The organism is Pseudomonas sp. GW460-12-10-14-TSB1, from assembly GCF_017349775.1.
Lineage (GTDB): Bacteria > Pseudomonadota > Gammaproteobacteria > Pseudomonadales > Pseudomonadaceae > Aquipseudomonas > Aquipseudomonas piscium.
Window position 1 is genome coordinate 1 of sequence record NZ_JACNAC010000008.1, and the last position, 57,375, is coordinate 57,375.

50 protein-coding genes (1 of these 50 only partly in view) are annotated in these 57,375 nt (G+C 63.4%); 25 read left to right on the plus strand and 25 right to left on the minus strand.

Annotated features, from left to right (window positions below; genetic code table 11):
* From betA to betI, 3 genes are all read right to left on the minus strand, one after another.
* Positions 1-1,655, minus strand: a 1,655-nt coding sequence (gene betA / locus J4D52_RS07500) for a choline dehydrogenase (protein ID WP_207272118.1), incomplete at its 3' end; no start/stop codon positions are given.
* Positions 1,656-1,813: 158 nt separating this feature from the next.
* Entirely contained in the window at positions 1,814-3,286 is a 1,473-nt protein-coding gene (gene betB, locus J4D52_RS07505) for a betaine-aldehyde dehydrogenase (protein WP_063433263.1), read from the minus strand.
* Between the two features lie 194 nt (positions 3,287-3,480).
* Positions 3,481-4,074: a transcriptional regulator BetI gene (gene betI, locus J4D52_RS07510; protein ID WP_007925978.1), complete on the minus strand. Its 594-nt coding sequence runs from the start codon at positions 4,072-4,074 to the stop codon at positions 3,481-3,483.
* A 425-nt stretch (positions 4,075-4,499) separates the two neighbouring features.
* Between betI and betT the strand changes: the two genes are divergently transcribed.
* Positions 4,500-6,497, plus strand: coding sequence for a choline BCCT transporter BetT (gene betT, locus J4D52_RS07515; protein WP_025807260.1), 1,998 nt, complete (start codon positions 4,500-4,502; stop codon positions 6,495-6,497).
* Positions 6,498-6,748: 251 nt separating this feature from the next.
* Here the strand turns inward: betT and choV are convergent, their stop codons facing one another.
* From choV to J4D52_RS07530, 3 genes are all read right to left on the minus strand, one after another.
* The gene (gene choV / locus J4D52_RS07520) at positions 6,749-7,927 is read right to left on the minus strand and encodes a choline ABC transporter ATP-binding protein (RefSeq protein WP_016704219.1); all 1,179 of its coding nucleotides are present in this window, start codon (positions 7,925-7,927) and stop codon (positions 6,749-6,751) included.
* Positions 7,924-8,769, minus strand: coding sequence for a choline ABC transporter permease subunit (gene choW, locus J4D52_RS07525; protein WP_025807261.1), 846 nt, complete (start codon positions 8,767-8,769; stop codon positions 7,924-7,926). The genes choV and choW overlap by 4 nt, the downstream gene beginning before the upstream one ends.
* Positions 8,770-8,835: 66 nt before the next feature.
* Entirely contained in the window at positions 8,836-9,783 is a 948-nt protein-coding gene (locus J4D52_RS07530) for a choline ABC transporter substrate-binding protein (protein ID WP_007925988.1), read from the minus strand.
* A 424-nt stretch (positions 9,784-10,207) separates the two neighbouring features.
* Between J4D52_RS07530 and J4D52_RS07535 the strand changes: the two genes are divergently transcribed.
* Entirely contained in the window at positions 10,208-11,584 is a 1,377-nt protein-coding gene (locus J4D52_RS07535) for an L-serine ammonia-lyase (protein ID WP_110721738.1), read from the plus strand.
* A 560-nt stretch (positions 11,585-12,144) separates the two neighbouring features.
* Positions 12,145-13,239, plus strand: a complete 1,095-nt coding sequence (locus tag J4D52_RS07540; protein WP_007925992.1) for a GlxA family transcriptional regulator — start codon at positions 12,145-12,147, stop codon at positions 13,237-13,239.
* Here J4D52_RS07540 and aac(6') read toward each other — a convergent pair whose 3' ends face one another.
* The 7 genes from aac(6') to choX all read right to left on the minus strand — a co-directional run bounded on the left by aac(6') (position 13,240) and on the right by choX (position 19,230).
* Positions 13,240-13,686 carry an aminoglycoside 6'-N-acetyltransferase gene (gene aac(6') / locus J4D52_RS07545; protein ID WP_063433259.1) on the minus strand — a complete coding sequence of 149 codons (447 nt, stop codon included), beginning with the start codon at positions 13,684-13,686 and terminating at the stop codon, positions 13,240-13,242.
* 62 nt (positions 13,687-13,748) lie between these two features.
* Entirely contained in the window at positions 13,749-14,009 is a 261-nt protein-coding gene (locus J4D52_RS07550; RefSeq protein WP_007925996.1) for a hypothetical protein, read from the minus strand.
* A 399-nt stretch (positions 14,010-14,408) separates the two neighbouring features.
* Positions 14,409-15,572, minus strand: a complete 1,164-nt coding sequence (locus tag J4D52_RS07555; protein ID WP_102676410.1) for a gamma-butyrobetaine dioxygenase — start codon at positions 15,570-15,572, stop codon at positions 14,409-14,411.
* 24 nt (positions 15,573-15,596) lie between these two features.
* Positions 15,597-16,073, minus strand: coding sequence for a thioesterase family protein (locus J4D52_RS07560; protein WP_038575184.1), 477 nt, complete (start codon positions 16,071-16,073; stop codon positions 15,597-15,599).
* Between the two features lie 133 nt (positions 16,074-16,206).
* Positions 16,207-17,172, minus strand: coding sequence for an L-carnitine dehydrogenase (locus J4D52_RS07565; protein ID WP_102676409.1), 966 nt, complete (start codon positions 17,170-17,172; stop codon positions 16,207-16,209).
* A gap of 153 nt (positions 17,173-17,325) precedes the next feature.
* Positions 17,326-18,213 (minus strand): 3-keto-5-aminohexanoate cleavage protein, encoded by an 888-nt coding sequence (locus J4D52_RS07570; protein ID WP_025807268.1) that lies wholly within the window; start codon positions 18,211-18,213, stop codon positions 17,326-17,328.
* Positions 18,214-18,285: 72 nt separating this feature from the next.
* Positions 18,286-19,230 (minus strand): choline ABC transporter substrate-binding protein, encoded by a 945-nt coding sequence (choX, locus tag J4D52_RS07575; protein WP_025807269.1) that lies wholly within the window; start codon positions 19,228-19,230, stop codon positions 18,286-18,288.
* Positions 19,231-19,423: 193 nt separating this feature from the next.
* Between choX and J4D52_RS07580 the strand changes: the two genes are divergently transcribed.
* Entirely contained in the window at positions 19,424-20,371 is a 948-nt protein-coding gene (locus tag J4D52_RS07580; protein ID WP_063433255.1) for a GlxA family transcriptional regulator, read from the plus strand.
* A 116-nt stretch (positions 20,372-20,487) separates the two neighbouring features.
* Here the strand turns inward: J4D52_RS07580 and J4D52_RS07585 are convergent, their stop codons facing one another.
* From J4D52_RS07585 to J4D52_RS07600, 4 genes are all read right to left on the minus strand, one after another.
* On the minus strand, positions 20,488-20,904 hold the full coding sequence (locus J4D52_RS07585) for a DUF3010 family protein (RefSeq protein ID WP_063433254.1): 417 nt from the start codon (positions 20,902-20,904) through the stop codon (positions 20,488-20,490).
* Positions 20,905-20,938: 34 nt separating this feature from the next.
* On the minus strand, positions 20,939-21,307 hold the full coding sequence (locus tag J4D52_RS07590) for a helix-turn-helix domain-containing protein (protein ID WP_053281210.1): 369 nt from the start codon (positions 21,305-21,307) through the stop codon (positions 20,939-20,941).
* The gene (locus J4D52_RS07595; RefSeq protein WP_063433253.1) at positions 21,246-21,500 is read right to left on the minus strand and encodes a type II toxin-antitoxin system RelE/ParE family toxin; all 255 of its coding nucleotides are present in this window, start codon (positions 21,498-21,500) and stop codon (positions 21,246-21,248) included. Before J4D52_RS07595 ends, J4D52_RS07590 begins: the two co-directional genes overlap by 62 nt.
* Before the next feature lie 224 nt (positions 21,501-21,724).
* The gene (locus tag J4D52_RS07600; protein ID WP_063433252.1) at positions 21,725-22,126 is read right to left on the minus strand and encodes a lysozyme inhibitor LprI family protein; all 402 of its coding nucleotides are present in this window, start codon (positions 22,124-22,126) and stop codon (positions 21,725-21,727) included.
* Positions 22,127-22,352: 226 nt separating this feature from the next.
* On the opposite strand from J4D52_RS07600, the gene J4D52_RS07605 reads away from it, so the two are divergent.
* From J4D52_RS07605 to J4D52_RS07630, 6 genes are all read left to right on the plus strand, one after another.
* Entirely contained in the window at positions 22,353-23,330 is a 978-nt protein-coding gene (locus tag J4D52_RS07605; protein ID WP_007926352.1) for a dipeptidase, read from the plus strand.
* Between the two features lie 182 nt (positions 23,331-23,512).
* On the plus strand, positions 23,513-24,043 hold the full coding sequence (locus tag J4D52_RS07610; protein ID WP_063433251.1) for a DUF5943 domain-containing protein: 531 nt from the start codon (positions 23,513-23,515) through the stop codon (positions 24,041-24,043).
* A gap of 15 nt (positions 24,044-24,058) precedes the next feature.
* On the plus strand, positions 24,059-26,119 hold the full coding sequence (gene dgcA / locus J4D52_RS07615; protein WP_009051236.1) for a dimethylglycine demethylation protein DgcA: 2,061 nt from the start codon (positions 24,059-24,061) through the stop codon (positions 26,117-26,119).
* A gap of 163 nt (positions 26,120-26,282) precedes the next feature.
* Complete coding sequence (gene dgcB, locus J4D52_RS07620) at positions 26,283-28,232, plus strand: dimethylglycine demethylation protein DgcB (protein ID WP_063433250.1); 1,950 nt, start codon at positions 26,283-26,285, stop codon at positions 28,230-28,232.
* Positions 28,232-29,452 (plus strand): electron transfer flavoprotein subunit alpha/FixB family protein, encoded by a 1,221-nt coding sequence (locus J4D52_RS07625; RefSeq protein WP_063433249.1) that lies wholly within the window; start codon positions 28,232-28,234, stop codon positions 29,450-29,452. Before dgcB ends, J4D52_RS07625 begins: the two co-directional genes overlap by 1 nt.
* Before the next feature lie 15 nt (positions 29,453-29,467).
* On the plus strand, positions 29,468-30,238 hold the full coding sequence (locus tag J4D52_RS07630; protein ID WP_102676408.1) for an electron transfer flavoprotein subunit beta: 771 nt from the start codon (positions 29,468-29,470) through the stop codon (positions 30,236-30,238).
* An 854-nt stretch (positions 30,239-31,092) separates the two neighbouring features.
* Here J4D52_RS07630 and gbcA read toward each other — a convergent pair.
* Positions 31,093-32,388, minus strand: coding sequence for a glycine-betaine demethylase subunit GbcA (gene gbcA, locus J4D52_RS07635; protein ID WP_025807283.1), 1,296 nt, complete (start codon positions 32,386-32,388; stop codon positions 31,093-31,095).
* A 283-nt stretch (positions 32,389-32,671) separates the two neighbouring features.
* Between gbcA and gbcB the strand changes: the two genes are divergently transcribed.
* Positions 32,672-33,772, plus strand: coding sequence for a glycine-betaine demethylase subunit GbcB (gbcB, locus tag J4D52_RS07640; protein ID WP_025807284.1), 1,101 nt, complete (start codon positions 32,672-32,674; stop codon positions 33,770-33,772).
* Between the two features lie 108 nt (positions 33,773-33,880).
* Here gbcB and J4D52_RS07645 read toward each other — a convergent pair whose 3' ends face one another.
* Positions 33,881-34,705 (minus strand): NAD(P)-dependent oxidoreductase, encoded by an 825-nt coding sequence (locus J4D52_RS07645; protein ID WP_063433247.1) that lies wholly within the window; start codon positions 34,703-34,705, stop codon positions 33,881-33,883.
* Positions 34,706-34,873: 168 nt separating this feature from the next.
* A complete protein-coding gene (locus J4D52_RS07650; RefSeq protein ID WP_025807287.1) occupies positions 34,874-35,914 on the minus strand; it encodes a low specificity L-threonine aldolase in 1,041 nt (346 codons plus the stop codon).
* Positions 35,915-36,138: 224 nt separating this feature from the next.
* Between J4D52_RS07650 and J4D52_RS07655 the strand changes: the two genes are divergently transcribed.
* The 9 genes from J4D52_RS07655 (at position 36,139) to J4D52_RS07695 (ending at position 47,084) form a co-directional block, all read left to right on the plus strand.
* Positions 36,139-36,882, plus strand: coding sequence for a TraX family protein (locus J4D52_RS07655; protein ID WP_063433246.1), 744 nt, complete (start codon positions 36,139-36,141; stop codon positions 36,880-36,882).
* 269 nt (positions 36,883-37,151) lie between these two features.
* On the plus strand, positions 37,152-38,405 hold the full coding sequence (locus tag J4D52_RS07660) for a serine hydroxymethyltransferase (RefSeq protein WP_063433245.1): 1,254 nt from the start codon (positions 37,152-37,154) through the stop codon (positions 38,403-38,405).
* A gap of 23 nt (positions 38,406-38,428) precedes the next feature.
* Positions 38,429-39,679, plus strand: coding sequence for a sarcosine oxidase subunit beta family protein (locus J4D52_RS07665; RefSeq protein ID WP_009051223.1), 1,251 nt, complete (start codon positions 38,429-38,431; stop codon positions 39,677-39,679).
* Positions 39,680-39,693: 14 nt separating this feature from the next.
* Positions 39,694-40,023, plus strand: a complete 330-nt coding sequence (locus tag J4D52_RS07670) for a sarcosine oxidase subunit delta (protein ID WP_053281201.1) — start codon at positions 39,694-39,696, stop codon at positions 40,021-40,023.
* Positions 40,020-43,037, plus strand: a complete 3,018-nt coding sequence (locus tag J4D52_RS07675; protein WP_025807290.1) for a sarcosine oxidase subunit alpha — start codon at positions 40,020-40,022, stop codon at positions 43,035-43,037. The genes J4D52_RS07670 and J4D52_RS07675 overlap by 4 nt, the downstream gene beginning before the upstream one ends.
* Positions 43,038-43,170: 133 nt before the next feature.
* Complete coding sequence (locus J4D52_RS07680; RefSeq protein WP_063433244.1) at positions 43,171-43,803, plus strand: sarcosine oxidase subunit gamma; 633 nt, start codon at positions 43,171-43,173, stop codon at positions 43,801-43,803.
* 106 nt (positions 43,804-43,909) lie between these two features.
* Positions 43,910-44,767, plus strand: a complete 858-nt coding sequence (gene purU / locus J4D52_RS07685; RefSeq protein ID WP_063433243.1) for a formyltetrahydrofolate deformylase — start codon at positions 43,910-43,912, stop codon at positions 44,765-44,767.
* A gap of 181 nt (positions 44,768-44,948) precedes the next feature.
* Positions 44,949-46,148, plus strand: coding sequence for a formaldehyde dehydrogenase, glutathione-independent (fdhA, locus tag J4D52_RS07690; RefSeq protein ID WP_063433242.1), 1,200 nt, complete (start codon positions 44,949-44,951; stop codon positions 46,146-46,148).
* A gap of 363 nt (positions 46,149-46,511) precedes the next feature.
* Positions 46,512-47,084: a DUF2780 domain-containing protein gene (locus J4D52_RS07695; protein ID WP_025807292.1), complete on the plus strand. Its 573-nt coding sequence runs from the start codon at positions 46,512-46,514 to the stop codon at positions 47,082-47,084.
* Here J4D52_RS07695 and J4D52_RS07700 read toward each other — a convergent pair whose 3' ends face one another.
* Positions 47,085-47,972 (minus strand): acyltransferase, encoded by an 888-nt coding sequence (locus J4D52_RS07700; protein ID WP_025807293.1) that lies wholly within the window; start codon positions 47,970-47,972, stop codon positions 47,085-47,087. It abuts the gene before it with no gap.
* A gap of 328 nt (positions 47,973-48,300) precedes the next feature.
* On the opposite strand from J4D52_RS07700, the gene J4D52_RS07705 reads away from it, so the two are divergent.
* The 4 genes from J4D52_RS07705 to creD all read left to right on the plus strand — a co-directional run bounded on the left by J4D52_RS07705 (position 48,301) and on the right by creD (position 52,594).
* A complete protein-coding gene (locus J4D52_RS07705) occupies positions 48,301-48,801 on the plus strand; it encodes an ATP-dependent zinc protease (RefSeq protein ID WP_007926027.1) in 501 nt (166 codons plus the stop codon).
* A gap of 200 nt (positions 48,802-49,001) precedes the next feature.
* A complete protein-coding gene (gene creB / locus J4D52_RS07710) occupies positions 49,002-49,682 on the plus strand; it encodes a two-component system response regulator CreB (RefSeq protein ID WP_063433240.1) in 681 nt (226 codons plus the stop codon).
* Positions 49,682-51,103 carry a two-component system sensor histidine kinase CreC gene (gene creC, locus J4D52_RS07715; RefSeq protein ID WP_063433239.1) on the plus strand — a complete coding sequence of 474 codons (1,422 nt, stop codon included), beginning with the start codon at positions 49,682-49,684 and terminating at the stop codon, positions 51,101-51,103. Before creB ends, creC begins: the two co-directional genes overlap by 1 nt.
* 114 nt (positions 51,104-51,217) lie before the next feature.
* Entirely contained in the window at positions 51,218-52,594 is a 1,377-nt protein-coding gene (gene creD, locus J4D52_RS07720) for a cell envelope integrity protein CreD (protein WP_063433238.1), read from the plus strand.
* A gap of 161 nt (positions 52,595-52,755) precedes the next feature.
* On the opposite strand, the gene J4D52_RS07725 is transcribed toward creD, so the two are convergent.
* Positions 52,756-53,385: a glutathione S-transferase N-terminal domain-containing protein gene (locus J4D52_RS07725; protein WP_063433237.1), complete on the minus strand. Its 630-nt coding sequence runs from the start codon at positions 53,383-53,385 to the stop codon at positions 52,756-52,758.
* A 111-nt stretch (positions 53,386-53,496) separates the two neighbouring features.
* On the opposite strand from J4D52_RS07725, the gene J4D52_RS07730 reads away from it, so the two are divergent.
* Positions 53,497-53,919: a hypothetical protein gene (locus J4D52_RS07730; protein ID WP_063433236.1), complete on the plus strand. Its 423-nt coding sequence runs from the start codon at positions 53,497-53,499 to the stop codon at positions 53,917-53,919.
* Here J4D52_RS07730 and J4D52_RS07735 read toward each other — a convergent pair.
* The 3 genes from J4D52_RS07735 to J4D52_RS07745 all read right to left on the minus strand — a co-directional run.
* Positions 53,897-54,085: a hypothetical protein gene (locus J4D52_RS07735; RefSeq protein WP_009045929.1), complete on the minus strand. Its 189-nt coding sequence runs from the start codon at positions 54,083-54,085 to the stop codon at positions 53,897-53,899. The genes J4D52_RS07730 and J4D52_RS07735 overlap by 23 nt on opposite strands.
* Positions 54,082-55,215, minus strand: a complete 1,134-nt coding sequence (locus J4D52_RS07740) for a PepSY domain-containing protein (protein WP_063433235.1) — start codon at positions 55,213-55,215, stop codon at positions 54,082-54,084. Before J4D52_RS07740 ends, J4D52_RS07735 begins: the two co-directional genes overlap by 4 nt.
* Before the next feature lie 63 nt (positions 55,216-55,278).
* On the minus strand, positions 55,279-57,375 hold the 3' portion of the coding sequence (locus tag J4D52_RS07745) for a TonB-dependent siderophore receptor (RefSeq protein ID WP_063433234.1). 333 nt of this gene lie beyond the right edge of the window; 2,097 of the gene's 2,430 nt are visible here — the last part of the coding sequence; the start codon falls outside the window, past its right edge; its stop codon occupies positions 55,279-55,281.

A 57,375-nucleotide genomic window follows, 5' to 3' on the forward strand; every position in this document is an offset into this window, starting at 1 on the left:
GCATCGCCCGCCACGTAGTAAGCCGCCTTGCTGCGTGGCAGAGGCTGACGACCACGGATCTTGTCGGCGATTTTCTCGGCCATCATGATCGTCGGCGCGTTCAGGTTGCCGGTGGTGATGATCGGCATGATCGAGGCATCGACCACTCGCAGACCCTGCATGCCATGCACGCGACCCTGGCCATCGACCACGGCCATTTCGTCGGTGCCCATCTTGCACGAGCAGGATGGGTGGAACGCGGTTTCGGCGTGCTCGCGGATGAATTTATCCAGCTGCTCGTCGGTCTGCACTTCGATGCCCGGGCTGATTTCGCGGCCGCGGAAGGCATCCAGTGCCGGCTGTTGCATGATTTCCCGGGTCAGGCGGATGCCGTCGCGGAATTCCTGCCAGTCCTGCTCGGTGGCCATGTAGTTGAACAGGATGCTCGGGTAGTCGCGTGGGTTCTTCGACTTGAGCTGGATCCGGCCGCGGCTTGGCGAACGCATGGAGCCCATGTGTGCCTGGAAGCCGTGTTCCTGCACGCCGTTGCTGCCGTTGTAGTTAATCGCCACCGGCAGGAAGTGGTACTGGATGTTCGGCCATTCGAACTCTTCGCGAGTGCGGATGAAGCCGCCGGCTTCGAACTGGTTGCTGGCGCCGATGCCGGTGCCGTTGAACAGCCACTCGGCACCGATGGCCGGCTGGTTGTACCAGAGCAGCGAAGGGTACAGCGAGACCGGCTGGGTGCAGGCGTACTGCAGGTACAGCTCCAGGTGGTCCTGCAGGTTCTCGCCGACGCCCGGCAGGTCGTGGACCACCGGGATGTCCAGGCTTTCCAGCAGGGCGCGCGGGCCGACGCCGGAACGTTGCAGCAGTTGTGGCGAAGCGATTGCGCCACTGCACACCAGCACTTCCTTGCGGGCACGGGCTTCGACGCGCTCTTCGGCGGAGCCGACCAGGTAACGCACGCCAACGGCACGCTTGCCTTCGAACAGGATCTTGTCGGTCAGGGCGTGGGTGACGATGCTCAGGGTCGAACGCTTTTTCGCGGTGTCGAGGTAGCCGCGAGCGGTACTGGAGCGACGGCCTTTAGGCGTCACGGTACGGTCCATCGGACCGAAACCTTCCTGCTGGTAGCCGTTGAGGTCTTCGGTGCGGGGGTAACCGGCTTGCACGCCGGCTTCGACCATGGCGTGGAACAGCGGGTTGTTGCCGGCTTTCGGCGTGGTCACGCTGACCGGGCCTTCGCCGCCGTGGTAGTCGTTCGGGCCGATGTCACGGGTTTCCGCCTTGCGGAAATACGGCAGGCAGTCCAGGTAGGTCCAGTCTTCCAGGCCTGGCAGTTTGGCCCAGCCGTCGTAGTCCATGGCGTTGCCGCGGATGTAGCACATGCCGTTGATCAGCGAGGAGCCGCCCAGGCCCTTGCCGCGGCCGCATTCCATCCGGCGACCGTTCATGTACGGCTCTGGATCGGTTTCGTAGGCCCAGTTGTAGCGGCGGCCTTGCAGCGGAAACGCCAGGGCGGCAGGCATCTGGGTACGGAAGTCGAAACGGTAGTCCGGGCCGCCGGCTTCGAGCAGCAGCACGGTGACGCCTTCGTCTTCAGTCAGACGGGTCGCCAGGGTGTTACCGGCGGAGCCGGCACCGATGATGATGTAATCGTATTCTTGGGACATTGAATGCACCCTCTTTGGAGTTGGTCAGGTCTGGCCATGGCGAGTGCTGTGCACTCGATCGCGGGCGACCCTCGCTCCTACAGGCAGAAGATTTGCGTGCTTCTGTAGGTGCGAGGCTTGCCCGCGAAGATGGCCTCGCAGGCGAAGCGAATTTCGCCTTAGAACACCGAGGCGTAGTCGCCCAGCTCGACCTGTACCGATTTGATGCGGGTGAAGTTGTTCAGCGAGCTGATGCCGTTCTCGCGGCCAACACCCGACTGCTTGTAGCCACCGACCGGCATCTTGGCGTCGGATTCGCCCCAGGCGTTGATCCAGCAGATACCGGCTTCCAGCTGATGAATCACGCGGTGCGCGCGGTTCAGATCCGTGGTCACCACACCGGCGGCCAGGCCGAAGTCGGTGTCGTTGGCGCGACGGATCACTTCTTCTTCGGTTTCGTAGGTCAGGATGCTCATCACCGGGCCGAAGATTTCTTCGCGAACGATGGTCATCTCGTCGGTGCAGTCGGTGAACACGGTCGGTGCCACGAAAGCGCCTTTGGCGAATGCGCCGTCGGTCAGACGTTCGCCGCCGCACAGCAGGCGGGCGCCTTCTTCCTTACCTTTGGCGATGTAGCCCAGCACGCTTTCCATGTGGGCGAAGCTGACCAGCGGGCCGAAGTTGGTGTTTTCGTCTTCCGGGTTGCCAACGCGAATGCGCGCGACGCGCTCGACGATCTTGGCTTCGAAAGCAGCTTTCAGGTGGCTCGGTACGAAGACGCGGGTACCGTTGGTGCAGACCTGGCCGGAGCTGTAGAAGTTGGCCATCATCGCGGTGTCGGCGGCGCGATCCAGGTCGGCGTCGTCGAAGATGATCAGTGGCGACTTGCCGCCCAGTTCCATGGTCACGTCTTTCAGCGAGGAGCTGGAAGCGCTGGCCATGACCTTCTTGCCGGTGTCGGTGCCGCCGGTAAAGGAGACTTTCTCGATGCGCGGGTGTTCGGTCAGCCAAGTGCCGACTTCACGGCCACTACCGGTCAGGACGTTGAACACGCCAGCCGGAACGCCGGCCTCGGTGTAGATCTCGGCCAGTTTCAGGGTGGTCAGCGAGGTGACTTCGCTTGGCTTGAAGATCATCGCGTTACCGGCCGCCAGGGCTGGCGCGGATTTCCACAGGGCGATCTGGATCGGGTAGTTCCACGCGCCGATACCGGCCACGACGCCCAGCGGCTCGCGACGGGTGTAGACGAACGAAGTGGTGCGCAGTGGGATCTGCTCGCCTTCGATGGCCGGTACCAGGCCCGCGTAGTATTCCAGCACGTCGGCGCCGGTGACGATGTCGACATACTTGGTTTCGGAGTAGGCCTTGCCGGTGTCCAGGGTTTCCAGGGCGGCTAGTTCATCGTTGCGCTCGCGCAGGATGTCCACGGCGCGACGCAGGATGCGCGAACGCTCCATGGCGGTCATCGCGGCCCAGATCTTCTGGCCTTTTTCGGCGCTGACGACTGCGCGCTCGACGTCTTCTTTAGTCGCACGTTGCACTTGAGCGAGGACTTCACCGTTGGCCGGGTTGATGGCGTCGAAGGTGGCGTCGCTGCCGGCGTCGGTGTAGCCGCCGTCAATGTAGAGTTTTTGCAGTTCGTAACGGGCCATGATAGTCCTCGCAAGTGCATAAGTGGTTGGGCTAAAAACTACTGCGCTCGGTAATACTGCGTTGAAAACCTCCTCGTAATGCTCATTGACTAAAGTCAACTCCGCTTACTCGTCAGTTTTCGCCTTGTCTTACCTTCGCTCGCTACGTTTTTAAACCGCGTCGTTATTAGTGTGCATAGCTATGCATTCGTGCCTTAGCGCTCCTGCTTAGCCAGTTGGAAATCCATGTATTCGTAAGCGATCCGGTGCGCCTGCTCGGTGTCGAAAGCATCTCCCGACAGCGCGCCGCGCAACCACAAACCGTCGATCAGGGCTGCCAGGCCTCGCGCTGCGCTGCGTGCATCATCCAGCGGCAGGACGCGGCGGAACTGGCAGCACAGGTTGGAATACAGGCGGTGATCGTTGATCCGCTGCAACCTGTGCAAAGACGGGTGGTGCATGCTGGTGGCCCAGAAGGCCAGCCAGGTTTTCATTGCCGGGCCATTGACCTGGCTGGCGTCGAAGTTGCCTTCGATGATCACCTGGAGGTGCGCCCGCGGGCTGCTGTCCTCCAGCGCCTGACGGCGCGCGGTGACGTTCTCGCTGAGGACACTCATCAGATACTGCGCCGTGGCGGCGATCAGGCCGTTCTTGTCCTGAAAGTAGTGACTGATGATGCCGTTCGAGACACCGGCCAAACGGGCGATCAGCGCAATGCTGGCGTCCCCCATCCCGACCTGATCGACCGCCAGCAACGTGGCTTCGATCAACTGCTGGCGGCGGATGGGTTGCATACCGACCTTGGGCATCTTGCACATCTCCTTAGGCCTGCTGGCAGTCGTGAAACGGCTACCGGCGTGAGGGCCAGTCTATTTTGTTTTGATTGAACGTTCAATCAACAAAGAATAAGATCTGCGACAAATCGTCGCTGCCTCCAGGTCCTTCCTGCGTGTAGATGGCGGAAAAGCGACCTCCGAAAAAGCCTGAAACCCAAGCAGGGCATAGCGTGAGCCAGCGAGGACGGATGTGTTGAATGGGCAAGACGCTTAAGGCCAGGTGACGAACTGCACGTTTGCACTCGGCCTTCGACGCTGGTTCTCAACGCAACTCCTGCAGGTTCGGGCTTTTTTCGGGGTGTCTTTATATCACCCGTCGGTCGGCTGCCAACTAACCGATTGGTCGGGTGCCGTGTTGCCTTGTGTTCTTCTCTCGCACTGCCTGGAGCATCTGTGCCATGAGTTCTGCCTCTCTTATAAAGACCCCACCGGAAAAGGTGCGGGTCAACGGTTGGGTGTTCTACACCTCTACCGCGCTGATCCTGTTGCTGACCGCCATTCTGATCATCGCCCCGCAAGAGGCCGGCAGACTGCTCGGCATTGCCCAGGCCTGGTTGTCCCGCAGCTTCGGCTGGTACTACATGGTGGTGATCGCCGCCTACCTGGTATTCGTCGTCGGCCTGGCGTTTTCCTCCTACGGCAAGCTCAAGCTGGGGACCAAGCAAGACACCCCGGATTTCAGCTACGGCGCCTGGGCCGGCATGCTGTTCTCGTCCGGTATCGGTATCTCGCTGCTGTACTTCGGCGCTTCCGAACCGCTGGACCACTACTTCAACCCGCCTGAAGGCGTACCGGGCAGCAACCAGGCCGCGCGCCAGGCGCTGCAGCTGACGTTCCTGCACTGGGGCCTGCACGGCTGGGCGATCTACGCCCTGGTCGGCCTGGCCGTGGCCTACTTCGCCTATCGCCACAACCAGCCGCTGGCGTTGCGTTCGGCGTTGTACCCGCTGGTGGGCGAGCGCTGGGTCAAGGGCGCGGCCGGCCACGCGGTGGACGGTTTCGGCATGTTCGTGACCCTGCTGGGCCTGGTGACCAACCTGGGCATCGGCTCGATGCAGGTGTCTTCCGGCCTGGAAAACCTGTTCGGCATGGAACACAGCAACACCAACCTGCTGATTGTGATCATCGTCATGAGCACCGTGGCCACCATCGCCGCGGTATCCGGTGTGGAAAACGGCATCCGCCGCCTGTCCAACCTGAACATCGTGCTGTTCAGCGGCCTGCTGATCTTTGTGCTGCTGTTTGGTCCGACCCTGCACCTGCTCAACGGTTTCGTGCAAAACGTCGGCGACTACCTCAACGGTGTGGTGCTCAAGACCTTCGACCTCTACGTGTACGAAGGCGACAGCGCCAAGTCCGACCGCTGGCTGGGCCTGTGGACCCTGTTCTACTGGGCCTGGTGGATTTCCTGGGCGCCATTCGTTGGCATGTTCATCGCGCGTATTTCCCGTGGCCGTACCGTGCGCGAGCTGGTGGCGGGCGTGCTGCTGATCCCGCTGGGCTTCACCCTGGCCTGGCTGTCGGTGTTCGGTAACTCGGCCCTGGACCTGGTGATGAACCACGGTGCGGTGGAGCTGGGCAAGACGGCGCTGGAGCAGCCATCCATGGCGATCTACCAGCTGCTGGATCATTACCCAGCGTCGAAGATTGTCATCGGTGTGTCGATTTTCGTTGGCTTCGTGCTGTTCCTGACCCCGGCCGACTCCGGCGCGGTGATGATGGCCAACCTGTCCTGCAAGGGCGGCAACGTCGACGAAGACGCCCCGCACTGGCTGCGGATCTTCTGGTCGGTGGTAATCACCCTGGTGACCGTCGGCCTGCTGTTCGCCGGTAACTTCGAAGCCATGCAGACCATGGTGGTACTGGCCGGCCTGCCGTTCTCGGTGGTGCTGGTGTGCTTCATGTTCGGCCTGCACAAGGCCATGCGCCAGGACACGCAGATCGAACAGGAGCAGGCGGAACTGGCGGCCCGTGGTCGTCGTGGTTTCAGCGAGCGCCTGACCCAACTGGACCTGCAGCCAACCCAGGCGGTGGTTCAGCGTTTCATGGACAAGCACGTAACGCCGGCACTGGAAGAAGCCGCTACCCAGCTGCGCAACCAGGGCCTGGATGTGCAAACCCTGCTGGGCAAGTCCAAGCGTTGCATGGGCGTGCGGATCGAGATGGAAGAGGGCAACCCTTTTGTCTATGAAGTGAGCCTGGACGGCTATCTGGCGGCGCCGAGCGAATCGGCCGATGTGTCCGAGGAGCGTGCGCGCTACTACCGCGCCGAGGTCTACCTGCACAACGGCAGTCAGGAATACGACTTGATGGGCTTCACTCAGGAGCAGATCACCCGTGACGTGCTCGATCAGTTTGAAAGCCATCGGCAGCTCCTTGGCCGGGTTTACAGCTAAGACGTGAGGGACGCGGTGTAGCTCTGTTACACCGCGTCGTCTTCATCGCGGGCAATCGAGCGTCGACCGGCCGCTCCTACAGAAGAAACATGCCCCTGTAGGAGCGAGGCTTGCCCGCGAAGCGATCTATCTGGCTTGCCGCAATATCAGCAACACCTGCTCCCGCAACAGGGAGCAATCCGCAACATCTAATCCCGATAAAACAAAAACGCCGCGATCTATGTCGCGGCGTTTTTGTTTGCGTGTCGCTGTTACCCCAGGTTCTTGCCGAGCAGCGCGTGGTAGAGCTCGCTGTCGCCAAGGATCCCCACCACCTTGTTGTTGTCGTGCAGCACCAGCTTGTTGCCGGTCTGGTAGCGGATCTGCAGGGCGTCGCGCATGCCGATGCTGGAGTCCACCAGGGTCGGCTTGCGGCCCAGGCCTTCCACCGCCTGGCCCGGGATCCAGTTCTGCAGGTCGAGGCTGGCGCCGTTCTGGCGTGCGCCCTTGATGGTGTTGCCCTCGGCCAGGTCGAGCCAGGAGTCGCCGCCCGGATCCAGGCATACGGAGCCGTTGATGCGTTTGCAGTTGTCCAGGGTGCGCATCAGGCTGCGACCGCAGAGAACGTTGAGCGGGTTGGTATGGGCGACGAAGGTGCGCACATAGTCGTCCGCCGGGTTCAGCACGATCTCTTCCGGCTTGCTGTACTGGATGATCCGGCCGTCTTTCATGATGGCGATGCGGCTGCCCAGTTTCAGGGCCTCGTCGAGGTCATGGCTGACGAACACGATGGTCTTGCTCAGCTTGCGTTGCAGTTCCAGCAGTTCGTCCTGCAGGCCCTGGCGGATCAGCGGGTCGAGGGCGGAGAAGGGTTCGTCCATCAGCAAGATGTCGGCGTCCATCGCCAGGGCGCGGGCCAGGCCGACACGTTGCTGCATGCCGCCGGACAGTTCGTCGGGCTTCTTGTTGCGCCACTGGGTCAGGCCCACCAGCTCGAGTTTCTCGTCCACCAGCTTGCGCCGTTCCTTTTCCGGCCGGCCCTGCATTTCCAGGCCGAAGCTGATGTTCTCGCGAACGGTCAGCCAGGGCATCAGGGCGAACTTCTGGAACACCATGGCGATGCGCTTGGTGCGCATCATCTTCAGTTCCGCCGGGGTGCAGGAGGCGATGTCGATCTGCCGGCCTTCATGCTCGACGAACAGCTTGCCGCGGCTCACGGTGTTGAGGCCGTTGATGCAGCGCAGCAGGCTGGACTTGCCGGAGCCGGAGAGGCCCATCAGCACGCAGATTTCGCCTTTCTCGATGTCCAGGCTGGCCTTTTCCACACCGACGATCTGGCCGGTCTTTTTCAGGATCTCGTTGCGGCTCATGCCCTGATCCAGCAGCTTGAGCGCCTCGCGTGGATCCTTGGAGAAGATAACGTCGACGTTATCGAAGCGGATTATGCTCATGCGTCACCCCCTACTTTGGCTTCGGGTTGTTTGCAGATACGGTCGAGCATGATCGCCAGCAGTACGATTGCCAGGCCTGCTTCGAAGCCCAGGGCGATATCGGCGGTGTTCAGTGCGTTGACCACGGGTTTGCCCAGGCCATCGGCGCCCACCAGGGCCGCAATCACCACCATCGACAACGACAGCATGATGCACTGGGTGATGCCGGCGGCGATGCTCGGCATGGCATGGGGCAGCTCGATACGCGACAACAGTTGACGGCGGGAGCAGCCAAAGGCTTTGCCGGCGTCCATCAACTCTTGTGGTACATCGCGGATGCCCAGGTAGGTCAGGCGGATAGGCGCGGCAATCGCGAACACCACCGTGGAGATCAGGCCTGGCACCACACCCAGACCGAACAGGGTCAGGGTAGGAATGAGGTAGACGAAGGTCGGTACGGTCTGCATCAGATCGAGCACCGGACGCATCATGGTGTAGAACATCGGCTTGTGCGCGGCGACGATGCCCAACGGCACGCCAATCAGCACGCAGACCAGGGTGGCGAACAGCACCTGGGCCAGGGTTTCCATGGTTTCCTGCCAGTAACCCAGGTTGAGAATCAGCAGAAAGGACGCCACGACGAAGGCGGTCAGGCCCCATTTGCGTTGAATCACGTGCGCCAACAGGGCAATCAGGCCGATCAAGGCCAGCGGGTTGAACCAGGTCAGCGCAAACGTCACGCCGTGGATCATCGTTTCCAGGGTCGATGCGATCGCATCAAATGTGTTGGCGCCGTGTTGCGTCAACCATTCAACGAAGGCAGCGATGTACTGGCCTAAAGGGATTTTCTGATCAATGAGCATGGTATTGAACGTCCGCATGCAAGGAATAAACAGCCCGGGCGGGCGAACCCACCCGGCGTAAGCGACTTACTGCGCAAGCTTGGCTTTCACGGCCTCCAGGCCTGGTTTTCCGTCAATGGTGGTCACGCCAGCGAGCCAGGTATCGAGTACCTCGGGGTTTTTCTTCAGCCAGGCCTTGGCGGCCGCCTCGGGCTTCATCTTGTCGTCCAGGACGTTACCCATCAGGGTGCTTTCCATATTCAGGGTGAACGACAGATTCTTCAGCAACTGACCGACGTTGCTGCATTCCTCGGCGTAGCCCTTGCGGGTGTTGGTGTAGATGGTCGCCTGGCCGTAGTTGGGGCCGAAGAACTCGTCGCCGCCGGTCAGGTACTTCATCTTGAAGCGGGTGTTCATCGGGTGCGGTTCCCAGCCCAGGAACACCACCGCGGTGCTGCGCCGTTGCGCGCGCTCGACCTGGGACAGCATGCCCGCCTCGCTGGACTCGACCACCTTGAAGCCGGCGTCCTTGAGGCCGAAGGCGTTCTTGTCGATCATGCTCTGGATCATGCGGTTGCCGTCGTTACCCGGCTCGATGCCGTAGATCTTGCCGTCCAGTTCCTTCTTGAACTTGGCGATGTCGGCGAAATCCTTCAGGCCCTTGTTATACAGCTCTTCCGGGACCGCCAGGGTGTACTTGGCGTTCTCCAGGTTGGCGCGGATGGTTTCCACGGTGCCGGCATCGCGATAGGGCTTGATGTCGTTTTCCATGGTCGGCATCCAGTTGCCGAGGAACACGTCCATGTTCTTGCCGTCGGCCAGGGACTTGTAGGTCACCGGCACGGAAATCATCGTGGTCTTGGTCTTGTAGCCAAGTGCATCGAGAACGACGCTGGTGGTCGCGGTGGTGACGGTGATGTCGGTCCAGCCGACATCAGAGAAGTTTACGGTGCTGCATTGCGCCGGTTCTGCGGCGTGCGCCAGAAGCGGCAGACTCAGCATGGCGGCCAACAACAACGACGGGGAACCTTTCATGGGGTGGACTCCTGGGTGTTTTCTGGCGGTGTCTGACCGCACTTATAAGTGTTGCGGTTGGGGCGAGTGGGACAGCTCTACCACAGTGCCTTGCAATCGAGTCGAGACTGATCATGTACCAGTGAAAATCTGACGCCTACAGGGTGCGTCGTATCCAGTACAGGGAGGGTCGCATCCAGTGTCGGTGAGGTCGCTTACAGCTTTTTTCAGCACTTTTTGCCCGTCTGAACCGCAAAAAAACGGCCGAAACCGGAGGTCGGCGGGCCACGGCGTTGGTGGGCATGAGTGAGTCGGTGTGAGACGTCGAACGACACTGCAAAAGCCTGATGATGCGCGTATCTCGGCGGATTACTGCTTGAGCGTAGCAGCTTCGCCACCGGGCGTTTTGGCACCCGGCGTGTGCTCATCGAGGAGTTTCGCAGTAATGGCTATCAGTGTTTTCGACCTGTTCAAAATCGGTATCGGCCCCTCCAGTTCTCACACCGTCGGGCCTATGCGCGCCGCGGCGCTGTTCGTCCAGGCTCTGCGGGAAAAAGACCTGCTGGAGCAGGTGCGCCGCATCGAGGTCAGGCTCTACGGTTCGCTGTCGGCCACCGGCATCGGGCACGGCAGCGACAACGCGGTGATCATGGGGCTGATGGGCGAATGGCCGGATGCGATCGACCCGTCGCAGATCGGCTGTCGCATCGAGATCCTGCGCGAAACCAATACCCTGCTGCTCGACAATCGCCTGCCGATCCCCTTCGTCTGGGCGCGCGACATGCTGCTGATCGACGAGAACCTGCCGTTCCACCCCAACGCCATGACCCTGGTGGCCGAAGGCGAGTCCGGGGAACTGCACCGCGATACCTATTATTCCGTGGGCGGCGGTTTTGTCGTCGACGAGGCCCAGGCCAGCAGCGGCGTGGTGGACCTGGATCGCACCGAATTGCCTTATGACTTTTCCAGCGCCGTGGAGCTGCTGAGCCTGTGCCAGAAGCACAACCTGCGGGTGGCCGAACTGATGATGGCCAACGAGAAGGTCTGGCGTTCGGAGGAGGAGATCCGCGCGGGCCTGATGAAGCTCTGGCAGGCCATGCAGGATTGCGTCGAGCAGGGCCTCAAGCACGAAGGCATCCTGCCCGGTGGGCTCAATGTGCGGCGCCGCGCGGCCAAGCTGCACCGCAGCCTGCAGGAATTGAACAAACCCAATGTGATCGGCTCGACCCTGAGCGCCATGGAGTGGGTCAACCTGTATGCCCTGGCGGTCAACGAAGAGAACGCCGCCGGCGGACGCATGGTGACGGCGCCGACCAACGGCGCGGCGGGGATCATTCCGGCGGTGCTGCATTACTTCATGCGCTTCAGCGAGGATGTCACCGACGCCAACGTGGTGGACTTTTTCCTCGGCGCGGCAGCGGTGGGCATCCTCTGCAAGAAGAACGCCTCGATCTCCGGCGCCGAAGTCGGCTGCCAGGGCGAGGTGGGTTCCGCCTGCGCCATGGCGGCTGCCGGCCTGGCGGAGATTCTCGGGGCGTCGCCGGAGCAGCTGTGCAACGCCGCGGAAATCGGCCTGGAACATAACCTCGGCCTGACCTGCGACCCGGTCGGCGGCCTGGTGCAGGTGCCGTGCATCGAGCGCAACGCGATCGCCGCGGTGAAAGCCATCAACGCCGCGCAAATGGCCCTGCGCGGCGACGGCCAGCACTTCATTTCCCTGGACCGGGTGATCCGTACCATGCGCGATACCGGCGCCGATATGCATGACAAATATAAGGAGACATCGCGCGGCGGCTTGGCGGTCAGCGCCGTAGAGTGTTGATGCTTTAACGGCGGGACTGCTGCGCAGTCCATCGCGGGCAAGCCTCGCTCCTACAGACGCATGCGGGCTCCTGTAGGAGCGAGCGGGCGGCGATCCGACTTGCCCGCGATAACGTTGGATCATCCACCGTCATTTCCAATCCACTGCGCATAAATTGAACACCCAGCGACGCCCCCGCCACCTTTTGGAGCGTCGCAAACAGGTAAGTCCAAGGGCTCATCGGTCAGGTTTTTCACTTACCTCGGCTGCGCGCCCACCTGTGCTTGCGGTGACACTCTTTTCCCGGGACGTTTCTCGCCGTTCCCACAAGTGCTACCGATTTGCTCACAGCCACCGGGCCAGGGCTCCCCACGACCGATTCGGCACTTATAACCCGCACATTGCGCGCGGCTTATATAGACGCATCGCGACGTCGTTTTCAGGAGTTATTGAATGGCCATTCAACTTTAGGCATGGCAATTGCTCTGTCATTACAAAGCCCGTCTCCCGCGTGAGAATGATGGCAATAACAAGAGCCTCCGCCTGAGGCCATCACCTGCTTTGTGTGAGGAGATACCGCGATGACGTCGTTCAACTCCGGGGCTCAACCCCAGAACCGTGCGCCTCAATCCATCGGCTTTTTGCTGCTGGACAATTTCACGCTGATTTCCCTGGCTTCCGCGGTCGAGCCGCTGCGCATGGCCAACCAGTTGTCCGGTCGCGAGTTGTATCGCTGGACCACCCTCAGCGTCGACGGCGGCCAGGTCTGGGCCAGTGATGGCCTGCAGATCACCCCCGACGCCTCCATGCACAAAGCACCCGCGCTGGACACCGTGATCGTCTGCGGCGGCATCGGCATCCAGCGCACCGTGACCCGCGAACATGTGTCCTGGCTGCAAAGCCAGGCGCGCCAGTCCCGCCGTCTCGGCGCGGTCTGCACCGGCAGTTGGGCCCTGGCCTGCGCCGGCCTGCTCGACGGCTTCGATTGCAGCGTGCACTGGGAATGCCTGGCCTCGATGCAGGAAGCCTTCCCACGGGTGGCCATGAGCACTCGCTTGTTCACCCTCGACCGCAACCGGTTCACCAGCTCCGGCGGCACCGCGCCGCTGGACATGATGCTGCACCTGATCAGCCGCGATCACGGCCGCGAGCTGTCGGCGGCGATCTCGGAAATGTTCGTCTACGAACGTATCCGCAACGAGCAGGATCACCAGCGTGTGCCGCTCAAGCATATGCTCGGCACCAACCAGCCGAAGTTGCAGGAAATCGTCGCGCTGATGGAAGCCAACCTGGAAGAACCGATCGACCTCGACGAACTGGCGGTCTATGTCTCGGTGTCGCGGCGCCAGCTGGAGCGGCTGTTCCAGAAATACCTGCACTGCTCGCCATCGCGCTACTACCTGAAGCTGCGGTTGATCCGCGCCCGCCAGCTGCTCAAGCAGACACCGATGTCGATCATCGAAGTGGCCTCGGTCTGCGGTTTCGTCTCCACGCCGCACTTCTCCAAGTGCTACCGCGAGTACTTCGGCATTCCACCGCGTGACGAACGCGTGGGCTCCAACACCGCCCAGCAGGTGGCGATGATGCCGATTCCGCAGGCGCTGGTGCTGGCCGGGCCGATGTCCTCGCTGAGCCAGGCGCGCAACGAATCGACCTTCGCCAGCGTCAGGCTGTAATTACAGGCTTTTCCTGAAGTACACGACGCGCTCGGTTTCCTCGAAACCGAGCGCCTTGTGCACGGTCTGGCTCAACAGGTTTTCCAGGCCGGTATCCGAAGCCATTTCCACACAACCCTGATCCCGTCCCCATTGGGCGACGGCGTCTATCAGTTGTTCGGCAATGCCCTGGCGCCGCTGTTCGGCGCTGACGTACAACCCCTCCAGAAACACCACCGGCGAATGCTCGGTGCCGTTCACGTAGTCGCGCCGCAACGAAGCTTCGGCCAATCCCACTGGTTGGCCGTCGGCGGTATAAGCGAGCAGGTTGATATAGCGCTGCGGGTCGTCCAGCAAGCTGGCGATTTCGTCCAGGTGTTCCTCGGCCGGGCAGTCGGGCCACAGCGCCTGGCGCAATGACAGCCAGCCCGCTTGATGGGCTGGCTGGCAGGGTTCGATTCGAATCATGGGAGCGGTTCCTTGGCGTGCAAGTACCGCACTCTACTCCGCGATCCGCTCCCGGCGAAGGCTCAGGCGCGGCTGTTCTGGAACTGGGCCAGGGCCGGCAACAGCTGTTTGTCGATGGCCTGGCGCACGGCCGGCAGGATGGTCGCATTGCCGGTGAGCATCTGCTCGACCATGCCCTTGAGGGCCTTGGCCCGGGCATCGCTCAAGCCGCGCACCGCACACTCGCAGGCCTGGTCGGCGGTGGCGCCGGCTGGCATTTCAAAACCCAGGGCCCTCAGTTGGCCGAGCAGGTCGTCCTGGTCAATCAGATCCGCGTGCATCATGACTCTTATCCTTGTTCAGGGAGCGTGGTCGTGAGCCGATTCTGGTAGCCGTCCGGACAGTCGGCAAGGGCGAATTGTCGCAATGGCCGGGATGCCTATGAACAGGTCGTTTTCGGCTAACTTGGCTTGAGGGCGACTGGGCACACTGGATTCCAGCTCGGTCATCGAAGGTTTGGTCACCCTCGTGTCGGCTCCTCAGAAAACCTCCTCTGCCCCGATCCTGTCACGGCTTGATCGGGGTCTTTTTTTGCCTGGGAAAAATGCGCTGTCAGATGGATTTTTCGCGGGCAAGCCTCGCTCCTACAGAAGCGGTGTCGTACCCATCATCGTGCTACGACGCGAACCTGTAGGAGCGAGCGGGCGGCGATCCGACTTGCCCGCGATTGAGGGCGACTCGGTCTAGCGCTGCAACACCAGAATCCGCGACAGCAACTCGTCACGATCGATGTAGCACCCCTGGAAATGCCGCGCGCCGGTGGTGGGGTCGAAGGCGTTGCGCGCGTGCAGGGTGCGGCGGTTGTCGAAGCACCACAGTTCGCCGGGGTTGAGGCGCCGGATCAGGCGAAAGCGCGGCTCGCGGGTCATGGCGATAAAACGTCGATAGGCGCGGTACAGCCGGGGCATGTCGTCCACCGAGGCGTCGAACGGCCCGCGCAGGAAGTTGGCCATGCGGATTTCCGCGACGTCGCCCACTGCATCCAGGGCGATCACTGGCGCCAGGCAGCGGTAGTCGCTGTGGCGGTCCTTGTTGCGAAACTCCACGGGGATCTCGCACAGCGCGCGAAACGCCTCGGGGTCTTCGCGGCGCAAGGCGTCGGCGATGGCAAAACCGTCGACAAAAATGCTTTCGCCACCTTCGGCGTCGTTCACCAGGCAATGCAGGAACTGCAGACCCGGTTGCAACTCGCGGGTCGGCAGGTCGGTGTGCAGCGGCAGGTTGAAGGCGGTGTAGGCGTTGCTGTCGGCGTCGGCCTTGGATTGCACGTTGAACAGCACGCCGAAATTGCTCTCGCGGATAAAGGAGATGCGCTTGGCGACCTGGGCCAGCGACCCCGGTTCGGTGGGCACGCCACGGACCTGCGTCAGGCCGATATCGCGCACCGCCAGCAGCCATTGCAACAGCGCCTGCGGATCCTCCATCAGCGCCTGGTACTCGAACACCGGCAGTTGCAGCCGGCTGTCCCACAGCTGGCTTTGTGGTCGACGGGCGCGGCGCTCGGCGCGGCTTTCATCGTCGTAGGCGTGGGCCCGCAGCCAGCCCGGGTCGAAGCGGCTGAGGTGGCCGTCCTGCCAGTCGATGCTCAGGCAGCCCTGGGCGTCGATCCGGCTGGACGCCGGGGCCAGGTCTTCGGCGACGTCGACTATCTCCAGCACCTGCTCGCGGGTCACGCTGTAGACGCAGTGCGGGCAGGGGCAGTTGTCGCGCAGCCACTGATGATGAAAGGGGCTCGAGCGACCGTCGGCCCACTGCACCTGAACACGGTCCGCCAGGGCTTGTACGGCGGTCAACGCGCTGATCAACGGGTAACTGCGGAAGTCGGCAAAAGCGGTGGCGGTATTCACGGTGCGGTCCTTTTTTATGGGTGGTTATTTTTCCGGCGGCAAGGCAATCACCCGGCCGATCCAGGCGGGAGCGGGGAGGTCGGCCTGCTCGGCGGCTATGGCTCGCAGCCTGTTTAGCACCGGTTCGCTGAACGGCGCCGAGCGCGGGCCGGCGAGGTCGACGTGGAGCAGCATCTGCTCGTTGCCGGCCAGTTCCAGGTCGTCACCGACCTTGTGCAGGCTGTGGTACAGGTGCAGGCGCTTGCGGTCGTGGCCGATGATCTGGGTGCGTACTTCGACCTCGGTATCGAGCTTTACTTCATGCAGGTAATTGAGGTGCAGCTCCAGGGTGAACAGCGAGTTGCCGCTGGCTTCGCGGTGGTTGCTGTCCATGCCCAGCTGGTCCATCAGGGCGTCGGTGGCGTAGCTGAAAATCAGCAGGTAGAAGGCGTCCCGCAGGTGGCCGTTGTAATCGACCCAGTCGGGGCTGATGCGGGTGGTGTAGGTGGTGAGTGCGGGCATGTCATGGGCTCACGAAAAGGGCGGGCTGAAACCCTGTAGCCGCTGCCGCAGGCTGTTCCGAGGGCCGCAAGGGCGCGTCTCCTTCGGAGCCGATCGCAGCCTGCGGCAGCGGCTACAGGGATGGGCATCAGGGTTATTCGCTGAAGCTCATGCCGTGCTTGGCCTTGGTGGTTTTCACCGCTTCGAGCACGGCGAGCAGGCAGTCATCACGATAGCGCTCCAGCGCTGAAATGCTGTGTGTGCCGAGCTGCTCGGCGGTGCCCTCGACCACGTCGTCGATCAGCTTGTCGGTCAGTTCCGGGGCTGGCAGGTAGGTCCATGGCAGCTGCAGGGCCGGGCCGAACTGGGCCATGAAGTGACGCATGCCGGCATCGCCCCCGGCCAGGGTGTAGGTCAGGAAGGTGCCCATGAACGACCAGCGCAGGCCGGCGCCGAAGCGGATCGCGTCGTCGATCTCGCCGGTGGTGGCGACGCCATCGTTGACCAGGTGCAGGGCCTCGCGCCATAGGGCTTCCAGCAGGCGGTCGGCGATAAAACCCGGGACTTCCTTGCGTACATGCAGCGGGCGCATGCCAAGGGATTCATAGACCTTGATCGCGGCCTGCACGGCTTCTGGCGCAGTGTTCTTGCCGCCGACCACTTCCACCAGCGGCAGCAGGTACACCGGGTTGAACGGGTGGCCGACCACGCAGCGTTCCGGGTGGGTGGAACTCTCGTAGAACTCGCTCGGCAGCAGGCCGGAGGTGCTGGAGCCGATCAGCGCATTGGGCTTGGCCGCGGCGCTGATCTTGGCGTGCAGCTCGAGCTTCAGTTCCAGGCGTTCCGGGGCGCTTTCCTGGATGAAGTCGGCGTCTTTCACGCACTCCTCGATGGTCGCGACAAAGCGCAGGCGATCCTGGGAAGCGCCGGGTGCCAGGCCCTGTTTCTCCAGGGCGCCCCAGGCATTGGCCACGCGCTTGCGCAGGGCCGCCTCGGCGCCGGGCGCCGGGTCCCAGGCCACCACGTCCAGGCCGTGGGCGAGGGCGCGCGCTACCCAGCCGCTGCCGATGACACCGCTGCCCAGGGCTGCGAAGGTTTTGATCTCGGTGATAAAGCTCATGGTCATTTCCTGAAAGAGTTGTAGACCTCTGTAGGAGCGGAGCTTGCCCGCGATGGGATCTTCCAGACGCAGAAACTGCATTGGATGTCCCCGTTTTTCGCGGGCAAGTCGGATCGCCGCCCGCTCGCTCCTACAGAAGAAGGGATATCGGGGTCAGCCGCGCTTGCTCAGGCCCATCTTGGCCCGGCCCTCGGCCGGGGTCAGGACGCGGGCGCCGAGGCGGCTGAGGATCTCGCTGGCGCGTTCCACCAGCTGGCCGTTGGTCGCCAGCACGCCTTTATCCAGCCACAGGTTGTCCTCCAGGCCGACCCGCACGTTGCCGCCCAGCAGCACCGCCTGCGCGGCCATCGGCATCTGCATGCGGCCGATACCGAAGCCGGCCCAGACCGCGCCCGCCGGCAGGTTGTCGACCATGGCCTTCATGGTGGTGGTGTCGGCCGGCGCACCCCAGGGAATACCCAGGCACAGCTGGAACAGCGGGTCGTCCAGCAGGCCCTCCTTGATCATCTGCTTGGCGAACCACAGGTGGCCGGTGTCGAAGATTTCCAGCTCGGCCTTCACCCCCAGTTCCTGGATGCGTTTGGCGCCGGCGCGCAGTTGCGCCGGGGTGGACACGTAAATGGTGTCGCCGTCGCCGAAGTTCAGGGTGCCGCAGTCCAGGGTGCAGATTTCCGGCAGCAGCTCCTCGACGTGGGCCAGACGGGTCAGTGGGCCGACCAGGTCGGTATTGGGGCCGAACTCCATCGGGTTCTCGCCGGCGCCGATCTCCAGGTCGCCGCCCATGCCGGCGGTGAGGTTGACGATGATGTCGACGTCCGCCTCGCGGATACGCTCCATCACTTCCCGGTACAGCGCGACATCGCGGCTGAACTTGCCGGTTTCCGGGTTGCGCACGTGGCAGTGGACCACGGTGGCGCCGGCCTTGGCCGCTTCCACCGCGGCGGCGGCAATCTGTTTCGGGGTGACCGGCACGTGGGGGCTCTTGGCGGTCGTGTCGCCAGCACCGGTGAGTGCGCAGGTGATGATGACGTCGTGGTTCATGGTGCGGTTCCTTACAAGCGTGGTGAGCCACTGCGAAGCCGTTTGGCGCTGCGCAGAGGGAGTCCGGGGTGGTTATTTGCTAGTCAGTTTCAGGTTGTCGGCGGCCGGCTTGCCGTCGAAGGTGGTGACCCCTTCGAGCCAGCGCTGCTTGTCCTGAGGATGGTCGGCCAGCCATTGCTTGGCCGACTCCAGGGCGTCCTTGTGGTCGAGCAGCGGCTGCATCATGCGGCTCTCGTCCTCGGCGCTGAAGGTCAGGTTGCTCAGCAGCCGGCTGACGTTCGGGCACTGTTCGGCATAGGTCGGCGCGGTAACGGTCCACACCGTGGCCATGCCTTCGTTCGGGCCCAGGGCGTCGTCGCTGCCGGTGAGGTAGGTCATCTGCACGTTGACGTTCATCGGGTGCGGCGCCCAGCCGAAGAACACAACGGCTTCCTTGCGTCGTACCGCGCGATCCACCGCCGCGAGCATGCCGGCCTCGCTGGATTCGACCAGCTGGAATTTGCCCAGGCCGAACTGGTTCTTGGTGATCATCGCCTTGATCTGGGTATTGGCGCCCGAGCCGGGCTCGATGCCGTAGATCTTGCCGCCCAGTTCCTTCTCGAACTTGGCGATGTCGGCGAAAGTCTTCAGGCCCTTGTCCGCCAGGTAGGTGGGCACGGCGAGGGTGGCGCGGGCGTCCTTGAGGCTGGGCTCGGCCAGCACCTTGACCTGCTTGGCGTCGACGAACGGGGTGATGGTCTGGGTCATCAACGGGTTCCAGTAGCCGAGGAACAGGTCCAGGCGCTGGTCGCGGATGCCGGCGAAAATGATCTGCTGCGAGGCGCTGGTCTGCTTGGTCTTGTAGCCGAGGCCGTCGAGCAGCACCTGGGCCATGGCGCTGGTGGCGATCACGTCGGTCCAGTTGACCACGCCGAGGCGCACGTTCTGGCAGCTGGCGGCGTCGGCGGCCATGGCGCCGGAGCTGAGAAAGACAGTACCGCTGAGTGCAAGGACGCAGCTGCTGATCAGTCGTTTCATGAAGGTTTCCTCGGCAGGTCGTTATTGTCGGTTCCGGCGTCTATGTGCGCCGGTGATGCCACGTTACGCAGCCGGCGAGCGCTGAAAACGCACAGCGGCGACCGGCTCTTGCACTGCAGCGACCTTCGTCTTGAACCTGGCGTAGAAACGGCGTATCACAGTGGCCACGCTGCCCGTTATCCGAGTGCGTTCCATGTCCCAGGATTTCTATTTCTTGCTGATGCCGGGCTTCTCGGCCATCGGGTTCATCTCGGCCATCGAGCCGCTGCGCGTGGCCAATCGCTTTCGCGGTGAGCTGTATCGTTGGCATGTGCTGAGCACCGATGGCGGCGCGGTATTGGCGAGCAACGGCATGTCGGTCAACGCCGATGCGGCGCTGGAGCCGTTGAAGAAAGGCGCGACTCTGCTGGTGGTGGCCGGCTTCGAGCCGCTGAAGTTCCTCACCCCGGCGTTGGTGCACTGGTTGCGTCGCCTGGATGTGGAGGGCGTGACCCTGGGCGGCATCGACACCGGCAGCGTGGTCCTGGCCGAAGCCGGGCTGCTCGAAGGCCACCGCGTGACCCTGCACTGGGAAGCGATCGAGGCGTTCAAGGAGTCCTATCCCCAGCTCAGCGTGACCCAGGAGCTGTTCGAGATCGACCGGCGGCGCATCACCTCGGCTGGCGGCACCGCGTCCATTGACATGATGCTCGACCTGATCGGCCAGGCCCACGGCCCGGAGCTGGCGATCCAGGTCAGCGAACAGTTCGTGCTCGGGCGCATCCGTCCGCGCAAGGACCACCAACGGATGGAGGTCGCCACCCGCTACGGCATCCGCAACAAGAAGCTGGTGCAGGTGATCGGCGAGATGGAACAGCACAGCGAGCCGCCCCTGAGCACCCTGCAGCTGGCCGAATCGATCAAGGTCACCCGGCGTCAGCTCGAACGCCTGTTCCGCCTGCACCTGAACGACACCCCGAGCAATTTCTACCTGGGGCTGCGCCTGGAAAAGGCCCGGCAACTGCTGCGCCAGACCGACATGAGCGTGCTGGAAGTCAGCATCGCCTGCGGCTTCGAATCACCCTCGTATTTCACCCGCAGCTATCGCGCGCGTTTTGCCCAGTGCCCGCGGGAAGACCGGCGCCAAAGCCTGAAGGCCTGAGCTGCCATCTGATGCCGCCCCTGTAGGAGCGAGGCTTGCCCGCGATGGCGGCCTGTCTGCCCCAACGTGTTGTCCGCATCGCGAGCAAGCTGCGCTCCTACAGAAGCAGAGAGCGTTTATTTTTTCAGCAATGCCGCACAGGCGGTCTTGTACGCCTCGTGTTGATACTTGTTCAGCGTCGCCGGCAGGTTGAAGTTGTGCTTTTTGTTCTGCGCATTGATGGTCTGCGGTGACAGCAGGGTCACCTCGCAGTTGTCCAGCAACTGGAACACGCCTTCGATCTTGAAGGTGGTCGGGCCGCCGGCGAATTCACCTTTTTTGCTGCGTTTCTTGATGGCGATGCGGCTGATGCCGTTGTCGCGGACAAAGGCTGCGACCTGGGTGGCGAAGGCTTTGACGTTGGCGGCCTCGTCATCGTCGTCCAGGGCGATTTTCTTGCAGGCGTTGGCCAGGTGTTGCGCCGTGCCGTCTTGCAGGGTGGCCATGGCGAAGATGGCTTCGCTGCCTTTGATTTCGATGCCGCAGATGCTCATGGAAAGACCTTTTTCTCGGTGAATGGCGTGCAGCTTACAGTTCCAGCTGGTCGGCGCGAATGCCGAAGGCGGCGGCGATCTTCTCGCGGGTGGCGCGACGGGGCTTGGCGACGCTTTCCTGCTGGGCGAAGGCCGGCTGGGAAATGCCCAGGCGCCTGGCGACCTCGTCCTGGGTCAGGTGCAGGTGTTCGCGCCAGGCGCGGATTGGCGTGGCGCCGTCGACCATGCGGCTGACCACGTCATGGGGGATCAGGTCCGGCTCCTGCTGTTGCGCCACATAGTGCGCATAAGGGATCACCACGAACGCCGGCTTGCCGTCCGTGCCATTGATGATCTGGATGTCAGTAGGTGCGTTCGTCACGTTTCTTGACCTCTTGGATACTGACCACTCTGATAGCGCCATCCCAGTCGAACAGGATTCGATAGTTGCCCACTCGCAGGCGATAGGCATAGGTATGGCCGCTGAGCGCCTTGACGTTGCCGGTATCGGGCATGCCGCCGAGCAAGGTCACCGCATCGCGGATCTGTACCTGGTGGGCGCTGTGCAATCGCAGCAGTTGTTTGACGGCCTTACGGGTCCACAGGATGCTGTTCATGAACGAATATAAGCCTTTTATAAGATTAATCAATCTTTACTTATATTCGCCCGCGGGCCAAGGCAGGAACCTTGTCCAGGTATTGCTCATGGCTTGTTACAGCCGTGAGAGGAGGGTGTTCAGCGGTGGTGTATCGAGTGTCGCTGGTCGCTCCTACAGGCGTAGGAGCGAGGCTTGCCCGCGATAGCGGTATTCCTGTCATCGGAAATCTTGCGGCCGACCCGTTACTCCTGCCCGATCGACTCAAGAAACTCCGACCGTTCATCGCTCATGCGCGCCAGGCAATCGGCCTGGGCAATGCCGTAGGCCTTGCTGCCGGGTTTGGCGGGGAAAGTGTCGACGGCGCAGTCGGCGTCGCGCTGTTTCTGCCACAGCTGCTGGGCGTTCTGGACCTTGGCGGTGATGTCGGCCAACTGCGCCTTGTCGCTGCCGTATTGCGTGCCCAGGCGTTCGAGCAGGCCCTGCAGGTTGTCGCTCAGCAGTTGCTCGGCGGTGGTTTTGTTGAAGGTGGCGCATTCCAGAGTCTGTTGGTCCTGTTCGACGCTGTCGCACGGAGAGTTGTCGGCCTCTTCAGCCGCCTGTGCGCCAGTCGCCAGCAGTGCCAAAGCCAGGAAGATCGATTTCATTGCGTCGTAGCCCCCTCTAATCCAGTGATGCGGCGGATTCTGGCCCATGCGCATGACAAAGAACAGATGGGGCAAGGGACGCCCGGCAGACCCTTTGTCGCGGATTGACGCTTTCGGCAATTCCCCTGTCGTTTTTGCACCCGGCTGCCCGGGCACCGAGGCATATGCTGACCCAAAGCGCCGGCAGACGATTCGGCGCATGAATTGCCAATAAGGGGACTGCCTGATGAGCCCAGCCGAATTGCACGCCGACAGCATCGTTATCGACGGGCTGATCATTGCCAAGTGGAACCGTGAGCTGTTCGAAGACATGCGTAAAGGCGGCCTGACCGCGGCCAACTGCACCGTGTCGGTGTGGGAGGGCTTCCAGGCCACGGTCAACAACATCGCCTCCAGCCAGAAGCTGATCCGCGAGAACAGTGACCTGGTGATGCCGGTGCGCACCACCGCCGACATCCGCAAGGCCAAGGAACTGGGCAAGACCGGCATCCTTTTCGGCTTCCAGAATGCCCACGCCTACGAGGACCAGATCGGCTACGTCGAGGTGTTCAAGCAACTGGGCGTGGGTATCGTGCAGATGTGCTACAACACCCAGAACCTGGTGGGTACTGGCTGCTACGAGCGCGACGGCGGCCTGTCGGGTTTTGGCCGCGAGATCGTCGCCGAGATGAACCGCGTCGGCGTCATGTGCGACCTGTCCCACGTCGGCTCCAAGACTTCCGAGGAAGTCATCCTCGAATCGAAGAAGCCGGTCTGCTACTCCCACTGCCTGCCGTCGGGCCTCAAAGAGCACCCGCGCAACAAGTCCGATGAAGAACTGAAGTTCATCGCCGACCACGGTGGTTTCGTCGGCGTGACCATGTTCGCGCCATTCCTGGCCAAGGGCATCGATTCGACCATCGACGACTATGCCGAAGCCATCGAATACACCATGAACATCGTCGGCGAAGACGCCATCGGCATCGGCACCGACTTCACCCAGGGCCATGGCCAGGACTTCTTCGAATACCTGACCCACGACAAGGGCTACGCCCGTCGCCTGACCAACTTCGGCAAGATCATCAACCCGCTGGGCATCCGCACCGTGGGCGAGTTCCCCAACCTCACCGAGACCCTGCTCAAGCGCGGTCACTCCGAGCGTGTGGTGCGCAAGATCATGGGCGAGAACTGGGTCAATGTCCTGAAGGACGTCTGGGGCGAATAACGCCAACCATCAACTGAATCGTTAGACGCAACGCTATCCCTGTAGCCGCTGCCGAAGGCTGCGATCGGCTGCGCAGCAGTCGTGCTCTCAAGGCCGCCATGAAGGTTCTTCGAACCTTATCGCAGCCTGCGGCAGCGGCTACAGGATGGCGTCAACAACACTGAATTCCGGAGTTTTGAAACATGGCCAAGATCGCCCCGCAACTGCCCATCGAAGTCGACAGCGAAACCGGTGTCTGGACCTCCGACGCCCTGCCGATGCTGTACGTGCCGCGTCACTTCTTCGTCAACAACCACATCGGTATCGAGGAAGTGCTGGGCGCCGAAGCCTATGCCGAGATTCTCTACAAGGCCGGCTACAAATCCGCCTGGCACTGGTGCGAAAAAGAAGCCGAATGCCACGGCCTGGAAGGCGTCGCGGTGTTCGAGCACTACATGAAGCGCCTGTCGCAGCGTGGCTGGGGCCTGTTCAAGATCCAGGACATCGACCTCGACAAGGGCACCGCCAGCGTCAAGCTCGAACACTCGGCCTTTGTCTATGTGTACGGCAAGGTCGGGCGCAAGGTCGACTACATGTTCACCGGCTGGTTCGCCGGCGCCATGGATCAGATTCTGGCCGCTCGCGGTAGCAAGATCCGCACCGTTGCCGAACAGGTCTACGGCGGTTCCGAAGAAGGCCACGACGATGGCCTGTTCACCGTCAAGCCGTTGTAAGCGGAGTTAAGAAAAATGGCTTTCGAAGCGATGTTCCAGCCGATCCAGATCGGCAAACTGACCATCCGCAACCGGGTGCTCAGCACCGCGCACGCCGAGGTCTACGCCACCGACGGCGGCATGACCACCGACCGCTACGTGAAGTATTACGAAGAGAAAGCCAAGGGCGGTATCGGCCTGGCGATCTGTGGCGGTTCGTCCGTGGTGGCCATCGACAGCCCGCAGGAATGGTGGAGCTCGGTGAACCTGTCCACCGACCGCATCATTCCGCACTTCCAGAACCTGGCTGATGCCATGCACAAGCATGGCGCCAAGATCATGATCCAGATTACCCACATGGGCCGCCGCTCGCGTTGGGACGGTTTCAACTGGCCGACCTTGATGTCGCCGTCGGGCATCCGTGAACCGGTGCACCGCGCCACCTGCAAGACCATCGAGCCGGAAGAGATCTGGCGGGTGATCGGCAACTACGCCCAGGCCGCGCGCCGGGCCAAGGCCGGCGGCCTGGACGGCGTCGAGCTGTCCGCCGTGCACCAGCACATGATCGACCAGTTCTGGAGCCCGCGGGTCAACAAGCGGACCGACGAATGGGGCGGCACTTTCGAAGGCCGGATGAAGTTCGGCCTGGAAGTGCTCAAGGCAGTGCGCGCCGAGGTCGGTGACGATTTCTGCGTGGGCATGCGGATCTGCGGTGACGAGTTCCACCCGGACGGCCTGTCCCATGAGGACATGAAGCAGATCGCCAAGTATTACGACGACACCGGCATGCTCGATTTCATCGGCGTCGTGGGCTCGGGTTGCGACACCCACAACACCCTGGCCAACGTGATTCCGAACATGAGTTATCCACCGGAGCCGTTCCTGCACCTGGCTGCCGGCATCAAGGAAGTGGTCAAGGTCCCGGTACTGCACGCGCAGAACATCAAGGACCCGAACCAGGCTACCCGTATCCTGGAAGGCGGCTATGTCGACATGGTCGGCATGACCCGCGCGCACATTGCCGACCCGCACCTGATCGCCAAGATCAAGATGGGCCAGATCGACCAGATCAAGCAGTGCGTGGGCGCCAACTACTGCATCGACCGCCAGTACCAGGGCCTTGACGTGCTGTGCATCCAGAACGCCGCGACCTCCCGTGAATACCTGGGCGTGCCACACATCATCGAGAAATCCACCGGGCCGAAACGCAAGGTGGTGGTGGTTGGCGCCGGTCCTGCCGGCATGGAGTCGGCGCGGGTGGCCGCCGAACGGGGCCACGACGTGACCCTGTTCGAGAAGAAAGAGGCCATCGGCGGGCAGATCACCACTGCCGCGAAAGCGCCGCAACGCGACCAGATCGCCGGCATCACCCGCTGGTACCAGCTGGAGCTGGCACGGCTGAAGGTCGACCTGCGCCTGGGGACCGCGGCCGATGCCGAGACCATCCTCGACCTGCGTCCGGACATCGTGGTGCTGGCCGTCGGCGGGCATCCGTTCCTCGAACAGAACGAACACTGGGGCGCCGCCGAAGGGCTGGTGGTCAGCAGCTGGGACGTGCTCGACGGCAAGGTCGCTCCGGGCAAGAACGTGCTGGTCTACGACACCATTTGCGAGTTCACCGGCATGTCGGTGGCCGACTTCCTCGCCGACAAGGGCAGCCAGGTCGAAATCGTCACCGACGACATCAAGCCGGGCGTGGCCATCGGCGGTACGTCGTTCCCGACCTACTACCGCAGCATGTACCCCAAAGAAGTGATCATGACCGGCGACATGATGCTGGAAAAGGTCTACCGCGAAGGCGACAAGCTGGTGGCGGTGCTGGAGAACGAATACACCGGCGCCAAAGAGGAGCGGGTGGTCGACCAGGTGGTGGTGGAGAACGGCGTGCGGCCTGACGAAGCGATCTACTACGCGCTCAAGGAAGGTTCGCGCAACAAGGGCCAGGTCGACGTCGAAGCACTGTTCGCGATCAAGCCACAGCCTTCGTTGAGCCAGGCGGGCGACGGTTATCTGCTGTTCCGCATCGGTGACTGCGTGGCGCAGCGCAACACCCACGCGGCCATCTATGACGCCCTGCGGATCTGCAAGGATTTCTAAGCGCTTGTGGATAACCCTGTAGGAGCGAGGCTTGCCCGCGAGGACGTGCTGACATTCGCCATGGATGTCGGCAGATCCATTGCTTTCGCGGGCAAGCCTCGCTCCTACAGAGGACGAGCAAGTCATCCAGGTAGTTAAGCCCGAGGTCTTTGGGAGCTCCACCATGTTGAACACCCTTCTTCCCATCCTGCTGTTCGCAGCCATAGGCCTGGCTGTCCTGGGCGCGTTGCGGCGGGTGGCCATGTGGCGCCGGGGCCGTGCGTCCAAGGTCGACCTGATCGGCGGCCTGCTGGCCATGCCCAAGCGCTACATGGTCGACCTGCACCATGTGGTGGCGCGGGACAAATACATCGCCAACACCCACGTGGCCACCGCCGGTGGCGCGGTGGCGTCCATCGTGCTGGCGATTCTGGTGCACGGTTTCGGCCTGCATAACCGCATCCTCGGTTACGCCTTGCTGCTGATGTCGGCGGTGATGTTCGTCGGCGCGATCTTCGTCTACCTGCGCCGCCGCAACCCGCCGGCGCGCCTGTCGAAAGGCCCGTGGATGCGCCTGCCGAAAAGCCTGCTGGCGTTCTCGGCGTCGTTCTTCCTGGTGACCCTGCCGGTGGCCGGGATCCTTCCGGAAAACTTCGGTGGCTGGGTACTGGCGGTGATTCTCGGCATCGGCGTGCTGTGGGGCGTGTCCGAGCTGTTCTTCGGCATGACCTGGGGCGGCCCGATGAAGCACGCCTTCGCCGGTGCCCTGCACCTGGCCTGGCACCGTCGCGCCGAACGCTTCGGTGGCGGCCGTTCCACCGGCCTCAAGCCGCTGGACCTGGAAGACCCGAACGCCCCGCTGGGCGTGGAAAAACCCAAGGATTTCACCTGGAACCAGCTGCTGGGCTTCGACGCCTGCGTGCAGTGCGGTAAATGCGAAGCCGCGTGCCCGGCCTTTGCCGCCGGCCAGCCGCTGAACCCGAAAAAACTGATCCAGGACATGGTGGTTGGCCTGGCGGGCGGTACCGACGCCAAGTTCGCTGGCAGCCCGTATCCGGGTAAACCGATTGGCGAACACAGCGGCAATCCGCACCAGCCGATCGTCAACGGCCTGGTGGACGCCGAGACCCTGTGGTCCTGCACCACTTGCCGCGCTTGCGTCGAGGAATGCCCGATGATGATCGAGCACGTCGATGCCATCGTCGACATGCGCCGTCACCTGACCCTGGAAAAGGGCGCGACCCCGAACAAGGGCGCCGAAGTCCTGGAAAACCTGATCGCCACCGACAACCCGGGCGGTTTTGCCCCGGGCGGGCGGATGAACTGGGCGGCGGACCTCAACCTGGCGCTGCTGGGCGAGAAGAAAACCACCGACGTGCTGTTCTGGGTTGGCGACGGCGCGTTCGACATGCGCAACCAGCGCACCCTGCGCGCCTTCGTCAAAGTGCTGAAAGCGGCCAAGGTCGACTTCGCGGTACTGGGGCTGGAAGAACGCGACAGCGGCGACGTGGCCCGGCGCCTGGGCGACGAGGCGACCTTCCAGCTGCTGGCCAAGCGCAATATCCAGACCCTGGCCAAGTACAGCTTCAAGCGCATCGTCACCTGCGACCCCCACAGTTTCCATGTGCTGAAAAACGAATACGGCGCCCTGGGGGGCGAGTACGTGGTGCAGCACCACAGCACCTACATGGCCGAGCTGATCGCCGGCGGCGCCTTGAATCTGGGCCAGCACAAGGGCAACAGCGTGACCTATCACGACCCGTGCTACCTGGGCCGCTACAACGGCGAGTACGAAGCGCCGCGGGAAGTGCTGCGGGCGCTGGGGATCGAGGTCAAGGAAATGCAACGTTCCGGTTTCCGCTCGCGCTGCTGCGGCGGTGGCGGCGGCGCGCCGATCACCGACATTCCGGGCAAGCAGCGGATCCCCGACATGCGCATGGACGACATCCGCGAAACCGGCGCCGAGCTGGTGGCCGTGGGTTGTCCACAATGCACCGCGATGCTTGAAGGCGTGGTCGAACCGCGACCGCTGATCAAGGACATCGCCGAACTGGTGGCCGACGCCTTGCTGGAAGACGCCGCGTCGGGCAAACCGGCCGCCCCGGCCAAACGTGAACCTGCGGAGGCCCACTGATGAGCGACATTATCCGCCGCGACCCGCGGGCCGAATGGATCGCCCGCAACCGCCTGCACCCGCTGCACGCGGCCATGCAGCCGGCGCAGCACAGCTGGATGGGGCCCAACGGCATCATCCGCAAGAACCCCCACGGGATCGGTTTTATCGGCCCCAACGGCATCAAGCGCATCGACCGCAGCGGCGCCCAGCAGGGCGGGGCGGTCAAGCGCAGCGCCGCGGTCGAAGTCCAGCTGCCGCTGCATCAGGTGGCGCAGCCGGCGTTCTACATCAGCGTGGTGCCGGACATGGTCGGCGGCCGCCTGAGCAGCCACGACCGCGATCTTCTGGGCCTGGCCCATCAACTGGCCGGCAAGGACGGCGCGGTGCTGGCGGTGGTGTTCGGCGAGCACAAGGAAAACGCCTTCGCCACGGCCGGCGTCGACCGCCTGCTGGTGCTGGAAGGCAACGAATTCAGCGGTTATGCACCGGAGCAACGGGTCCAGGGCCTGCGGGCTGTGGATAACCAGTTCAGCCCACGCCACTGGTTGCTGCCCGACAGCCGTACCGGTGGCGGCGAACTGGGCCGACGCTTTGCCGCGGCCCTGGGCGAACGCCCGGCCACGCGGGTCTGGCAGGTCAAGGACGAGCAGTGCATCGGCCGCGCCGGTGCTGGCTTGCAGGACCTGGCCCGACCGTTGGCACGCCTGATCCTGGCCGCCGCCGAATGCGCCGAGCCGGTCAGCGAAACCCGCCACGAAGCCCTGCCGGTGGAGTTATCCACAACGGTGGCGCGCAGCCTGGCGCGGATCGAGGACCTGGGCGCGGTGGCGGTGGACCCGGCGGCGATTCCCATGGCCGAGGCCGAATTCATTTTCTCCGGCGGCAACGGGGTCAAGGACTGGGAGCTTTTCCACCGGACCGCCGCGGCCCTGGGCGCCACCGAAGGCGCGTCGCGGGTGGCGGTGGACGACGGCTTCATGGCCCGCGACCGTCAGGTCGGCGCCTCGGGCACCTGGGTCACCGCCCGGGTGTACGTGGCGGTGGGGATTTCCGGGGCGATCCAGCACCTGCAGGGCATCGGTGCCTGCGACAAGGTGGTGGCGATCAACCTCGATCCGGGCTGCGACATGATCAAACGCGCCGACCTGTCGGTGATTGGCGAAAGCGCCGAGCTTCTTCAAGCCTTGATCGCGGCGGTAGAGGCCTACCGCAACGGCGCCAAGCGCGATGCGGCTTAAGGGAAGGATAGGGTTATGAGTACTAATGTGATCAGCCTGGTGTCCATCGGCGCCCACCCGACTTCCGGCCGCCCACGGCGTGCCGAGCAGGATGCGCGGGCGGTCGAGTTGGGGCTGCAACTGGCTGGGGACAGGCTGCAGGTGCTGCACGCCGGCGATATCGCCGAGCCGGCCCTGCGCGCGTACCTGGGCATGGGCCTGGAACAGATGCACGTGTTGGAGCAGCCGGCCGGTGCCGATGCGCTGCCGGCGCTGACCGATTATCTGCGCGATGCCGGGGCACAAGTGGTGCTTACCGGCAGCCAGGCGGAAACCGGCGAAGGTTCGGGCATGCTGCCGTTCCTGCTGGCGGAGAACCTCGGCTGGCCGCTGGTGGTGGGCCTGGCCCAGGTGGAGTCCATCGACGGCGGCGTGGCCCTGGTGCTGCAAGCCTTGCCGCGCGGCCAGCGCCGTCGGCTGAAGGTGCGCCTGCCGTTCCTCGCCACTGTGGATAACGCCGCGCCCAAGCCACGGCAGAGCGCCTACGGCCCGGCCCGACGCGGGGTGCTGCAGGCGCGGCAGGTGGAAGTGCTCGACGATGAGTTATTCACCAGTGCCACCCTGCAACCGGCCAAGCCCCGGCCCAAGCGCCTGAAAGTGATCAAGGCCAAGAGCGGCGCCGACCGCATGAAGGCCGCAACCGCCAAGGCTAGCGGCGGTGGTGGTCAGGTGCTCAAGGGCGTCAGCGCCGAAGCTGGGGCCGAGGCGATCCTCAAGCTGCTGATCGAAGAAGGCATGGTCCGTTAGGGCCAGGCCTGTCGCTCCACCGTTATCGCGAGCAAGCTTCGCTCCTACAGGGTGCGGCTTGCCTGCGATTGATTCCTCCCCTGTATCCACGGTTACCCACAATCCCTGTGCGCGCCTCTATGGATAAGATGTTTGTCCCTCTCTGCAAGCCTCGCCAATCAAGCGCTGCAGCGCGTTGTACGAAAAACGATCAAGCTAAGTCGAGGTTTTTTCGAAGGTTTTTCTGTGGATAAGGAATTCCCTCGCTCCTCTGTCGCCGGCGAGTTGCCCCCAAAGTCTGTTGGCCTCTTTGTGGATAAGATGTTCGCTATCCGCTGAGAGCCTTATAAACAGCGGCTTTTAGAAGGCTGATCAAAAAATACTCAACTCTGGGGTTTTGCCCTGCCGGCAGCACTGAAACCTCGATATTTCGCGCTATTCGGCGGTTTTCCACAGCTTGCCGCCCTTTGCTGTGAAGTTGCCCCCAAAGTCTGTTGGCGCTTCTGTGGATAAGGTGTTCGCCTTCGCCTGCGGGCCTTTAAATACGTGGCTTGCAGAGTATTGTTCAAAAAATGATCAAAGCCTGCTGGAAAAGGCCTTTCTGGATAAGTCACGGATTTTCTTCAGGTTCTGCCAATGAATCCATTGGCTGAAAGCCGAGTTGCCCACATTTGCTGTGGGTGGAGATGTGGATAACTTGTTCGCGGAAGGCTGGGGGCCTTGTCGGCCATGGCCGGGAAGGGGGTAGATCAGATTTTGTACAGCGACTTCGTCCTGGTAGGAGCGAGGCTTGCTCGCGATGAACGATAACCCGGTGTGTCAGATGCACCGTGTCGCGTTCATCGCGGGCAAGCCTCGCTCCTACAGGTCTTGGATCAGCCGTGAACCGGCACGCCCTTGAGGTACGGAGCCGGTTCGGCGCCGAGGTTGCTCAGCATGCGCTCGCTGTACCAGTCCACGAAGTTGACCACGCCGAACTCATAGGTCTTGGAGTACGGGCCTGGCTGGTAGGCGGTGGAGTTGATGCCGCGCTGGTTCTCTTCGGCCAGGCGACGGTCCTGGTCGTTGGTGGCGTCCCACACCTGGCGCATGCGCTCGACGTCGTAGTCCACGCCTTCGACCGCGTCCTTGTGCACCAGCCACTTGGTGGTGACCATGGTTTCCTGGGCGCTGATCGGCCACACGGTGAACACGATGATGTGGTCGCCCATGCAGTGGTTCCACGAGTGCGGCAGGTGCAGGATGCGCATCGAGCCCAGGTCCGGGTTCTTGATCCGGCCCATCAGCTTGGCGCAGCCCTGCTTGCCGTCCATGGTCATGGACACGGTGCCCTTGAGCAGCGGCATGCGCACGATGCGGTTACGCAGGCCGAAGCTGGCGTGGGCGTAAGGGATCTTCTCGGCTTCCCAGGCGGCGGCGGAGGCGGCCACATGGTCCTTGAACGCCTGGTCAGCGCGCGGGTCGGTGACGTCGTCCCACTCCAGCAGGGTTTTCAGCAGCTCCGGGTGCGAACCGCCGCAGTGGTAGCACTCGCGGTTGTTTTCCAGCACCAGCTTCCAGTTGGCCTTTTCCATCAAGGTGGTCTGCACCGCCACCTTGGTGTTCTCCATGTCGTAGGGTTCCATGTAGTGCGTCAGGGTCGCCAGGAAGTCATCGATGGCCGGCGGGTTTTCCGCGAGGCTGATGAAGATGTAGCCACCGGCGGTCTTCACGTTCACCGGCTTGAGGCCGTACTGCTTCATGTCGAAGTCGGCGCCCATCTCGGTGCCGGCGAACAGCAGGCGACCGTCCAGCTCGTAGGTCCACTGGTGGTAGTGGCAGACCAGCTTGGCGACCTTGCCCTTGTCGCTGGTGCACAGGCGCGAGCCGCGGTGGCGGCAGACGTTGTGGAAGGCATGGACCACGCCGTCGGCGCCACGGATCACGATGATCGGGTTCTTGCCGATCTGCAGGGTGATGTAGTTGCCCTTGGTCGGGATCTCGCAGGTCATGCCGGCGATCAGCCATTCCTTCTGGAAGATCTCCTGCATGTCGATATCGAACAGGCGCTCGTCGCAGTAGAACGGCTGCGGCAGGGAGAAGGTCCGCTCGCGTTCTTGGAGCATTTGTGCGGTGGCCTTGCGTGCGGGTTCCAGCGGATCGCCCAGGCTCAGGGTTGCGGTGACGTCCATCGTTTTAGTCCTCATGGCCATCTGTGTGGCCGGCGAAAGTGTCTACGGTTGTTGCGACGCAAGGCTGGAAACCAGCTGTTATCAGTTGAGGCGAGTGTGGGGCCGACGCGGCCCAGAACCTTATCCATGGGCGACATGGCCCAATCTGTTCCCGACGCGCAAGCCCCGGTGGTTGGGGGCTGGTCGCGATAAGCATGTGAATGTCGCGGATAGGTAAATGGGCGTTCATGGGCCTGCGCACAATCGCCACATAAAGGCCGGCAGTCGGCCGTGGAGAACCAGCATGTCCAATAACTTCCTGAACCCGGTAACCACCCAGACCTGGGCCAATGGCCGACACATCGTCCGTTGCGTCAAAGTCATCCAGGAAACCTGGGACGTGCGCACCTTCTGCTTCATGGCCGACCAGCCGATCATGTTCTTCTTCAAGCCGGGGCAGTTCGTCACCCTGGAGCTGGAGATCGAAGGCCAGCCGATCATGCGTTCCTACACCATTTCCAGCTCGCCCTCGGTGCCGTACAGCTTCTCGGTGACCATCAAGCGCGTCCCTGGCGGCAAGGTGTCCAACTGGCTGCACGACACCCTGCACGAAGGCCAGGAGCTGGCGGTGCACGGGCCGGTGGGGCTGTTCAACGCTATCGACTTCCCCAGCCCGAAGATCCTCTACCTCAGCGGTGGCGTCGGCATCACCCCGGTGATGTCCATGGCGCGCTGGTTCTACGACACCAACGGCAATGTCGACATGGTGTTCATCCACAGCGCGCGCTCGCCGAAAGACATCATTTATCACCGCGAGCTGGAGCACATGGCGTCGCGGATCGACAACTTCAGCCTGCACCTGATCTGCGAGAAACACGGCCTGGGCGAGCCCTGGGCCGGTTATCGCGGCTACCTGAACCACAAGATGCTGGAGCTGATGGCACCGGACTTCCTCGAGCGGGAGGTGTTCTGCTGCGGCCCGACGCCTTACATGAACGCGGTCAAGCGCCTGCTTGAGGCCGCCGGCTTCGATATGTCGCGCTACCACGAGGAATCCTTCGGCGCGACGCCGGCGGAAGCCCGTGCCGATGCGGTGGAACAGGCCGAACAGGCCGCCGAGGCGCCGGAAGTCGACGCCGCCGACCTGCACCAGGTGGAGTTCACCGCGTCCGGCAAGAGCATCCGCGTGGCACCGGGCGAGACCGTCCACGCCGCGGCGGCCAAGCTTGGCCTGATGATCCCCAAGGCCTGCGGCATGGGCATCTGCGGCACCTGCAAGGTGCTCAAGCTAGGCGGCGAAGTGGAGATGGACCACAACGGCGGCATCACCGAGGAAGACGAAGCCGAAGGCTACATCCTGTCCTGCTGCAGCGTACCGAAGGGGGATGTGCGGGTCGAGTATTGAGTCCGGTTCGGCACCGGTTCATCGTTTATCGCGAGCAAGCTCGCTCCTGCAGGCCGGGTGAAAACCCTGCAGGAGCGAGCTTGTTTGCGTTGGGGGCGCTGCGTTTTTTCAATCGATAAACAGATCCGTCATCAGCGTTTCGCTGCTGTCGGGATCGAAGCGGTAATGGGTGAAGTCGCTCACTCCCTGTTCACGCAGTATTTCCTCGTCGATCAGCAGGCGCCCGGTGATGCGGCGCTGGCTGCTGGAGAGGATCGCGTGGGCCGCGTCGGCCATGATCGCAGGCGTGCGCGCATGCTTGAACGACTCGCGCGAACCCAGCTGGAACTCGATGGCGGCGGTGGCGATCATGGTCTGCGGCCACAGCGAGTTGACGCTGATGCCGTAGTTCCTGAATTCCTCGCTCATGCCCAGGGTCAGCATGCTCATGCCGTATTTGGTCACGGTGTAGGGGCTGTACTGGGCGAACCATTTGCTCGCCAGGTTCAGCGGCGGCGACAGGTTGAGGATGTGGCCGCCGCTGCTTTTCAGGTAGGGCAGGGCCGCCTGGCTGCACAGCAGCACGGCGCGGGTGTTGATCTGGTGCATCAGGTCGAAGCGCTTGAGCTCGATGTGCTGCACCCCGGTCAACTTGATCGCCCCGGCATTGTTGACCAGCGCATCGATGCCGCCGAACTGTTCGGCGGCCTTGGCCAGGGCCTGGCGCACCGCGTCTTCGTCACGCACGTCCACCTGCAGGGCCAGGGCCTTGCCGCCCATCGCCTCGACCTCGCGGGCCACGCTGAAGATGGTGCCGGGCAGCTTGGGATGGGGTTCGGCGCTTTTGGCTGCGATCACGATATTGGCCCCGTCCCGCGCCGCCCGCAGGGCGATTTCACGGCCGATGCCACGACTGGCGCCGGTGATGAACAGGGTCTTGCCTTGTAAGGACATGGATGCGCTCCTGATTATTGTCGTTATCCGAGCGGGTACAGCGGCTCGCCAGACAATCTAGTTCATGTCTGGCGGCGCGTGCGGATCAGGGGCGAAAAGCTGGTGCGGCGGGAATGGCCCCGGCCAGTTGACCGGGGCGCAGGGCAGGGTGGCGCTGGCGGGGGCGTTTCAGCCGGCCATGACCTGGCGAATGTCCGCGGCCAGTTCGCGCACCCGCGCTTCCTCGGTGTCCCACGAGCACATGAAACGCGCGCCGCCTTTACCGATGAAGGTGTAGAAGCGCCAGCCCTTGGCGGTCAGCGCGGCGATGGCCGGTTCCGAGAGTTGCAGGAACACGCCGTTGGCCTGCACCGGGAACATCAGCTCCACCCCTGGAATGTCCGCCACCAGCTCGGCCAGCAACTGTGCGCAATGGTTGGCGTGGCGGGCGTATTTGAGCCAGGCGTCGTTTTCCAGCAGGCCGACCCAGGGCGCGGACAGAAAACGCATCTTCGAGGCCAGCTGGCCGGCCTGTTTGCAGCGGTAGTCGAAGTCTTCGGCCAGCTTGTGGTTGAAGAACAGGATCGCCTCGCCCACCGCCATGCCGTTTTTCGTGCCGCCGAAGCACAGCACGTCGACCCCGGCTTTCCAGGTCAGGTCGGCGGGCGAGCAGCCGAGGAAGGCGCAGGCGTTGGAGAACCGCGCGCCGTCCATGTGCAGGTTCAGCCCCAGCTCCTTGCAGGTGGCGCTGATGGCGCGGATTTCGTCCGGAGTGTAGACGCTGCCGACTTCGGTGGCCTGGGTCAGGGTCACCACCCGTGGCTTGGGATAGTGGATGTCCTGGCGCTTGAGGGCGATGTCGCGGATCGAGTCCGGGGTCAGCTTGCCGTTCTCGGTACCGGCGATCAGCAGCTTGGAGCCGTTGGAGAAGAACTCCGGCGCGCCGCATTCGTCGGTTTCGACGTGGGCGGTTTCCGAGCAGATGACGCTGTGGTAACTCTGGCACAGCGACGACAGGGCCAGGGAGTTGGCGGCAGTGCCGTTGAAGGCGAAGAACACCTCGCAGTCGGTCTCGAACAGCTTGCGGAAATAATCGGCGGCGAGCGCGGTCCACTGGTCGTCGCCGTAGGCGCGTTCGTGGCCGCGATTGGCCTGTTCCATGGCCGTCCAGGCCTCGGGGCAGATGCCGGAATAGTTGTCGCTGGCGAATTGTTGGCTCTTGTCGGTCATGGCCGTCTTCCGTGCTAAGGGTCCGAGAGGGGAGTCCTTCGATAAAGGGCTCCGGATAAGGCGCTCCTGGGTAAGGAGCCCTTGGGTAAAACGTCCGCAACGAGGTCTGGGCCAGCAGGACAACGCAGGCCCCGCAGAAATCGGTGGAGCGCCACTTTACCCAAGATTGACGGGGGAGCACACGCTCTGTTTATGGATGAAAAATGCACAGGCCATGAGGATATATGCCAGACCCGATCCTGACTCCATTTGCCGCCCGGCGCGATGGCGCCCTGGACCTGCTCAAGTGGCTGGCGCTGCTTTGCATGGTGCTCGATCACCTGCGCTACGTCGGCTGGAGCTTCGATCTGCTGTATGTACCCGGGCGCCTGGCGTTTCCCTGGTTCTGCCTGGCGCTGGCGGCCAATGTGACGCGGGCCGGCGCGAGGGCGCGCGAGGGCGCGGGGCAATGGCGTTACCTGGGCTGGCTGCTGCTGTTCAGCCTGCTCAGCGAAGTGCCGTACCGGCTGTACATTCCCGACCCCGATACCCTGAATGTGTTGCCGACCCTGGCCCTGGGCCTGCTGGTGGCCCGTGCCTGGCAGCGACGCGGCGGCCTGGCGTTGTGGTTGGGGATTATCGCGGCCTTGCTGGGTGGGCTGTTCGACCGGTACCTGATGTTCGGTTTGTTTGGCGTATTGCTGCCGCTGGCGTTGTTGCTGGTGCTGCAGCGCCGCTGGTACTGGGCACTGCTGCCGGGACTGCTGTGCCTGGCGGCCAATCAGTGGGAAAACCTGCTGCCAGCGGCGCGCCAGGGCAACCAGGTGGCGGCCTGGGCCCTGGTCGCCTGCGTGCTGGCGCCGTGGCTGGGGCTGTCGATCCTGCGGCGCTTGCGCGGTGTTTCGCCGCCACCGATGCGGCGCTGGGCCTATCTCCTGTACCCCGGGCATTTCCTTCTGCTGCTGGCGCTGCGCAACCTGCTGGCCTGACGGCTGATCACCGATAGCGGGCCCGGCGCCACTGGTCGGTGGCGGGGTCTGGCGGTCGCGGGCAAGCCACCGATTTAGAGCCTTCGGCCTGTGGCGCCTGGAAGCATTTGTCTCTCTGCGCCAAGCCATGTCGTAAACGCACCTTTGCGTGGCGTCCATAGGCATTTGACCGGTCAGCGCCGGTCATACCATCGCATCCAAAGGGCACTACCGCAGGGTACGTGCCTCACCGAGACGAAAGGCGCACCGCCGCCGCTGGGAGAGACGCGATGTTCAGCAAGCAAGACCAAATCCAGGGTTATGACGATGCACTGCTGGCGGCCATGAATGCCGAGGAGCAACGTCAGGAAGATCACATCGAGCTGATCGCGTCGGAGAACTACACCAGCAAGCGCGTGATGCAAGCGCAAGGCAGCGGCCTGACCAACAAGTACGCCGAAGGTTATCCGGGTAAGCGCTACTACGGAGGCTGCGAGCACGTGGACAAGGTCGAGGCCCTGGCCATCGAGCGCGCCAAGCAACTGTTCGGCGCCGACTACGCCAACGTCCAGCCGCACTCCGGTTCCTCGGCCAACAGCGCCGTGTACCTGGCCCTGCTGCAAGCCGGCGACACCATCCTGGGCATGAGCCTGGCCCATGGCGGCCACCTGACCCACGGCGCCAAGGTGTCGTCCTCGGGCAAGCTGTACAACGCCGTGCAGTACGGCATCGACACCGACACCGGGCTGATCGACTACGACGAAGTCGAGCGCCTGGCCGTCGAGCACAAGCCGAAGATGATCGTTGCCGGTTTCTCGGCCTACTCCAAGACCCTCGACTTCCCACGCTTCCGCCAGATCGCGGATAAAGTCGGCGCGCTGTTGTTCGTCGACATGGCCCACGTTGCTGGCCTGGTGGCTGCCGGCCTGTACCCGAACCCGCTGCCTTACGCCGACGTGGTCACCACCACCACCCACAAGACCCTGCGCGGTCCGCGTGGCGGCCTGATCCTGGCCAAGGCCAACGAAGAAATCGAGAAGAAGCTCAACGCCGCGGTATTCCCTGGCGCCCAGGGCGGCCCGCTGATGCACGTGATCGCCGGCAAGGCTGTGTGCTTCAAGGAAGCGCTGGAACCTGGCTTCAAGGCTTACCAGCAGCAAGTGATCGACAACGCCCAGGCCATGGCCGGCGTATTTATCAAACGCGGCTACGATGTAGTGTCCGGCGGCACCGACAACCACCTGTTCCTGGTCAGCCTGATCCGTCAAGGCCTCACCGGCAAGGATGCGGACGCCGCCCTGGGTCGCGCCCACATCACCGTGAACAAGAACGCTGTCCCGAACGATCCACAGTCGCCGTTCGTGACCTCCGGCCTGCGTATCGGCACCCCGGCGGTGACCACCCGCGGCTTCAAGGTTACCCAGTGCGTGGAGCTGGCCGGCTGGATCTGCGACATCCTCGACCACCTCGGCGATGCCGATGTCGAGGCCAATGTCGCTCGTCAGGTATCGGCCCTGTGCGCGGACTTCCCGGTTTATCGCTGAGTGCGGTTTTGGAGTAAATGACTATGCAACGCTACTCGGGCTTCGGCCTCTTCAAGCACTCCCTCAGCCACCATGAAAACTGGCAGCGCATGTGGCGCACGCCAACCCCGAAAAAGGTCTACGACGTGGTCATCGTCGGCGGTGGCGGGCATGGCCTGGCGACCGCCTACTATCTGGCCAAGGAGCACGGCATCACCAACGTCGCCGTGGTCGAGAAAGGCTGGCTGGGCGGCGGTAACACCGCCCGCAACACCACCATCGTGCGTTCCAACTACCTGTGGGACGAGTCGGCGCACCTGTACGAACACGCGATGAAACTGTGGGAAGGCCTGTCCCAGGACCTCAACTACAACGTGATGTTCTCTCAGCGTGGCGTCTACAACCTGTGCCACACCCTGCAGGACATCCGCGATTCCGAGCGTCGGGTCAGCGCCAACCGCCTCAACGGCGTGGACGGCGAACTGCTCAACGCCAAGCAGGTGGCGGACGAGATTCCCTACCTGGACTGCTCCAAGAACACCCGCTACCCGGTGATGGGCGCTACCGTCCAGCGCCGTGGCGGCGTGGCCCGTCACGACGCCGTGGCCTGGGGCTTTGCCCGTGCCGCCGACGCCCTGGGCGTGGACCTGATCCAGCAGACCGAAGTGATCGGCTTCCGCAAGGAAAACGGTGTGTGCATCGGCGTGGAAACCAACAAGGGCTTCATCGGCGCCAAGCGCGTCGGCGTGGTCACCGCCGGTAACTCCGGGCACATGGCCAAGCTCGCGGGTTTCCGCCTGCCGATCGAATCGCACCCGCTGCAAGCGCTGGTGTCCGAGCCGATCAAGCCGATCATCGACAGCGTGATCATGTCCAACGCGGTGCACGGTTACATCAGCCAGTCCGACAAGGGCGACCTGGTGATCGGCGCCGGTATCGACGGCTGGGTCGGCTACGGCCAGCGCGGTTCGTACCCGGTGATCGAACACACCATCCAGGCCATCGTCGAGATGTTCCCGATCCTTTCGCGGGTGCGCATGAACCGCCAATGGGGCGGCATCGTCGACACCACCCCGGACGCTTGCCCGATCATCTCCAAGACTCCGGTGCCGAACATGTTCTTCAACTGCGGTTGGGGTACCGGCGGCTTCAAGGCCACCCCGGGTTCGGGCAACGTATTCGCCGCGAGCCTGGCCAAGGGTGAAATGCACCCGCTGGCCGCACCTTTCTCCATCGACCGTTTCCACAACGGTGCGCTGATCGACGAACACGGCGCTGCAGCTGTCGCCCACTAACAGGAGAAATCCCTATGTTGCACATCTTCTGTCCTCACTGCGGCGAACTGCGCTCCGAAGAGGAATTCCATTCGTCCGGCCAGGCGCATATCCCGCGTCCGCTGGATCCGAACAACTGCACCGACGAGGAGTGGGGCAACTACATGTTCTTCCGCGACAACCCTCGCGGTCTGCACCACGAGCTGTGGATCCACGCCGCCGGTTGCCGTCAGTACTTCAACGCCACCCGCGACACCCTGACCTACGAGATTCTCGAAACCTACAAGATCGGTACCAAGCCGCAATTCACCGACAAGACCGATAGCCCGAAAGCGGCCACGCAGGCTCTGGGAGAGAAGGTATGAGCCAGTCCAATCGCCTGTCCAACGGCGGACGCATCGACCGCAACAAAGTCCTCAGCTTCACCTTCAACGGCCAGACCTACAAAGGCTTCGAAGGCGACACCCTGGCCGCCGCCCTGCTGGCCAACGGCGTGGACATCATCGGTCGCAGCTTCAAGTATTCCCGGCCGCGCGGCATCTTCGCCGCCGGTGCCGAAGAGCCGAACGCGGTGCTGCAGATCGGCGCCACCGAAGCCACCCAGATCCCTAACGTGCGCGCTACCCAACAGGCGCTGTACCAGGGCCTGGTCGCCACCAGCACCAACGGCTGGCCGAGCGTCAACAACGACATGATGGGGATTCTCGGCAAGGTCGGCGGCAAGCTGATGCCGCCGGGCTTCTACTACAAAACCTTCATGTATCCGCAATCGTTCTGGATGACCTACGAGAAGTACATCCGCAAGGCCGCGGGCCTGGGTCGCTCGCCGACCGAGAACGATCCGGACACCTACGACTACATGAACCAGCACTGCGACGTGCTGATCGTCGGCGCCGGCCCTGCCGGCCTGGCCGCGGCCCTGGCTGCCGCGCGCAGCGGTGCGCGGGTGATCCTCGCCGACGAGCAGGAAGAATTCGGCGGCAGCCTGCTGGACAGCCGCGAAAGCCTGGACGGCAAGCCAGCGGCCGAGTGGGTCGCCACCGTGGTCGCCGAGCTGAAGTCGCTGCCGGACGTGACCCTGCTGCCACGGGCCACCGTGAACGGCTACCACGACCATAACTTCCTGACCATTCACGAGCGCCTGACCGACCACCTCGGCGATCGCGCGCCGATCGGCCAGGTACGCCAGCGCATCCACCGGGTGCGTGCCAAGCGCGTGGTGCTGGCCACCGGCGCCTGCGAGCGTCCGCTGGTCTACGGCAACAACGACGTGCCGGGCAACATGCTGGCCGGCGCGGTCTCGGTCTACGTGCGCCGCTACGGCGTGGCACCGGGCAAGAAGCTGGTGCTGAGCACCAACAACGACCACGCCTACCGTGTGGCCCTGGACTGGCTCGACGCCAGCCTGCAAGTGGTGGCCATCGCCGATGCCCGTCACAACCCACGTGGCGCGCTGGTGGAAGAAGCCCGTGCCAAGGGCATTCGCATCCTCACTTCCAGTGCGGTGATCGAAGCCCGTGGCAGCAAACATGTGACCGGCGCCCGCGTCGCGGCGATCGACGTCAAGGCGCACAAAGTCACCAGCCCGGGCGAGTGGCTGGACTGCGACCTGATTGCCAGCTCCGGCGGCTACAGCCCGGTGGTGCACCTGGCGTCGCACCTGGGCGGCAAGCCGATCTGGCGTGAAGACATCCTCGGTTTCGTACCGGGCGAAGCACCGCAGAAACGCGTGTGTGTTGGTGGCATCAATGGGGTCTACAGCCTCGGCGATTCCCTGGCCGACGGTTTCGAAGGTGGCGTGCGTGCCGCCAGCGAAGCGGGCTTCAAGGCCGTGGAAGCGGTACTGCCCAAGGCCCTGAGCCGTCTCGAAGAGTCGACCCTGGCGCTGTTCCAGGTGCCCCATGAAAAAGGCACCGCGCGGGCACCCAAGCAGTTCGTCGACCTGCAGAACGACGTCACCGCCGCCGCCATCGAACTGGCGACCCGCGAGGGCTTCGAGTCGGTCGAGCACGTCAAGCGCTACACCGCGCTGGGCTTCGGTACCGATCAGGGCAAGCTCGGCAACGTCAACGGCCTGGCCATCGCGGCTCGTTCGCTGAACGTGAGCATCCCGCAGATGGGCACCACCATGTTCCGTCCGAACTACACGCCGGTGACTTTCGGCGCGGTGGCCGGTCGTCACTGCGGGCACATCTTCGAGCCGGTGCGCTTCACCGCGCTGCATTCGTGGCACGTGAAGAATGGTGCTGAGTTCGAGGACGTCGGCCAGTGGAAGCGCCCTTGGTACTTCCCGAAGAACGGCGAAGACCTGCACGCCGCGGTCAAGCGCGAGTGCAAGGCGGTGCGTGACAGCGTCGGCCTGCTCGACGCCTCGACCCTGGGCAAGATCGATATCCAGGGCCCGGACGCCCGTGAGTTCCTCAACCGCATCTACACCAACGCCTGGACCAAGCTCGACGTGGGCAAGGCGCGCTACGGCCTGATGTGCAAGGAAGATGGCATGGTCTTCGACGACGGCGTGACCGCCTGCGTCGGCGAGAACCACTTCATCATGACCACCACCACCGGTGGCGCCGCGCGCGTCCTGCAATGGCTGGAGATCTATCAGCAGACCGAATGGCCGGACCTCAAGGTGTACTTCACCTCGGTTACCGACCACTGGGCGACCATGACCCTGTCCGGGCCGAACAGCCGCAAGCTGCTCAGCGAAGTCACCGACATCGACCTGGACAAGGACGGCTTCCCGTTCATGACCTGGAAAGAAGGCCTGGTGGGCGGCGTGCCGGCGCGGGTGTTCCGTATCTCCTTCACCGGCGAGCTGTCGTACGAAGTCAACGTCCAGGCCGACTACGCCATGGGCGTGCTGGAGCAGATCGTCGAGGCCGGCAAGAAGTACAACCTGACCCCGTACGGCACCGAAACCATGCACGTATTGCGGGCCGAGAAGGGCTTCATCATCGTTGGCCAGGACACTGACGGCTCGATGACTCCGGACGACCTGAACATGGGCTGGTGCGTCGGTCGCACCAAACCCTTCTCGTGGATCGGCTGGCGTGGCATGAACCGCGAAGACTGCGTGCGCGACCAGCGCAAGCAACTGGTGGGCCTGAAGCCGATCGACCCGAACCAGTGGCTGCCGGAAGGCGCGCAACTGGTGTTCAACACCAAGCAGGCGATCCCGATGAGCATGGTCGGTCACGTGACCTCCAGCTATGCCCACAACTCCCTGGGTTATTCGTTTGCCATGGGTGTGGTCAAGGGCGGCCTGAAGCGGATGGGCGAGCGGGTATTCGCGCCATTGGCCGACGGTACGGTGATCGAGGCGGAAATCGTTTCTTCGGTGTTCTTCGATCCGAAAGGCGATCGCCAGAACGTTTAACCCTACAACCTTGTAGGAGCGAGGCTCGCTCGCGATAGGCATCACGCGGAGCCTCAGACAGACCGCGATGTATTCATCGCGGGCAAGCTCCGCTCCTACGGGTGTGATGCAAGAATTTGAAGACAGGTGCTCTATGACCGCAGTCAACGTTTACCAACAGCGCCCGACCACTGGCGCCAAAGCCGAGTCGTCGCTGCACCATGCCGACCTCGCCAGCCTGGTGGGCAAGGGCCGCAAGAACGCAGGCGTGACCCTGCGCGAGAAGAAACTCCTCGGCCACCTGACCATCCGCGGCGATGGCCATGACCCGGCCTTCGCTTCCGGCGTGCACAAGGCCCTGGGCCTGGAACTGCCGGTGGCCCTGACCGTGGTTGCCAAGGGCGAAACCAGCCTGCAGTGGATGGGGCCGGACGAGTGGTTGCTGGTGGTGCCGAGCGGTGAAGAATTCGCCGCCGAGAAAAAACTGCGCGAAGCGCTGGGCGACCTGCATATCCAGATCGTCAACGTCAGCGGCGGCCAGCAGATTCTCGAGCTGTCCGGCCCGAACGTGCGCCAAGTGCTGATGAAGTCCACCAGCTACGACGTGCACCCCAACAACTTCCCGGTGGGCAAGGCCGTCGGCACCGTGTTCGCCAAGTCGCAACTGGTGATCCGCCGCATGGGCGAAGACACCTGGGAACTGGTGATCCGCCGCAGCTTCTCCGATTACTGGTGGTTGTGGCTGCAGGATGCCGCCGCCGAATACGGCCTCAGCGTTCAGGCCTGAGACCTTCGCGGGCCAGCCCGCTCCTGACGGAGATCCACCGCAGGAGCGAGGCTGGTTCGCGATCAACCGCACAACGGTTGCCCATTACGAACAGGAGTCACCCCGCATGAGCCGCGCACCCGATACCTGGATTCTGACTGCCGACTGCCCCAGCGTGCTCGGCACGGTGGACGCGGTGACCCGCTTTCTGTTCGAGCAGGGCTGCTACGTCACTGAGCACCACTCCTTCGATGACCGGCTTTCGGCGCGTTTCTTCATTCGCGTGGAGTTCCGCCAGCCCGAGAATTTCAACGAGCAGGGCCTGCGCGACGGCCTGGCCGAACGCGCCCGGGCTTTCGACATGAACGTCGAACTGACCCCACCGCAGCATCGGCCGAAAGTGGTGATCATGGTCTCCAAGGCCGATCACTGCCTCAACGACCTGCTCTACCGCCAGCGCATCGGCCAACTGGCGATGGACGTGGTGGCAGTGGTGTCCAACCACCCGGACCTCAAGCCCCTGGCCGACTGGCACCAGATCCCGTACTACCACTTCCCCCTGGACCCCAATGACAAACCGTCCCAGGAGCGTCAGGTGTGGCAGGTGATCGAGGAATCCGGCGCCGAACTGGTGATCCTTGCGCGCTACATGCAAGTGCTGTCGCCGGAGCTGTGCCGCAAGCTCGATGGCAAGGCGATCAACATCCACCACTCCCTGCTGCCCGGTTTCAAGGGCGCCAAGCCTTATCACCAGGCCTACAACAAGGGCGTGAAACTGGTGGGTGCCACCGCGCACTACATCAACAACGACCTGGACGAAGGTCCGATCATCGCCCAGGGCGTGGAAGTGGTGGACCACAGTCACTACCCCGAGGACCTGATTGCCAAGGGGCGCGATATCGAGGGCCTGACCCTGGCGCGGGCCGTGGGTTATCACATCGAACGGCGGGTGTTCTTGAACGCCAACAGGACGGTGGTGCTTTAACACAGGCCGCTTTGCGGCCATCGCGGGCAAGCCTCGCTCCTACAGACGCACGCATTCCTCTGTAGGAGCGAGCTTGCTCGCGAAACGATTTTGAAGACGAAACAGCATCTGTACCCGAGCACTCTACGCGCTGCCTTTTTCCGGCAGCGCGGTTTCATAAAAACAACAGCGAGGTGAAAGCATGTCTGGTAATCGTGGTGTCGTGTATCTCGGCAATGGCAAGGTCGAAGTACAGAAAATCGACTATCCAAAAATGCAGGACCCGCGCGGCAGGAAGATTGAGCACGGCGTCATCCTGCGCGTGGTATCCACCAATATCTGCGGCTCGGACCAGCACATGGTGCGTGGCCGTACCACCGCCCAGGTCGGCCTGGTCCTGGGTCACGAAATCACCGGCGAGGTGGTGGAGAAGGGCAGCGACGTCGAGAACCTGAAGCTCGGCGACCTGGTCTCGGTACCGTTCAACGTGGCTTGCGGGCGCTGCCGTTCCTGCAAGGAGCAACACACCGGCGTCTGCCTGACCGTCAACCCGGCTCGCGCCGGCGGTGCCTACGGCTACGTCGACATGGGCGACTGGACCGGCGGCCAGGCCGAATACGTGCTGGTGCCTTACGCCGACTTCAACCTGCTGAAACTGCCGGACCGCGACAAGGCCATGGAGAAGATCCGCGACCTGACCTGCCTGTCCGACATCCTGCCGACCGGCTACCACGGCGCCGTTACCGCCGGCGTCGGCCCGGGCAGCACCGTGTATGTCGCCGGTGCCGGCCCGGTAGGCCTGGCTGCTGCTGCGTCCGCCCGTCTGCTGGGCGCGGCGGTGGTGATCGTTGGCGACGTCAACCCGGTGCGCCTGGCCCACGCCAAGGCCCAGGGTTTCGAGATCGCCGACCTGTCCAAGGACACCCCGCTGCACGAACAGATCGCCGCCTTGCTGGGTGAGCCGGAAGTGGATTGCGCGGTCGACGCGGTGGGCTTCGAGGCCCGCGGTCACGGCCATTCAGGGGCCCAGCACGAAGCGCCGGCCACGGTGCTCAACTCGCTGATGGGCGTGGTGCGGGTCGCCGGCAAGATCGGTATTCCCGGCCTCTACGTCACCGAAGACCCGGGCGCGGTGGATGCCGCGGCCAAGATGGGCAGCCTGAGCATCCGCTTCGGCCTCGGCTGGGCCAAGTCCCACAGCTTCCACACCGGCCAGACCCCGGTGATGAAGTACAACCGCCAACTGATGCAGGCCATCATGTGGGACCGCATCAACATCGCCGAAGTGGTCGGCGTGCAGGTCATCAGCCTGGATGACGCCCCGCGTGGTTACGGCGAATTCGACGCCGGCGTGCCGAAGAAATTCGTCATCGACCCGCACAAGCTGTTCAGCGCGGCCTAAGGCTTCAGCGCAGTAAAAAGGGCGGCCCTCGGGTCGCCCTTTTTTATGGCTGACTCGAGCAAAGCCCGACTGTGCTTCCTGTAGCCGCTGCCTGCGATAAGGCCGGCAGGCCTTGGTTCCCGATTTTTAGCCAAACCCCTGCACCCTTCAGATCGCTACGACCGTTCCGCTCGATCGCAGCCCGCGGCAGCGGCTACAGATATTGACGTTTGAATAACGGTTGCCCGTCCGCGAGGTTCCGGGTATATCCGGGCCAGCTAAATATGGATACGCCGGTGCGGAACATTGATCCGGTTTTCCCGGTCAAATCCGCAGTTTTCCCGCCGTTGTCACGATGTATTTCTGGTTCAAGAGGTTGTCTCGATGAAAATTTCCCGCAGTGTTGCACTGGCTACGTTGCTGACCCTGGGTGCCAGCCCGGTTTTTGCCGCAGGCTTCAGCCTGAGCGATGCCGCCAATGCGGTGTCCAGCATGCAGGGTGGCGACAAGGCTACCGCTGCCGCTCCAACCTCGCAGACCGCCAATCTGCTCAGCGCACTTTCGCAACTGGATGTCACGCCGGAGCAGGCTATCGGCGGTACCGGCGCGATGCTGGGCCTGGCGAAGAACCAACTGAGCAGCACCGACTACTCGCAGTTGAGCAAAAGCGTTCCGGGGCTGGACAAGCTCTCGGGCGGCAATGCGCTGGGCAGCCTGGGCGCCTTGAGCGGCCTGCTCGGGCAGAGCGGTGGCAGCAAGACCGCCGGTCTGGAGAGCGCGCTGGGTAACGTGCAGAACACCAATGACCTGAACAGCGCGTTCAGCGCCCTGGGCATGGACAGTGGCATGATCGGCCAGTTCGCCCCGGTGCTCCTGCAGTTCCTGGGTCAGCAGGGCGTGGGCGGTTCGCTGCTCAACAGCCTGGGCGGGATCTGGGGCGTCGGCAGCGGCAGTTGATCAACGGCGCTCGGCGCGCAAGGCGTCGATGCGCTGGTCTTTCTCGGTCCAGAGCTGGTTGACCCAGTTCTGGACGGTCTGGCGAAACGCCGGATCGTTTTCGTAATCCCCCTGCCACAACGCCGGATCCAGTTCACGGGTCTGGATATCGACGATCACCCGCGGCACGTTGCCGCTGATCAGGTCCCAGAAACCGGGAATCTTCTGCTGCGGATAGACCACCGTCACATCGAGGATGGCGTCGAGCTGTTCGCCCATGGCCGCCAGCACGAACGCCACGCCGCCGGCTTTCGGTTTGAGCAGCTGCTTGAAGGGGGATTGCTGCTGCTCGCGCTTGGCCGGTGTGAAACGGGTGCCTTCCAGGTAGTTGACCACGGTGACCGGCTGGCGCTTGAACAGCTCGCAGGCGGCCTTGGTGATTTCCAGGTCCTTGCCTTGCAGCTCCGGGTTCTTGGCCAGGAAGGCCTTGCTGTAGCGCTTCATGAAGGGGTAATCCAGGGCCCACCAGGCGAGGCCGAGGAAGGGTACCCAGATCAGCTCTTTCTTCAGGAAGAACTTGAAGAAGGGGGTACGGCGATTGAGGGTCTGGATCAGCGCCGGGATGTCGACCCAGGACTGGTGGTTGCTGATCACCAGGTACGAGGTGTCGACCCGCAGCTCGTCACCGCCGCGGATGTCCCACTGGGTGGGGATGCACAGGGCGAAGATCAGCTTGTCGATTTCGGCCCAGGTTTCGGCAATCCACATCACCGCCTTCGACGCGTGGTCGCGCAGGCGCCCTGGCAGGACCAGCTTGAGCAGGGCGAACACCATCAGCGGCCCGAACAGGACCAGGGTATTGAGCAACAGCAGCAGGGTGACGAAACAGCCGGTGAGCAGGCGGCGCATAAGGAACTCTTGAAAGCCTTTGGGCGCGCCATGATAAGCAGCTTCGCCGGGCAGGCCAAATCCTGATGTGCTGACGAATGTTTCACTTCTATGGAGGTATGGTGCACTCAACCGAACAGACCGCAGCTGCGCATAGCCCCGTACGGTAGGAGCGAGGCTTGCCCGCGATGCAGACGCCGCGTGCTGTCTGAGCGGACGCCATCGCGGGCAAGTCGGATCGCCGCCCGCCCGCTCGCTCCTACAGATGCATGACCAACAAACGATAGCGAACCAATTGCCCGGCCAGGGTCTAAAATCCTGCTGCCCACTTTCCAAGGAACCTGCTCACGTGAAATCCGTCCTTGCACTCCTGTCCCTGCTGGCGCTGCCGGTCATGGCCGCCGAGCCGACCCTCTACGGGCGCTACGAATACATTCAACTGCCGGAAATCGGCGAAACCCTCAAGGCCAAGATGGACACCGGCGCCCTGACCGCCTCGCTGTCGGCCAAGGACATCGAGACCTTCACCCGCGATGGCGAGGAGTGGGTGCGCTTCCGCCTGGCGACCAAGGATGCCGACGGCAAGGTCTACGAACACAAGGTGGCGCGGATCAGCAAGATCAAGAACCGCGCCGATGAAGACGAAGACAAGGAAGAGGCCCAGGTGGCCAAGCGTCCGGTGGTCGACCTGGAAATGTGCCTGGGCAACGTCAAGCGCACCGTCGAGGTCAACCTGACCGACCGCAGCAGTTTCAACTACCCGCTGCTGATCGGCGCCAAGGCCCTGCGTGAGTTCGGCGCGGCGGTGAACCCGGCCCGGCGTTATACCGCCGACAAGCCTGACTGCTGATCAGACCCTGTGAAAGCTACTGCGCTCAGCAAGACTGCGTTGAAAACAGGCTCGGAATGCTCATGTAGGCTCCTACACTCCGCTTCCTCGCCTGTTTTCGCCTTGTCTTGCTTTCGCTCGCTACGCTTTCACAAGGTCTGATTGACTGTGCATGAGGCATCCGGCACCGTTCTGGCACCTACTTCCCGTGCTTGGATGCCATGCCTCATATCCTGATTGTCGAAGACGAAGCGGCGATTGCCGATACGCTGATTTTTGCCCTGCAGGGTGAAGGTTTCAGCACCACCTGGCTGAATCTCGGGCAGGCGGCGCTGGACTATCAGCGCAGCACGCCGGCGGACCTGCTGATTCTCGACATCGGCCTGCCGGACATCAGCGGCTTCGAAACCTGCAAGCAGTTGCGGCGCTTCAGCGAGGTGCCGGTGATGTTCCTCAGTGCCCGGGACGGTGAAATCGACCGGGTGGTGGGCCTGGAAATCGGCGCCGACGATTATGTGGTCAAGCCCTTCAGCCCGCGCGAGGTCGCCGCAAGGGTCAAGGCCATCCTCAAGCGCATGGCGCCGCGGGTGGCGGTCGAGGCGCCGGCTTCGCCGTTCCAGGTCGATACCGACAAGTTCCAGATCAGCTACCGCGGCCAGCCCCTGAGCCTGACCCGCCATGAATTCCGCCTGTTGCATTGCCTGCTGGAGCAACCCGAGCGGGTGTTCAGCCGCGAGCAGTTGCTCGATGCCCTGGGGGTGGCGGCGGATGCCGGCTACGAGCGCAGCATCGACAGCCATATCAAGAGCCTGCGGGCCAAGCTGCGCCTGGTGGCGGCCGATGCCGAGCCGATCCAGACCCATCGCGGCCTGGGTTACAGCTACAGCCCGGGGCACTGCTGATGCCGTTGGGAATCCGGATTTTCCTGGTCTACGTCCTGTTCGTCGGCCTGACCGGCTATTTCGTGCTCAGCACGGTGATGGAGGAAATTCGCCCGGGCGTGCGCCAGTCCACCGAAGAGACCCTGGTGGACACCGCCAACCTGCTGGCGGAAATCCTCCGTGACGATTTCAAGGCCGGCACCCTCAGCGAGAACCGCTGGCCGGAACTGCTCAAGGCCTATGGCGAGCGGCAGCCGGCGGCGACCATCTGGGGCCTGCCGAAGAACCAGGTCAACCACCGGATCTACGTCACCGACGCCCAGGGCAAGGTGGTGCTGGACTCCAGCGGCCTGGCGGTCGGCCAGGATTATTCGCGCTGGAACGACGTGTACCTGACCCTGCGCGGCCAATACGGCGCGCGCTCCTCGCGCAGCGTGGCCGATGACCCGAACTCCTCGGTGATGCATGTCGGCGCGCCGATTCGCGACAACGGCCGGATCATCGGCGTGGTCACCGTGGCCAAGCCCAACAGTTCCCTGCAGCCCTACGTCGATCGCACCGAGCGCCGCCTGCTGTGGTACGGCGCCGGCCTGATCGGCCTCGGTCTGTTGTTCGGCGCCTTGCTGTCCTGGTGGCTGAGCGCCGCCCTGCGCCGCCTGACCGGCTATGCCCAGGCGGTCAGCGAAGGGCGCCGCGCCGAGCTGCCGCACTATCGTGGCGGCGAGCTGGAGCAGTTGGCCACGGCGGTGGAGCACATGCGCACCCAGCTGGAGGGCAAGGCCTATGTCGAGCGTTACGTGCACACCCTGACCCACGAGCTGAAAAGCCCGCTGGCGGCGATTCGCGGGGCGGCGGAGCTGTTGCAGAGCGATATGCCCGGCGAGCAGCGCGCACGTTTCGTCAGCAACATCGACAGCGAAAGCGCGCGCATGCAGCACTTGATCGAGCGCTTGCTGAACCTGGCGCAAGTCGAGCAGCGCCATGGCCTGGAAGAGCGGGTAGCGGTGCCGCTGGCGGAGCTGGCGAACCAGGTGCTGGACAGCCAGAAGGCGCGGATCGAGGGCAAGGGCCTGCAGGTCGAACAGCGTATCGACCCGGGGCTGAAGCTGTCGGGCGAGGCATTCCTGCTGCGTCAGGCCCTGGGCAACCTGTTGGAAAACGCCCTGGATTTCACCCCTGCCGGTGGTGTGTTGCGCTTGAGCGCCAGCAGAACGGGCGACCAGCTGCGGTTCAGCCTGTTCAACCAGGCCGAGCCCATCCCGGACTACGCCCTGGCGCGCCTGACCGAACGTTTCTACTCCCTGCCACGGCCCGACAGCGGACGCAAAAGCACCGGCCTGGGGCTGAACTTCGTCGAAGAAGTGGTACAGCTGCATGGCGGCCAGATGCAGATCGGCAACGTGGAAGGCGGCGTTGAAGTGACGTTGCAGTTTCCGGCCTGATTCACAGCGCCTCTACAACAGCACAGGCAATCTCCACACAGTCTCCACACAGTCCCCATAAAACCCCCACATGGGCTGCCCAGACTCTCCCTCATTCGAACAGGGAGAGACTCCATGAACCGCAATCTGACCATAAAGCTGGGGGCGATCGCCCTTTTGATCCTGGGGCTGCTGGTGCCGCTGTTGATGATCGACGGGCTGATCCAGGAGCGCCAGGAACTGCGCGACGGTGTGCTGACCGATATCGCCCGCAGCTCCAGCTACAGCCAGCAACTGAGCGGCCCGCTGCTGGTGGTGCCCTATCGCAAGGTGGTGCGCACCTGGAAAACCAACGAGAAGACCAACAGGCGTTACCAGGAACAGGGTGAGGAGCGCGGGCAGCTGTATTTCCTGCCGGAGCACTTCGAGCTCGATGGTCAGGTACGGACCGAGTTGCGCGCCCGGGGGATCTACCAGGCCCGGCTGTTCCATGCCAACAACCGCATCAGTGGGCAGTTTGTGCTGCCCGAGCAATTGGGGATCAAGGAAGACTTCGTCGACTACAAGTTCGAGCAACCGTTTCTCGCCGTGGGCATCAGCGACATTCGCGGCATCGAACAGGCGCTGGCCCTCGATCTGAACGGGCAGAACCTGCCTTTCGCGCCCGGCACCCGGATTGACTGGCTGGGGGAGGGGGTACACGTCAACCTGCCGCTGCTGGACGGCAAGCGCAGCACCGACCTGGACTTCGCCTTCGACCTGCAATTGCAAGGCACCGGCCAGTTGCAGGTGCTGCCGGTGGGCAAGACCAGCAAGGTGCGCCTGCGCGCCGACTGGCCCCATCCGAGCTTTATCGGCAACTACCTGCCGGCCCAGCGTGAGATTTCCGACCTGGGTTTCGCCGCCAACTGGCAGACCTCGTTCTTCTCCACCAACCTGGAAAGCGCCTTGATCAATTGCCTGGCCAGCGGGCAGTGCGACGAGTTCAAGAACCGCTCCTTCGGCGTGAGTTTCATCGACCCGGTGGACCAGTACCTCAAGAGCGATCGAGCGATCAAATACGCGCTGCTGTTCATCGCCCTGACCTTTGCCGGCTTCTTCCTCTTCGAGGTGCTCAAGAGCCTGGCGGTGCACCCGGTGCAGTACGCCCTGGTGGGTGTGGCCCTGGCGTTCTTCTATCTGTTGCTGCTGTCGCTCTCGGAGCATATCGGCTTCGCCCTGGCCTACCTGCTGTCGGCCGGTGCCTGTGTGACGCTGATCGGTTTCTACGTCTGCCATGTGTTGCGCAGCCTGGGTCACGGCCTGAGTTTCGCCGCCAGCCTGGCCGCCCTGTATGGCTTGTTGTACAGCTTGCTCAGCGCCGAGGATTACGCGCTGCTGATGGGCTCGCTGCTGCTGTTCGGCCTGCTGGGGGTGTTCATGGTGCTGACCCGCAAGCTCGACTGGTACGGCGTAGGCCAGGCCAAACCGGCCCAGCCGCTGACGTTCGAGGCGCAGGTGGTCCATGAGTAGGTCGTTGGGTTTGCGTGAGGACCAGCAGGCGGCGGAAGCCTTGCTGGCGTGGATAGTCGGGTTGTTGCCTGAAGCACCAAGGGGTGTCCATCGCCAGCCGGCTCGCGATAAGCACGGCGCGAGCGGCTCCGTGCTTCAGGTGATGGTCGCGCCCGGAGGCTTCAAGCCGGCGGCTGGGTCGTCAGCATCGAAGGGCGTTGAATGACCTCGGCGTACCAGGCTGCCAGCCGGGGCTGGGCATCGCGCCACTGCAGGTCGGGGTGGCGGAAGTCGAGGTAACCCAGGGCGCAGGCGACGCTGATGGAGGCGACGTCGAAGTGGCTGGCCAGTTCGGCGATCGCATCGGCCTCGAGCACGGCCAGGGCGCGGCGGATCTTGTCGCGCTGGCCATCGAGCCACTGCTCCCAGTGTTTCTCGGGGGCGCGCAGGGCCAGTTCGTAACGGATCAGCACCGAGGCGTCCATGATCCCGTCGGCCAGGGCCGCCAGGGTCAGGCGCCGCCAGCGGGCCGAACCTTCGCGGGGGATCAGCGGGTTACCGACGTGTTGCTGGTCGAGGTAATCGAGGATCACCCGGCTGTCGTACAGCACGTTGCCGTCGGCCAGGCGCAGGGCGGGAATCTTGCCCAGCGGGTTGTCCTGGTTGAGGGCGGCGTCCGGATTCACCGGAGTCAACTGGCTGGCTTGCAGGGCCACGCGGTCCAGTTGGCCGGTCTCGTGCAGCAGCACCATGACTTTGCGCACGTAAGGTGATGCCGGGTTGTGGAACAGCGTCATGCTGGGGGTGGACATGAATATTCCTCGCGGGTGGAAGTGGAGCGCAGTCTCGTAACCCGGGGGATCTTAGCGCAGCCTCTGGCCCCGGCCACAGGGGCGGCATGCAGGACAGACAAGGAGTGATGAATGCGCAGGTCCTATCTTCGACACGGCTTGTACAGCCTGGCCCTGACCCTGTTGGGCGCGCTGGCGGTGTACCTGGCCTTGCAGTACGAGTTTCGTCGCCACGGCGAGGGTGAGCCGGAGCTGATCATGGCGTTCGCCTACATGGCCTGGTATTGGGCGCTACCGGCGCTGGCCCTGCCGGCCCTGGGCTGCGTCCTGCTGAGCCTGCGGGGCCCCGAACCGGTGACCCGGCCCTGGCGCTGGAGCCTGGCGGCGAGCTATGTACCGCTGCTGGGGCTGGCGCTGTTCTGCGTGCTGGTCGCCGCCGAGGCGCAGCAGGAAAACTGCCTATTCATCCCGGTATTGCCGATCGGCCTGGGGCTGGCGCTGTACCTGTGGCGCGGCTTCCCCGCCGCCGGGGTCAGGCCGGAGGCGGGCGGTTGAACAAACCCCGCAGGGCGATCAGGGCCGGAGCGCCCAGGCCGAGCCAGCTCAGGGCGTCCCAGATGCCATCGCCGAGCAGCGCGGAGAACAGCCCCGCGGCACAGAGCACGGCGATGAACAGTGGCGCGCCGAAGACCTTCCAGAAGTTCGATTGCCGCGGCCTCATGGCGCCACCGCGGCGGGCTCGCCCAAGGCCGGCCTGGCCGCGCGGCGCCGGACTATCCACAGGTACAGGCCGCTGCCCAGGACGATGATGGTCAGCACATCCAGGGTCGCCCAGAGGATCTTCATCGGCATGCCGCCGTAGTCACCGAAGTGCAGCGGTTGCGACATGCCCATGGCGTCCATGTACCAGGGACGTTCGGCCACCGCCGTGACCTCCAGGGTGCTGGCGTCGATCAGCACCGGGGTCAGCAGGTGCGAGGTCAGGTGGGTGCTGCCTTTCATGAACACCGCGTAGTGATGCTCGCTGGAAAAGCGTGTGCCGGGGAAGGCGATGAAGTCCGGCTGCATGCCCGGCGCCACCTCCTTGGCGATCTCCAGCAGGCGGCTGGCCGGGGCCAGTTGGGTCAGCGGCGGCGCATCGCGGTAAGGCTCGATCATGGCGCTGAGGCTGTCGTTGCGCCAGGCGGCGATCAGCAGGTCGGCGCAGGCGCTGATCACCCCGGTGACACCGACCACCAGGGCCCAGGTCAGGGTCACCACGCCGATCAGGTTATGCAGGTCCAGCCAGCGCAGACGGGTGGATTTGTCCTGGCGCACCGTGGCGAATGTCAGCCGGCGCATGAACGGCAGGTACAGCACCACGCCGGAGACGATCGCCAGCACGAACAGCAGCCCCATGAACGCGAGCAGCAACTTGCCCGGCAGGCCGGCGAACAGGTCCACGTGCAGGCGCAGGATGAACATCATCAGCCCGCCGTTGGCCGAGGGCGTTTCCACGGCTTCACCGGTGCGGGCGTCAAGCATGAAGGTGTGGGACGAATTGGGCTCGGTGCCGGCGGTCCTGGCCATGATGGTGAGCACGCCGTTGGGGTCTTCCTCGTCCCAGCCGAAATACTGCATGACCTCGCCCGGGCGATGGGCCTCGGCGGCTCGCACCAGCTGCTGCAGGTCCAGCTGCGGGGTGTCGGCGGGCATTTCCCGCAGCTGCGGCGCGTCACCCAGCAGGTGATCGATCTCGTGGTGAAAGATCAGCGGCAGGCCGGTCAGGGCCAGCATCAGCAGGAACACCGTGCAGATCAGGCTGGTCCAGGAGTGGATAAAGGACCAGCGGCGGATGGTTTTGCTTTTCATTTCTTAGCCTTCAGACACAGCAAAGCCGTCCATGCAGGACGGCCCGGTGGTTAACTCAGCCGATTACCACTGGTAGGTGGCACTGGCGACCACGCTACGCTGATCGCCGAAATAGCAGTAGGAACCATCGCAGGTGGACAGGTAGTCCTTGTCGAACAGGTTGGTGGCGTTGAGTTTCAGCGACGCGCCTTTGAGGCTGCTGTCCAGGCGGCCGAGGTCGTAATGCACGGCAGCATCGAACACTGTGTAGGCATTGGCCTTGCCCAGCCAGGTATTGGCTTGGTCGCCATAGGTATTGCCGGTGTAGCGGGCGCCGGCGCCAATGCCGAAACCGTCGAGCACGCCGCTGTGCCAGGTGTAATCGGTCCACAGCGAGGCTTGCTGGTTTGGCATCAGTTGCAGGCGGTTGCCTTTATAGATGCCTTTTTGCACCTCGGACTTGGCCAGGGTGTAGGCGGCGATGACCTTGAGGTTGTCGGTCACGTCGGACACCGCTTCCAGTTCCAGGCCTTTGACCTTCACTTCGCCGGTCTGGTTGGTCACCGATTCGCCACCGGCACCGATGCTGGTTACCAGCACGTTTTTCTGGGTCAAGTCGTAGACCGCCGCGCTCAGCAGGGTGTTCGAACCAGGTGGCTGGTACTTGATGCCCAGCTCCCATTGCTTGCCCTCGGTGGGCTTATACGACTCGGTGGGGGAGACGCTGGCGTTGCTGGCTGGCTGGAAGGATTCGGCGTAGGAGAGGTACGGCACCAGGCCCGAGTCGAGCACATAGCTCAGCGCCGCGTTGCCACTGAAGTTCTTGCTGCGGTCGGTGTTGGTCACGTCGTTCTTGTTGAAGTAAGTGGTGCCCTGGTGCACCCAGTCTTCACGACCGCCCAGGGTCAGGCGCCATTTGTCCAGGGCCATCTGGTCTTGCACATAGAGACCGGTCTGCACGGTTTTCTGGTTGTAGTCGTAGTAAGCGCTGGAGCGCGCCGGGCGCACGATCGGCTTGCCATAGACCGGGTTGAAGATGTTGGTGGTCCCGCCGTCGCCGTAGATCGACAGATAGGAAGTGTCGGTGCGCTGGTGATCCAGGCCGATCAGCAGGGTGTGGGTGATGTCGCCGGTGGCGAAGTCGGCCTGGAAGTTGTTGTCGACCGCGAACTGGCTGATGTCCTCGTCCACATTGGTCGAGGTGCGGCTGATATTGCCTGCCGCATCGGCCGGGGAGTAGGCGTAGGAGCCCACGGTCAGTTGCTGGAAGGACAGCTCCGATTTGGTGTAGCGCAGGTTCTGGCGGAACTGCCAGACATCGTTGAAGCGGTGCTCGAAGGCGTAGCCCAGCGCGTAGTAGGTACGGTCGTAGAACTCGTAGTCCGGGTCGCCCAGGTTCTTGTGATGGGAGACGTCGCCCAGTGGCGATTTGATCTTGGTGCCCTGGATCGGCATGAACTGGCTGGTCGCGCCGGTATCGTCGCGGGTGAACTGCGAGAGCAGGGTCAGCTTGGTATCGGTATCGATGTTCCAGGTCAGGCTGGGGGCGATGTTGTAGCGCTTGTTGTCGATGTGGTCGACCTGCGTACCGGCATCCCGCACGACGCCGCTGAGGCCGTAGAGGAACTGGCCTTCATCGTCGATCTTGCCGGTGCTGGCGAAGTTGATCTGGCGGTAGTTGTCACTGCCGTACTGCAACTGAATGGCATGGCTCGATTCAGCGCTGGGGCGCCGGCTGACCATGTCCAGCAGGCCGCCCGGCGGGGTCTGGCCGTAGACCGACGAGGCCGGGCCGCGCAGCAGGGCAAGGCGGTCGAGGTTCCAGGTTTCCGCTTTCGGGTTGGCATACACGCCGCGGGGCAGAGGCAGGCCGTCGAGGAACTGGGTGGGCTCGAAGCCGCGCACGCGCATCCAGTCATAGCGGGTGTCGCTGCCGTAGCTGGCGGACACAATGCCGGGCATGTAACGCACGGCATCATCGAGATTCTGCACGTTGCGGTCTTCCATCTGCTGGCGGGTCGCGACGGAAATCGACCGCGGCGCTTCAACCAGCGAGGTGTCGGTCTTGGTGCCGGCGGCGGTGCGCGTGGCGAGGTAACCGTCCACCGGCCCCCAGGCACTCTCATAAGCCTGCTGGCCGGTAATGCTGGTTTCCGGCAGGGCCACTACACCCTCGGGAAT

Coding starts and splice junctions, on each gene's coding strand:
- J4D52_RS07535 (WP_110721738.1), top strand. CDS start 10,208: ATGGCTATCAGTGTTTTCGACCTGTTCAAAATCGGTATCGGCCCCTCC.
- creC (WP_063433239.1), top strand. CDS start 49,682: ATGCCGTTGGGAATCCGGATTTTCCTGGTCTACGTCCTGTTCGTCGGC.
- J4D52_RS07600 (WP_063433252.1), bottom strand. CDS start 22,126: ATGAAATCGATCTTCCTGGCTTTGGCACTGCTGGCGACTGGCGCACAG.
- gbcB (WP_025807284.1), top strand. CDS start 32,672: ATGTCCAATAACTTCCTGAACCCGGTAACCACCCAGACCTGGGCCAAT.
- J4D52_RS07565 (WP_102676409.1), bottom strand. CDS start 17,172: ATGAGCTTTATCACCGAGATCAAAACCTTCGCAGCCCTGGGCAGCGGT.
- J4D52_RS07655 (WP_063433246.1), top strand. CDS start 36,139: ATGCCAGACCCGATCCTGACTCCATTTGCCGCCCGGCGCGATGGCGCC.
- betB (WP_063433263.1), bottom strand. CDS start 3,286: ATGGCCCGTTACGAACTGCAAAAACTCTACATTGACGGCGGCTACACC.
- J4D52_RS07650 (WP_025807287.1), bottom strand. CDS start 35,914: ATGACCGACAAGAGCCAACAATTCGCCAGCGACAACTATTCCGGCATC.
- J4D52_RS07585 (WP_063433254.1), bottom strand. CDS start 20,904: ATGAGCATCTGCGGCATCGAAATCAAAGGCAGCGAAGCCATCTTCGCC.
- fdhA (WP_063433242.1), top strand. CDS start 44,949: ATGTCTGGTAATCGTGGTGTCGTGTATCTCGGCAATGGCAAGGTCGAA.
- J4D52_RS07540 (WP_007925992.1), top strand. CDS start 12,145: ATGACGTCGTTCAACTCCGGGGCTCAACCCCAGAACCGTGCGCCTCAA.
- betT (WP_025807260.1), top strand. CDS start 4,500: ATGAGTTCTGCCTCTCTTATAAAGACCCCACCGGAAAAGGTGCGGGTC.
- J4D52_RS07695 (WP_025807292.1), top strand. CDS start 46,512: ATGAAAATTTCCCGCAGTGTTGCACTGGCTACGTTGCTGACCCTGGGT.
- J4D52_RS07625 (WP_063433249.1), top strand. CDS start 28,232: ATGAGCGACATTATCCGCCGCGACCCGCGGGCCGAATGGATCGCCCGC.
- J4D52_RS07740 (WP_063433235.1), bottom strand. CDS start 55,215: ATGAAAAGCAAAACCATCCGCCGCTGGTCCTTTATCCACTCCTGGACC.
- choX (WP_025807269.1), bottom strand. CDS start 19,230: ATGAAACGACTGATCAGCAGCTGCGTCCTTGCACTCAGCGGTACTGTC.
- J4D52_RS07580 (WP_063433255.1), top strand. CDS start 19,424: ATGTCCCAGGATTTCTATTTCTTGCTGATGCCGGGCTTCTCGGCCATC.
- J4D52_RS07610 (WP_063433251.1), top strand. CDS start 23,513: ATGGCCAAGATCGCCCCGCAACTGCCCATCGAAGTCGACAGCGAAACC.
- J4D52_RS07595 (WP_063433253.1), bottom strand. CDS start 21,500: ATGAACAGCATCCTGTGGACCCGTAAGGCCGTCAAACAACTGCTGCGA.
- J4D52_RS07590 (WP_053281210.1), bottom strand. CDS start 21,307: ATGGCGCTATCAGAGTGGTCAGTATCCAAGAGGTCAAGAAACGTGACG.
- dgcB (WP_063433250.1), top strand. CDS start 26,283: ATGTTGAACACCCTTCTTCCCATCCTGCTGTTCGCAGCCATAGGCCTG.
- dgcA (WP_009051236.1), top strand. CDS start 24,059: ATGGCTTTCGAAGCGATGTTCCAGCCGATCCAGATCGGCAAACTGACC.
- J4D52_RS07725 (WP_063433237.1), bottom strand. CDS start 53,385: ATGTCCACCCCCAGCATGACGCTGTTCCACAACCCGGCATCACCTTAC.
- J4D52_RS07560 (WP_038575184.1), bottom strand. CDS start 16,073: ATGCCCGCACTCACCACCTACACCACCCGCATCAGCCCCGACTGGGTC.
- J4D52_RS07550 (WP_007925996.1), bottom strand. CDS start 14,009: ATGATGCACGCGGATCTGATTGACCAGGACGACCTGCTCGGCCAACTG.
- J4D52_RS07700 (WP_025807293.1), bottom strand. CDS start 47,972: ATGCGCCGCCTGCTCACCGGCTGTTTCGTCACCCTGCTGCTGTTGCTC.
- J4D52_RS07605 (WP_007926352.1), top strand. CDS start 22,353: ATGAGCCCAGCCGAATTGCACGCCGACAGCATCGTTATCGACGGGCTG.
- J4D52_RS07645 (WP_063433247.1), bottom strand. CDS start 34,705: ATGTCCTTACAAGGCAAGACCCTGTTCATCACCGGCGCCAGTCGTGGC.
- purU (WP_063433243.1), top strand. CDS start 43,910: ATGAGCCGCGCACCCGATACCTGGATTCTGACTGCCGACTGCCCCAGC.
- choW (WP_025807261.1), bottom strand. CDS start 8,769: ATGCTCATTGATCAGAAAATCCCTTTAGGCCAGTACATCGCTGCCTTC.
- J4D52_RS07675 (WP_025807290.1), top strand. CDS start 40,020: ATGAGCCAGTCCAATCGCCTGTCCAACGGCGGACGCATCGACCGCAAC.
- J4D52_RS07530 (WP_007925988.1), bottom strand. CDS start 9,783: ATGAAAGGTTCCCCGTCGTTGTTGTTGGCCGCCATGCTGAGTCTGCCG.
- gbcA (WP_025807283.1), bottom strand. CDS start 32,388: ATGGACGTCACCGCAACCCTGAGCCTGGGCGATCCGCTGGAACCCGCA.
- creB (WP_063433240.1), top strand. CDS start 49,002: ATGCCTCATATCCTGATTGTCGAAGACGAAGCGGCGATTGCCGATACG.
- J4D52_RS07670 (WP_053281201.1), top strand. CDS start 39,694: ATGTTGCACATCTTCTGTCCTCACTGCGGCGAACTGCGCTCCGAAGAG.
- J4D52_RS07630 (WP_102676408.1), top strand. CDS start 29,468: ATGAGTACTAATGTGATCAGCCTGGTGTCCATCGGCGCCCACCCGACT.
- J4D52_RS07735 (WP_009045929.1), bottom strand. CDS start 54,085: ATGAGGCCGCGGCAATCGAACTTCTGGAAGGTCTTCGGCGCGCCACTG.
- J4D52_RS07680 (WP_063433244.1), top strand. CDS start 43,171: ATGACCGCAGTCAACGTTTACCAACAGCGCCCGACCACTGGCGCCAAA.
- betI (WP_007925978.1), bottom strand. CDS start 4,074: ATGCCCAAGGTCGGTATGCAACCCATCCGCCGCCAGCAGTTGATCGAA.
- choV (WP_016704219.1), bottom strand. CDS start 7,927: ATGAGCATAATCCGCTTCGATAACGTCGACGTTATCTTCTCCAAGGAT.
- J4D52_RS07660 (WP_063433245.1), top strand. CDS start 37,152: ATGTTCAGCAAGCAAGACCAAATCCAGGGTTATGACGATGCACTGCTG.
- J4D52_RS07570 (WP_025807268.1), bottom strand. CDS start 18,213: ATGAACCACGACGTCATCATCACCTGCGCACTCACCGGTGCTGGCGAC.
- J4D52_RS07730 (WP_063433236.1), top strand. CDS start 53,497: ATGCGCAGGTCCTATCTTCGACACGGCTTGTACAGCCTGGCCCTGACC.
- J4D52_RS07665 (WP_009051223.1), top strand. CDS start 38,429: ATGCAACGCTACTCGGGCTTCGGCCTCTTCAAGCACTCCCTCAGCCAC.
- creD (WP_063433238.1), top strand. CDS start 51,218: ATGAACCGCAATCTGACCATAAAGCTGGGGGCGATCGCCCTTTTGATC.